Here is a 56720-nt window from a genome sequence, read left to right as displayed (position 1 = left end):
GGCGATGCCCACCCCGACGAGGGGATCGCGCAGGCCGACCAGCGAGAGTTCGAAGAAGCGCGACAGCGACGGGACCCACAGGACCAGGGCGAACGCCGCGCCCATGGCACCGGTCAGGGCCAGGCGCCACGGGGTGTACGGCCGGGCCACCAGTGCGAGCACCCACATCGCCATCAGGAAGAGGGTCAGGGTGGCCACGCTGGTGTCGGCTTCCAGGCCGGTCGCGTGGTCGGCCCGGGCGAGCATGTACGCCGTGAAGGTGGCCGTACCGGCGATCACGCCACCCGGCACGGCGAGCCGCAGCACCCGCCGGACGAACCCCGTCCTGGCCCGCTCGGTGTTGGGGGCGAGCGCCAGGAAGAAGGCCGGGACGCCGATGGTCAGCGAGCTCAGCACGGTCGAGTGCCGGGGCAGGAACGGGTACGGCACGTGGCAGATCACCACCAGGACGGCCAGCAGCACCGAGTAGACCGTCTTCACCAGGAACAGACCGGCCACCCGTTCGATGTTGCCGATCACCCGCCTGCCCTCGGCGACCACCGCGGGCAGGGTGGCGAAGCGGTCGTCGAGCAGCACGATCTGGGCCACCGCCCGGGTCGCCTCGCTGCCCGAACCCATCGCCACGCCGATGTCGGCGTCCTTGAGGGCGAGCACGTCGTTGACACCGTCGCCGGTCATCGCCACCGTGCGGCCGCGCGACTGGAGCGCTCCGACCAGCTCGCGCTTCTGCTGCGGGGTCACCCGGCCGAAGACGGCGGTCCGGTCGGCGACCTCGGCCAGCTCGGCGGTCCCGCTCGGCAGGGTACGGGCGTCCACCGGGTGCTCGGCGCCCGGCAGGCCCAGGTGGGAGGCGACCGCACCGACCGAGACCGCGCTGTCGCCGGAGATCACCTTCGCCTCGACCCGCTGGCTCTCGAAGTACCGCAGGGTGGCGGACGCGTCCTCGCGCAGCCGCTGCTGCAGCACCACCAGGGCGAGCGGGTCCAGCTGGCCGGCCGGGTCCGGCGCGTCCAGCGGGAGCGGTGAGCGGCCGAGCAGCAGCACCCGCAGGCCCCTGGCGCCCAGTTCGTCCACCTCGCCCAGGGCCGGGTGGTCCCCGGGCAGCAGGACGTCGGGCGCGCCGAGCAGCCAGCTGGCCTCGCCGCCCTGCGGCTCCAGGAACTGCACCCCGCTCCACTTGCGGGCGGAGGAGAACGGCACGGCCTCCAGTACCCGCCAACCGTCCTCGCCGTCGGGGCCGCCGTAGGCGTCGATCACGGCCTGCATGGACGGGTTGGGGCGGGCGTCCGCCCGGCCCATCGCACCGAGTGCCCGCCGCAGTACGGCCGGTTCGGCGGGAACGGGCCGGGCCGGCTGCCCGGCCGGCGCGAGCGGGCGCAGCTCGACCACGTCCATCCCGCCCTCGGTAAGGGTGCCGGTCTTGTCCAGGCAGACGGTGTCCACCCGGGCCAGCCCCTCGATCGCCGGCAGCTCCTGCACCAGGCACTTCTTCTGCCCCAGCCGCACCACGCCGATCGCAAAGGCCACCGAGGTCAGCAGCACCAGGCCCTCGGGCACCATCGGCACGATGCCGGCCACCATTCGGCGGACGGCCTCCCGCCAGTCGTGCCGCTCCACCGCCAGCTGGCTGACGATCAGGCCGATGGCCGCCGGGACCAGCAGGTAGGTGATGAACCGCAGGATGCTGTCGATGCCGCTGCGCAGCTCCGAGCGGACCAGGGTGAACCGGGTCGCCTCCTCGGCCAGCTGGGCCGCGTACGCCTGGCGGCCGACCTTGGTGGCCGTGAAGGCGCCCGCGCCGGCGACCACGAAGCTGCCGGACATCACCACCGCGCCCGGGTGCTTGAGCACGGGATCGGGCTCGCCGGTGAGCAGGGACTCGTCGATCTCCAGCCCGTCCGCCTCGGTGACCAGGCCGTCCACGACCACCTTGTCGCCGGTGCCGAGCAGCACGGTGTCGTCCAGCACGATCGAGGCCACCGCGATCTGCTGGACCGAGCCGTCCCGGCGGACCTGCGGCCTGGCCTCGCCGATCAGTGCCAGGCCGTCCAGGGTCCTCTTGGCGCGCAGCTCCTGGATGATGCCGATGCCGGTGTTGGCGACGATCACCAGGCCGAACAGCCCGTCCTGGATCGGTCCGACCACCAGGATGATCCCGAACATGACGCCGATGATCGCGTTGAACCGGGTGAACACATTGGCCCGGACGATCTCGCCGACCGAGCGGCTGGAGCGGACCGGTACGTCGTTGACCTGGCCGCGCGCGACCCGTTCGGCGACCTCTGCCGCACTCAGCCCGCTCCGGCGGCCGGGGCCGGCCCCCGGGGAACGGGCGCCCGGGTTCGCCGGACCGCGGCCGGCGTCCGCCGTCTCTTCAGCCGGGTGCGTCATGGGACCGACTGTAGGCGGGCGCTATCTCCGGTGCGCCCGCTGCGAGGCGATTCAGTCCAACCGAGGGGTGGGGGGCTCGGCGGCCGCCTTGCTGCGCCTGATGGCGTCCCGGCGGGCGCGGCAGTACCAGAGGCCGATCAGGCCGAGGCAGCCGCCGGCCAGGCAGATCCACTGCCAGTTGCCGTGCCCGTTCCGCGCCAGCGTGCTGTGGAACGGCAGCAGCACCACGAAGGCGACGAACCACAGCACCGTGCCGCCGCCGACGATCGCGACGTCGTTCGCTTCGAGCGGCGGGGGAGAGGGGCGCAGCGGGGTCTTGGGCATGGCCCCAAGAGTACGGGGGCGACGGGGCCGGCGGCTCGGATGGCCGCCGGGATCTCCGGGGCCCGGCCGGCTCGCTCCCGGTCCCTCGGTCGGCCGGGTGCCCGAGCGGTCGGTCTTCGCGTGGCCGGCCGGGCTCTCGTGGGGTCGACCCGCCCGCGGTTGGCCCGGGGTGATCGGTCGTCATACGGCAGGTGATCGTAAGGGATGCCTTCTACGCGCGAAGATGGCGAGTGCACGACCGAGGCACACATACTTGAGGTTCCGGTTGGCTCCGGCGTGTTGGCTTGACCGCTCGGTGCTCCCGGAACCCGGCCACCGTCGCTCCGGGTTTCCCCTCCTCCTCCGCCCCCACCCGACGAGGACCTCCCGTATGTCTCCGCTGGCCCAGCCGACCGCCACGTCGCCCGAGCCTCCCCAGGACGCCCTCTCCCCCAAGGGCCCCCTGGACCGCTTCTTCCGGATCTCCGAACGGGGCTCCAGCCTCCCGCGTGAGGTGCGCGGCGGTATCGCCACCTTCTTCACCATGGCCTACATCCTGGTGCTGAACCCGATCATCCTCGCCAGCGGCACGGACGTGACCGGCGCCCACCTGAACAGCGGCCAGCTGGTCACGGCGACCGCCCTCACCGCCGGTGTCACCACCCTGCTGATGGGTGTCATCGGCAATGTGCCGATCGGGCTGGCCGCCGGGCTGGGCGTCAACACCATCGTCTCCCTCCAGCTCGCGCCCAAGATGACCTGGGCCGACGCCATGGGCATGGTGGTGCTGGCCGGTTTCGCGATCATGCTGCTGGTCGCCACCGGCCTGCGCGAGCGGGTGATGAGCGCGGTGCCGCTCGGGCTGCGGAAGGCCATCGCGATCGGTATCGGTCTGTTCATCGGCCTGGTCGGCCTGGTCGACTCCGGCTTCGTCAGCCGGATCCCGGACGCCGCCCACACCACTGTCCCGCTCCAGCTCGGCGGCAACGGCCACCTCAACGGCTGGCCGGTACTGGTCTTCATCCTGGGGCTGCTGCTCACCCTGGTCCTGGTGGTCCGCAAGGTGCCCGGCGCCATCCTGATCTCCATCGTCACCATGACGCTGGTCGCGGTGATCGTCGACAAGCTGGCGACCATCCCCGCCCTGCACTGGGGCCTCACCGTCCCCGCCTGGCCCGGCAACCCGGTCGCCGCGCCCGACTTCGGCCTGGTCGGCAAGGTCAGCCTGTTCGGCGGCTTCCACAAGGTCGGCGTGCTGACCGGTGTGCTCTTCGTCTTCACCGTGCTGATGTCCTGCTTCTTCGACGCGATGGGCACGATCCTGGGCGTCGCGGACGAGGCGCACCTGCTGGACGAGAAGGGCGACCTGCCCGGCATCAACAAGGTGCTGATGATCGACGGTGTGGCCACCGCCCTCGGCGGCGCCACCTCCTCCTCGGCCAACACCTGCTTCGTGGAGTCCACCGCGGGCGTCGGCGAGGGAGCCCGTACCGGCTTCGCCTCGATCGTCACCGGCGGGCTCTTCCTGGGCGCCCTGTTCCTGACCCCGCTGGCCACCATGGTCCCCGCCCAGGCGGCCACCCCCGCACTGGTCACGGTCGGCTTCCTGATCCTGGCGAACTCCGTCCGGGAGATCGACTGGAGCGACTACACCATCGCCGTCCCGGCCTTCCTGACCATGGTGATGATGCCGTTCACGTACTCGATCACCAACGGCATCGGCTTCGGCTTCATCACCTTCTGCGTCCTGCGCCTGGCCGCCGGTCGCGGCCGGTCGGTGCCGGTGGCGCTGTACGCGGTCGCGGGTGTCTTCGCCTTCTACTACCTGATGCCGGCGTTCGGCCTCAGCTGACGCGAGTCCGCGCCCTGGCGTGGTTTAGAGCCCTCCCGCCGGGTCGCTCCGGAGGGAGGGCTCGCCGCGTTCCCGGGGCCCTTGAATTTGGAACAGCGCCCACACGGCCGCCGAGGCGGGAGATCACCATGCCGGTGCCAGTGATCCACCCTGCCACGAGTCGAGGGAGACACTGGGGCCGTTGCCGAGGTAGCTGAGCATGGCCACCCTCGTGGTGGACACGAACTCCTGGGGAATGGCGGCGGCGCTTACCCAAGCGACCTCTGAGCGCTTCTCGGGCTCCCCGTTCGTCAGTTCGTCTGACCACGAGTGGGCGGCGAAGACGACGGTCGGGAAGCCGTGGGGTGCCTCTACTCCTCGGCCCGTGGACCAGGCGCAGGTTCTCGGGAGTGACGACGAGGCCGGTCTCCTCCTTCAGCTCGTGGACGGCCGTCTACGTGATGGGCTCGCCGGGTTCGCTCTTGCCGACCGGAAGGTCCCACATGCCTGGCGCGAACTTGGCCGGGCACGTGGACCCGAAGAACCGTGAGAGCCAAGCGGACTTCGGGTGCACCGCCTGTCGGCATCGGGACCACGCCGATGTGAACGCCGCGAAGAACATCCTCGACGCCGCAGGGCGTGCGGTGTCAGGGCGTGGAGACCTTGCCATGAGGCGGTCCGTGAAGCGCCAACCACCGGCGACGCACACCAGTGCGGGGCGAAGTCCCCGCACGGTACGCACAGCCGGCATCCTCGCCCCTTAGGGCAAGGAGGAAGTCAACGTTCTGTAGGGCGATCGGGCGCCTGGTCGCGTGTTTGTGCGAACACCGTGAGGGGTTGGGGAGTTGAGACGATCACGGCTGTTTGTGTGGCATGGCCATGGTTGGATGGCCCGCGGCCCGGGGTCGGGCGGGTGTCTGGTGCTGCACGCCCCGGTGACGTGAAGTCGCGAGGTGCGTACCGTCGTCGGGGCCTGTGCGGCCCGAGGGACGGACAGATCCGGGGGATTACACAGCACTGCTGACAACACTGTCGGAGGGCACCTTGCGCATCCTGCTGATCGCCAGCGCGTTCAACAGCCTCACCCAACGCGTCCACACCGAACTGCGGGAGCGGGGCCACCACGTCGGCGTCGAACTCGCCCTCGGGGACGAGCCGGTACGGGCCGGCGTGGCCCGCTTCCGGCCCGATCTGATCCTGGCGCCGATGCTCACCCGGGCGATACCGGAGGACATCTGGTCGCGGCACACCGTGCTGATCGTGCACCCCGGCCCCAAGGGGGACCGCGGCCCGTCCTCGCTGGACTGGGCGATCCACGAGGGCGCGTCCGAGTGGGGCGTCACGGTGCTGCAGGCGGTCGCCGAGATGGACGCGGGTCCGATCTGGGCCTCGGTTCCGTACCCCGTACCGCCGTGCGGCAAGAGCGAGTTGTACCGGAACGAGGTCGCCGACGCGGCCCTGGAGGCGGTCCTGCTGGCGGTGGACCGCTTCGAGAGCGGGTGGCCGGCGCCCGAGCCGCTGGACTACGGGCGCTGGGACGTGCAGGGTCGGCTCCGCCCGTACCACAAGCAGGAGTTCAGGCGGATCGACTGGGCGGCGGACGACACCGCCACGGTGCTGCGCAAGCTGCGCTCCGCCGACTCGCAGCCGGGTGTGCTGGACGAGCTGTACGGACGCGAGTTCTTCCTGCACGGCGGGCACGCCGAGGACGAACTCCGGGGCGTGCCCGGTTCGGTGATCGCCACCCGGGACGGCGCGATCTGCCGCGCCACCGTGGACGGCGCGGTCTGGATCCCGCAACTGCGCCCGCGGCGCGCTCCCGACGGGCCGGCGACCTACAAGCTGCCGGCCGTCCAGGCACTCGGCGACCTGGTGGCGGACGTACCGCACTCGCCGATCTCTCCGGTGGCGGCGGCCTGGCGGAAGGACACCTGGTCACAGATCCGCTACCGGGAGGAGGGGAGGGTCGGCTACCTCGAATTCACCTTCCCCGGCGGCGCGATGAGCACCGGGCAGTGCCGGCGGCTGCTGGCCGCGTACCGCGAGGCGGTGGAGCGTCCGACCTCGGTCCTGGTGCTCGGCCCGGCCCGGGACTTCTTCTCCAACGGCATCCATCTGAACGTGATCGAGGCCGCGGCCGACCCCGCCGAGGAGTCCTGGCAGAACATCAACGCCATGGACGACCTGGTCGAGGCGATCCTCACCACCGAGGACAAGCTCACGGTCGCGTCCCTGGCCGGGAACGCGGCGGCCGGCGGTCTGATGCTGGCGATCGCGGCGGACGAGGTGTGGTGCCGGGAGTCGGCGGTGCTCAACCCGCACTACCGGCTGATGGGCCTGCACGGCTCCGAGTACTGGACGTACACCCTGCCGCGCCGGGTCGGCCCCGAGTGGGCGGCCCGGCTGACCACGGCGGCGCTGCCGGTCGGCGCCCGGCAGGCCCGGCTGCTCGGCCTGGTGGACCGGACGAAGTCCGGCAGCGCGGCGGAGTTCCGGTCCTGGACGGTACGGCGGGCCGAAGCACTGGCGGCGGCACCGGGGTTGGCGGCGCGGCTGCTGGAGAAGAAGCGGCGGCGGGCCGAGGACGAGGCGGTGAAGCCGCTCGCGGCCTACCGGGAGGAGGAGCTGGCCGAGATGCGGCGCAACTTCAGGGGCCCCGGGGAGCCGTACCACGCGCTGCGGCGCGCCTTCGTGCACAAGGTGTGCCCGGCGGCGACGCCGGAGCACCTGAGGGGCTGAGGACTCCCACCGGGGTGCGGGGCTGCGACGAGCGGCCCCGCACCCCGGCGCTGTCCTCCCGCGCCGCCGTTCACCGGCGCGGAAGCCGTACCGCGCTATCGGCGGAGCGGGGCGGCCCGGCCGGTGAGGACGGGCGGGCGCCGCGCGGTCTTGCTGGGGGCGACGGCGAAGGCGAGGGCGCTGGCGAAGACGTACGTGCCGAGGCCGACGGCGAGCGGGAAGATGAACTCCAGGGCGACCATGCCGCTGGCTGCGGAGCCCTCGCCCGGGTCGAGGTGCACCGAGACCGCCGCCATGCCGGTGTAGTGCATCGCGCAGACCGCCACGCCCATCACCGGGGCGGCGCCGGCCACGGCGAGCGTGCCCTGGATGTTCAGCGCGGCCCAGAGCGCGGCGGTGGCCGCGAGGACCGCGATGGCGACCGAGGCCCCGACCGTGACGGGGGTGTACGAGAGCGAGCCCGGCAGCCGCATCGCGGCCATGCCCAGGTAGTGCATCGCCGCGACCCCGAGGCCGGTGAACACGCCGCCCACGAGCACGGCGCCGAGCGGCCGCCTGCTGTAGCCGATGGTGAAGATGCCCGCGCCGACCACCGCGACCGCCACGAGCAGGCTGAGCGCCGTCAGCGGTACGTCGTAGCGGATCTCGACGCCCGAGACGGTGAAGCCGAGCATGGCGATGAAGTGCATGCTCCAGATGCCGAGGCCCAGTGAGAACGAGGCGAACGTCAGCCAGTTGCGCTTGGTCCGGCCCCTGGTGAGCAGGGCCCAGCGGGTGCTGCGCAGTGCCAGCAGGGAGCCGATGCAGGCGACGGCGTACGAGACTGCCGGTGTCAGCCAGCCGTAGACCGCATGGTGGATGTGACCCAAAAGGACTCCCTGGATGGGGGGGGGGTTCATGCCGGTGCTGTGTTCCTGACAGCGAGGCACAGTAGCCATGCCCCGGGATGTGGGCAAGATCCGTGGTTTCGGTGAACTCCCAGGTCAGTACGGGTACTTCACGATCAACGCACGAGTGGCGCGGGAAGCTCCACCGGATTCCCAGGCTTGCTCCGTGAGATGGAGGCGCCGGGGAGGAGCGGTGTCGCGGCGACCGCCGTTCACCGTGGCCTTCTTGATGACACGGAAGTTGGACTACGATCCGACTGCGGGAGAGCTGTCGGGGCGAGGGGGCGTCATGGCCATCGAACTGCCTGGCGAGGTGGTTTCTTTCCTGTCGTTCATCGGCATCAACTGGCCGACGGTGAACGAGGACAAGGTCCGTGAGTTCGCCTCGCACGTGCGGGAGTTCGCGGACAGCATCGACTCGGCGCACCGGGATTCGACGGCGACGATCCAGCGGCTGGGCGAGGCGTACCAGGGGGCTTCGTACGAGGCGTTGCTGGCCAAGTGGGCGCAGTTGTCCGGCAGCCACATGGACGAGCTGGTGCAGGCCTGTCATGTGGTGGCCACGGCGCTGGACGCGGCGGCCGAGGTGATCGTGGCGATGAAGGTCGAGACGATCGCCGAACTGGTGTTGATGGCCGCGGCGTTCGTGGCCGACCAGGCGGCTGCGGTGGCCACCTTCGGGCTGGCCGAGGCGGCGGTGGTCGCGATCGAGGCGGCCGCCCGGAAGCTGGTCAACTACCTGGAGCAGCAGCTGGAGCAGTACATCATCGGCCAGGTGATCGAGGCCGCCATCGATCCGCTGGTCGAGGTGGTGGGGCGGGCGGTCAGCGGGTTGGTGTTCCAGGCCGCCGGGTCGGCCCTCGGGATCTCCGGCGGCGGCGCGGGCGGTTCCGGCTTCCGGATCGACCCGGCGGCGGTGGAGGAGCACGCGCGGATGATGCACGACCACGCGGAGACGGTGGCGGGGCACGCCCAGACCTTCCAGTCGCGGATCGCGGGAGTGAGCTTCGAGTGACCAACCAGGTGACCAAGGCCCTGGAGCACGGGGCGGAGAAGCTCGGCAAGACGCTGGCCGACGACGCCGGCAAGGCGGTCAAGGACTTCTACCACTCGACCGGGGACAACCTGAAGAAGGTCGCCCACAACACCCGCGAGGCCGACGCCAAGCACGCCGGCGACCTGAAGCGGATGCTGGACAGCGAGCCGAAGAACGGGCCCCGCGCGCCTCACGAGCCCGCCGGGCCGAGCGGCTCGCGCGGCGGTGGAGGCGGTGACGGCGGCGGACGCAAGAAGTACTTCGTCCATGACGACGGCAGGGTCCAGGAGATCCGGGGCGGCAAGCTGGTGGACCTGGACCCGAAGGACAAGTCCGGTGTCCACACCCTCCTCGACTCCTCGAGCGGCAAGGTCAAGGACCCGTCCGCGAAGGACATGGAGAAGAAGTACCACGCCCAGAAGGACCCGAAGAAGCCCGGCGAGAAGGTACACAGCGACAAGATCGACGATCCGACCGAGCTCTCGCGGGCCGTGGAGGAGGCCCGGCGGGGCGAGTCCGACTACAAGGGCAAGAACTACGCGGCGCTCCGGTACAAGGACAAGGACGGCGAGTTCATCGTGGTGGGCCGGAGCGGTGACCTCCGCAGCCACTCCGAGCGGTCGATCGGAAAGCCCCTGCTCGGCGGCAAGGAGCAGAACGTCAAGGAGCTCTACACGGAACGGGCGCCCTGCCAGAAGAACGCGAACTGCGAACGCTGGCTGGCCAGGCACTTCGAGCCGCACAACTCCGACCTCTCGGTCTCCCACGGCGTCGAGTACAACAACAGCATCCCCCAGAAGGACCGGGACTGGGCCCACAGGGCCTACGTCAAGCAGCTCAAGGACGACCACGACGCCGGCAACTACGGTGGCACGATGGGGAAGCACGACTTCGACGACCAGGGCGCGAAGGACAAGGCGGCCGCCGACGCCAGGCGGGCCGAGCGGCCCGCGAAGCGGGCCCGCAAGGGACAGTAGAGTCGACGCGGTGGATCGGGAGGAGTGACAGGTGCTGGTACGGATCGACTGGCAGGCGATCGCGGAGGAGACACCGGCGGGCGGTCTGCTCAGGCTGCGGCCGGACGCCGCCGCGCGGATCTTCCCGGACGAGGACGCCGCGCGCTTCGCCGCCGAGTTCGGGATCCCGCACTCGGGCGGGCTCTTCCGGCTCCTCGCCGACCTGGCCGAAGGCGACCCGGCGTACCCGGACTGGGCCCTCGTCGAGCCGCTCGCGCCCGGACCGGTCGACACTCCGCACGGGAAGCTCCAGCAGCTGGGCGAGCTGTACAAGGGGTACGTCTTCGTCCGGCTCTCCGACGGCACGATCTGGGTGTCCGATCCGGACTCGGAGACCGAGTACGAGCTGATCCACCAGGACCTGTCCTCGCTGAGCTACCTGGTGTACAAGGTCGCCGCGGAGCGGCCGGGCCCCGAGGAGGACCCGGACCCCAATGACTGGGCGGACGTCGAGGAGATCATCCGTGAGGACGCGACCGCCTGGGACCGCCTGCCGTTCGAGAGCGGAGCACACTTCTGGGAGATGTACCTGGAGGACTACCCGATGCTCTGACGCCCGCCCCGGGAAGGGCCCGCACCGGTGCCCGCCGCCGAGCCCGGCCCTTCGCACGAGGTCCCGCGCCCGGCGCCGAAGGCCGGGAGGTGCCGGAACCACCGGGTGACCGAGAGATAGGTATTGGCAGATGAGTGATGACCTGTCGGCCGCGCTGCTGGCGCACTTCGGCGAGCGGGGGCTGCACAGCCTGCCGATCGCCCCGGCCGGGCCGCTGCGCAGTCCCGGGCTGCCGCTCCAGGTGGGCCCGTACTTCCGCTCGGCCGAGCCTTCGGAGCCGCTCTCGCTGGGCGAGTACGCGGCCGAGCAGGGGCTGGACGCCGGCCCGATGGCGGGTCAGCTGCGGATCGGGACCGACCGCGGCGCGCAGTTCTACTTCGCCCCGGACCGCTCCGTCAGGGCCGTGGTGCTCGGCACCGATCTGCCGGAACTGGCCGTCAACAGCGGCGTGGAGGCCTTCGCGGCCGGCCTGCTGCTGCTGGACGGGCAGCTGCCCGCGGTGAGCGACACCCAGGACGAGGACGCGGCGCTGGCCGCGTACCGACAGCTGCGACAGGGGCTGCTCGATCTCGACCCGGCGGCCTTCGAGGACCGGGAGAGCTGGTGGCCGCGGGTGCTGGACGACCTGCGCCGGCCGCTGAACATCGACTCCTCGGCGGCCTTCGAGTACGTCGACGAGCACGGCGAGAAGAAGATCGTCACCGGCGGCAGCGGCATCGGGACGGCCCACCCGGAGGAGCTCGTGTGGCACCGGCTGCGGGCGGCGGGGGTCGAGCCGGAGCAGGTCACCCAGGTCTACTGCGAGCTGGAGCCGTGCCTGATGCCGGGGCACTACTGCGCGCTGTGGCTGGCGGAGACCTTCCCGGACGCGCGGTTCACGCACAGCTTCGACTACGGGCGGACGGCGGAGTCCCGGGAGGAAGGGATCAAGGCGCTGATGATCAGTCTGGCGGAGCGGCACGGCTAGCACGGCCGTCCGGCCGGGAGGGGAAGCGAGGACATGGCGGAGAACGGACGGTGGGTGCCCCCACTGACGGCGGGGCGCCGGGCGGCCGGCCTGGCGCTGCTCGGCTGGCTGGAGGACCCGCGGGCACCGCGCCTGTGCCGCGTCTCCGGGCCGTCCGGCGCGGGGAAGTCGCATCTGCTGGCCTGGCTGGTGGCCAGCTGCACCACGTCCGGGACGCCGGGCGGACAGCGGATCCACGCGGTACTGCCCGCCGCCGGGGCGACCGTACGCAGCGCGGTCTGGACGCTCGGGCAGCAGCTCGGCGTGGTCGCGCACGGCGTCCGGCCCCTGCTGGAGGTACTGGCCGCCGACGACCGGCACACCGTCATCTGCGTACCCGAGCTGGACTCGGCGGCCGAGCCGGGTCGGCTGGTGACCGAACTGCTCGATCCGGTGATGGAGTCGGCGCACGTACGGCTGGTGGTGGAGGCAGCCACCGGCGGTGAGGCGGCCGGCGCCTTCGCGACGGTGGCGGAGTCGGCCGTACTGGAGCTGGACGATCCGCGGTGGACGGACCGGGCGCGCTTCGACGCCTGGTGCGCCGAGGCAGGCGCGGACGCGGGTGCCTACCCCCTGCCGGGGCCCGCGCTCGGGCTCGCGCGGCCGCCCGCCCCAGCCGGCGCGAAGGAGCTGATCGCCCGGGTGCCCCGGGACGCCGACGGCGCGCTCGACCTGCGGGCGGCCGACCCGGACCTGCTCTCGGACGTCTGGACGGCCGCCGCCCGCGCGGGTGACCTCGGGCCGCTGACGGCGGATCCGCTGCTGTACGCGCTGGCCCGGCCGACGGCGGTGACGGCCGCGACCGAGGGGAGCACGGACGAGGTCGCCCTGGCCTGGGACGCCGCCGGTCCCGCCGTGATCGACGAAGGCGACCCCGGGACCAGGGCCGCCGTCCTGCGCACCCGGCTGCTGGGCGTGGACGCCGCCGCGGCGTCCACGCTGGCGCCGCTGTCCGGCGCCTGGGCCGGGCGGTGGGCCCGGTGGCGCCGCACCGAGGGCTGGCCGGGCCCCGCGGTCGCCATGGCGCCGGGCACGGCCCAGTACGTCTCGCAGTTGCTGGTCGCCGATGCGGGCGGTTCGGTGCGCGGTTACGACGCCGCCACCGGACGGCGGTCCGGCTCGGTGGTGGTGCCCGATCCGAGACCGCTGCGCGCGCTGGCGGTGACAGCCGGCGGCACCGTCGTGCTGCTCGACCCGTGGGGCGGCACGGAGCTGGTGGTGCCGACCGAACCGCGGCCGGGCCTGGAACCGCACGCGCTGACCGCGGCGGTCGATCAAATCTCCTCGATCGCGGACGAGTTGACCGCGCTGGCGGCGATCGGCCTGCTCCCGAAGGCCGCACCGGCCTTCGGGGACGCGGCCGGCGAGGTGCACTGGTACCAGGACGGCGAGGTGGTCAGCGAGCGGCTCCACCACGGTGCGGTCACGGCGCTGGCGGCCACCGCGGTGGGCGGCCAGGGGCTGGCGGAGCCGGAGATCCCACTGCTGGCGAGCGGCGGCCTGGATGGAGCCGTCCGACTGTGGGGCCCGTACTCCGATCCGCTGGCCGAGCCCTGTGACCGGCGCGACTGCCCGGTCACGGCGGTGGCCGTCGGCTCGACGGCGGCGGGCCCGCTGGTGGGCGCGGCCTGGGCCGACGGGCTGGTCCGAGTGCGCGGCCTGGGCCCGGGCGGCGAGGTGCGCGACCTGCGGCTGGGTTCGGAGATCTGGTCGATGGCGCTGATCGGCACCCTGCTGGCGTTGGGGATGCCGGACGGTGTGGCCGCGATCGACCTGCGTGCCCGGGCCGGCGGCCCGGGCACGGGGAGCCGCTGACCGCGCGGCGGTGCGCCCGGGCCGGACGGGCGGCCGGTGGTTCGCGCCGTTATCAATTTTCGTTAGCGAGAGTAATGACGTAGTCTAAGGACATGCCCGAGATGTCCGAGGAGGACCTCGCAGCTGTCAGTCAGCTGAGGTCCTCCGCGATGCGCCTTGCCCGACGACTGCGACACCAGCGTGTCGAGGAGTCGCTGAGCCCTACCGAGATGGGGGTGCTCGGCACCCTGGGGCGCTGCGGCAGGGCCACGCCGGGTGAGCTGGCCCGCAAGGAGCACGTCCAGCCGCCCTCGATGACCAGGATCATCGCGATGCTGGAGGAGAAGGGGCTGGTCCGGCGCGAGCCGCACCCGGAGGACCGTCGGCAGGTGGTCGTCAGCAGCACCGAGCAGGCCGACGAGATCCTCGCCGAGAGCCGCCGCCGCCGCAACGCCTGGTTGGCCGAACTGGCCCAGGGGCTCGGCGAGGAGGAGTGGGCGGTACTCAAGGAGGCCGCTCCGGTGCTCTACAAGCTGGCCCACCTCTGAGCAAGTCGGCCCACTTCTAGGCAGGTCGGCCCACCGCAGCCGCATCGACACATCGGGACCGGAAGAAGGAGCACCGCATCACCGCAGGACCAGAACCTGACACCAGCCGCGCGGCGACCGCCCTGCAGATCGCCGCGCACCGAGGGGAGACCACCGTGACACCGCCGGCCGCCGCCAGCGCCGCCGCCATCCGAACCGACGACTCCACCACCGACCAGGCAGCCGCTGCTGCCACCGCCGAGAGCCAGGCGCCCATGCCCGTGGGCCTGCCCGGCAGCGGCGACGACGACCCCGAGGAACGCACCGCGGCGGCCTCCACCGCCGCGCCGAGCCCCACCGGGGCGCGTTTCACCCGGCCCGGAGGGATGTTCTCCTCCCTGCGGATCCGCAACTACCGCTACTACTTCGCCGGCCAGGTGGTCTCCAACACCGGCACCTGGATGCAGCGCATCGCCCAGGACTGGCTGGTGCTGAGCCTGACCAACAGCCCGTTCGCGGTCGGGGTGACCACCGCGATGCAGTTCCTGCCGATGCTGCTGTTCGGCATCTACGGCGGCGTGCTCGCCGACCGGATGCCCAAGCGGCGCCTGCTGGTCGTGACCCAGGGCATGATGGGCCTGCTGGCCGCCGGCCTCGCCGTGATGACCGTCACCGGTGCCGTCACGGAGTACTACGTCTACACCTTCGCGCTGCTGCTCGGCCTGGTGACCGTGGTGGACAACCCGACCAGGCAGGCCTTCGTGAGCGAGATGGTCGGCCCCAAGGACCTGGCCAACGCGGTCAGCCTCAACGCCGCCAACTTCCAGACCGCGCGGCTGGTCGGCCCGGCGGTGGCCGGTCTGCTGATCGCCGCCGTGGGCAGCGGCTGGGCCTTCGCGGTCAACGCGCTGTCCTTCGCCGCCGTGATCGGCGGTCTGCTGGCGATGCGCGGCAGCGAGCTGCGCCCGGTCGACCCGATCGCCCGGGACAAGGGTCAACTCCGGGAAGGGCTCCGCTATGTGAAGGAGCGTCCGGAACTGCTCTGGCCGATGGTGCTGGCCGGGTTCATCGGCACCTTCGGGTTCAACTTCGCGACCGTGCTGTCGGGTTTCGCGTACGACGTCTTCAGGGTCGGCGCGGGTGAGTACGGTCTGCTGAACACCGGGATGGCGGCCGGTTCGCTGGTCGGTGCGCTGCTGGCCGCGCGACGCGGTGCACCCCGGCTGCGGCGGCTGGTCGCGGCCGCGCTGGCCTTCGGCGTGCTGGAGGTGCTGGCCGCCTTCGCGCCCGGGTACTGGACCTTCGCGGCGCTGCTGCCGCTGATCGGTGTCTTCGGCCTCACCTTCAACACCTCGGTGAACTCGATGCTCCAGCTCTCCACCGACCCCGAGATGCGGGGTCGGGTGATGGGCCTGCTGGTGCTGGTGTTCACCGGCGGCACGCCGATCGGCGCTCCGCTGGTGGGCTGGGTCACCGACGTGTACGGGCCCCGGCTGGGCCTGCTGGCCTGCGGTGTGGTGTCGGCGCTGGCCGCCGCCGTGGTCGGCCTGGTGCTGGCCCGGGTCGCCGACCTGCGGGTGCGGCTCGACCTGCACCCGGGGCGCGGCGGACGGGTCGTCGCCGTGGTGCCGCGCGCCATCCCCAAGCAGCGGCTGGCGGCCGCCTGCTGACGCACCGTCGGACTCGGAGGCCCCTGCCGCCGGTCAGATCCTGATCTCCAGGATCTGGCCGCGCCAGGGGCCGTTCGGCTGTGCCACCTCGAAGGCGTCGGTGGGCGTGAAGCCCAACTTCTGGTACTGGCCGACCAGTCGGCGGTCGCCGTCGGCGTAGCAGTCCACCCGGACCAGAGCGATGCCCCGGCGGCGGGCCTCCTCCAGCGCGTCCGCCACCAGCGCCGCGCCGATCCCCGAGCCCTTGCGGCTGCGGTCGGTGACCAGGTTGCGGATGTACAGCTCGCGCTCCCCGGCCACGGTGGCGTAGTCGGTGGCCTGTTCGGAGAGCACGCAGGAGCCGACCACGGTGCCGTCCTCGGCCTCGGCGATCCGGAGCAGGAAGGTGTCGGCGTCGCCCGCGTAGGAGCGCACGCGCTCGACCGCGGTGGGACGGCTGGACCACGGCTGGTCGCCCCACTGCCCGGTCCGGCCGAGCGAGGCCAGCCAGGCCACCGCGCCGTCGAGCAGCCCGAGGACGCCGATCAGGTCGTCGGGGCCGCCGGTACGAATCCTCATGGACACGGTTCTACCGGTTCAAGGCCGTTCAGCGGAAGGGTTTTCAGACCGGTGCCACGGGGGCGGGGGTGTCGGCGCGGGGAGCGCGGGTCCAGCGGGGAGGATGGGGCCATGAGGCTCTTTGTGGCGGTCGATCCGCCTGCGATGGCGGTGCAGGAACTCATTGACGCCGTGGCGCCGTTGCGGGAGATGCCGGGCGCCGAGCGGCTGCGCTGGACGGGCGTGGAGGGCTGGCACCTCACCCTGGCCTTTCTCGGCGAGGTCCCGGTGACGGAGGTCGAGCGGCTGGAGGAGGTGCTCGCGGGCGCGGCGGCCGTGAACGGCGCGCACCGGCTGCGGCTGGCCGGTGGCGGACACTTCGGCGACCGGGTGCTGTGGGTCGGGGTGGACGGCGAGACCTGGGCGCTGCGGCGGCTCGCGGACTCCGTCCGGGAGGGGATCAAGGAGCTCGGATTCGAGGCCGACGAGCGGGGCTTCCACCCGCATCTGACGCTGGCCCGGGCCGGTTCCGGCCACGGGCACAGCCGGGCGGTCCGGCGGTCCGCGCCCGGGGAGCTGCAGGGCATGGCGGCCGCGCTGGAGGGGTTCCGGGGGAGCGAGTGGGAGGCCGGCGAGCTGCGGCTGATGCGCAGCACCCTCAGCTACGGGCCGGCCAGGTACGAGCAGCTGCGGGCCTGGCCGCTCGCACGCTGGGAGGCCTCCTCGTAGGTCCCTCCGGGCCGGCCCCGGGCCTTGCCCGTCGCGGCGTGCCCTCCGGGAGGAAGTCCCCGAAGGGCATGCCGCACGGTCCCAGCCGTGGTGGAACGTCCGCCCGCCGGCGCCGCCGGAGACCGACCGGACCTCGTGGATCTGCGGTCTTGGTCCGTGGCTTGAGGGACGTGACGCTGCCGGGTGCCTATGGCACCCCCGCCCCGATCGACGGCTCGGTGCGAAGCTCGACGAACCGCGGCTCGGCGTCGCCGAGTTCGAGCAGGACTAGTTCGTTGCGGCCGGTCCGCAGCAGCGGCTGGGGACAGAACAGGGCCTGCTGCGGCCCGGTGGCGTCGTAGCGGCCGAGCAGGAAGCCGTTGACCCAGAGGTAGCCGCGCCGTCCACCGGGCACCGCCAGATAGGTGTCACCGGTCGCGTCCAGGGGCAGTACGCCCCGCGCGAGTCCGAGACCCCCGTCCCCGGTGACGAGTTCGGGCAGCGGTGCGTCCAGGTCGAAGACCTCGGCCCGGCAGCCGTGCAGGTACTGCCGTTCGTGCCGTACCCCGCCGGTGATGCCCTTGGGCTCCCCGCCGTGCGGGCCGTAGTTGACCCGGCCGAGCGAGTCCACCAGCAGTTCGACCAGCGCCCCGCCCGCCACCGTCACCGGCTCGCCGGCCACTGAGCGGGCCAGCTCGGCGACCCGCTCCCCGTCCACCAGCAGCACCGCCCGGTCGTGCAGCCCCTCGACCGTCAGCGGAAGGCCGGGTCGCCGCTCGGGCACCCGGAAGGTGTACCTGACCAGCCCGTGCTCGATCCCCAGTTCCTCGAAGGACGGTGGGACGGCGGACTCCACCGGCGCATCGAACGGGACCGGTGCCCGCTCGGTCAGTTCGACCGTCGCCGGGCCCAGCAGCCCGGGCAGCTCGGGCAGCCGCGGAGTGATCTCGGAACGGAACCGGGCCTGTTCGGGATGGAGCGCCGCGAACTCGGCCAGTACCGAGCGGAACAGCTCGTACTTGGCGGTCGGCGCCCCGCGCTCGTCCAGCGGTGCGTCGTAGTCGTACGAGGTGGTGACCGGCTGGTACGGCGAGTGCGTCCAGTCGGTGGAGTTGAACGGCGGGTCGGCGTGGTTGGCCCCGGCGCCGGTGCCGAAGTTGGTGCCGCCGTGCGCCATGTAGAGGTTGACCGAGGCACCCGCGGCGAGGATGCGCCGCAGCGTTTCGGCGGCCTCGGCGGCGTCCCTGGTGTGGTGCGGCTCGCCCCAGTGGTCGAACCAGCCGTTCCAGTACTCCATGCAGAACGGCGGGTCCTGCGGCCGGTGCCGGCGCAGTACCTCGAAGGCCGCCTCGGGCGCGGAGCCGAAGTTCACGGTGGCGAGCACCCCGGGCAGGGTGCCGCCGGTGAGCATGTGGTCCTCGGGGCCGTCCGAGGTGAACAGCGGCACGGTGAACCCCCGCCGCCGCAGCCCGTCGGCCAGGTGCTGCAGGTAGCCGGCGTCGCTGCCGTAGGAGCCGTACTCGTTCTCCACCTGCACCATGAGCACATTGCCGCCCGCGTCCACCTGTCGCGCCGCCACCGCGGGCAACAGGGCGTCGAAGTAGCGGTCCACGGCGGCGAGATAGGCCGGGTCGCTGGTCCTGGCCCGCCGTCCGAGCCGGGAGGTCAGCCAGCCGGGCAGGCCGCCGTTGTCCCACTCGGCGCAGATGTACGGCCCGGGCCGGACGATCGCCCAGAGCCCCTGCCGGTCAGCCTCGTCCAGGAAGCCGGCCAGCTCGGCCAGCCGCCGGAACTCGCCGGGCCTGGGCTCGTGCAGGTTCCACGGGACGTACGTCTCGACCGTGTTGAGTCCCATCGCGCGCAGTGCCGCCAGCCGCTGGGGCCACTGCTCGGGGCGGGTACGGAAGTAGTGCAGGGCGCCGGAGAGGATCCGCAGCGGGCGGCCGCCGAGCCTGAAGCCCGCGGAGTCGTAGGTGAGCATGCGCCCAGCCTGCGGGAGCGGCGGGCCGGACGCCACGGGCCCGGCCGCGGGGCGTGTCGGACCGCCGGGCCGCGGTGCGCGGTGCGGGGGAGTGCCGAGGTCCGCGCGGCCACCCGGTAACCTCGATGGACGTGGACCCCAAGACTCGTATGCGGATCGTGTCCGGCGCGCTCGTACTGCTGCTGGTAGTGGTGCTGATCAGCTCACTCGCCAAGTGATCACAGCGGTTCCCGCGGGGCGGCCGGGCCCGTTCCCGGTACCCGGGCCGCCCCTGCCCAGTTCCGGCTACAGGTGGTCCACCACGTAGTCGATGCAGGCGGTGAGGGCCTGGACGTCGGCGGGGTCGATGGCGGGGAACATCGCGATGCGCAGCTGGTTGCGGCCCAGCTTGCGGTAGGGCTCGGTGTCCACGACGCCGTTGGCGCGCAGTGCCGTGGCGATCGCCGCGGCGTCGATCGACTCGTCGAAGTCGATGGTGCCGACCACCTGCGAGCGCTCCTCGGGCCTGGCCACGAAGGGCTGCGCGAAGGAGGACCGCTCGGCCCAGCCGTACAGGATCGAGGAGGACTCGGCGGTCCGCTTGACCGCCCAGTCCAGCCCGCCCTGGCCGTTCAGCCAGTCCAGCTGCTCGGCCAGCAGGAAGAGGGTGGAGATCGACGGGGTGTTGTAGGTCTGGTCCTTCGAGGAGTTGTCGATCGCGGTCGGCAGGTCGAAGAACGGCGGGACGTACCGGCCGGAGGCGGCGATCTCGGCGGCGCGCTCCAGCGCGGCCGGGGAGAAGGTGGCCAGCCAGAGCCCGCCCTCGGAGGCGAAGGACTTCTGCGGGGCGAAGTAGTAGACGTCGGTCTCGCTGATGTCGACCGGCAGGCCGCCGGCGCCCGAGGTGGCGTCCACCAGGACCAGCGAGCCCTCGTCCGCGCCCGCCGGGCGGCGGATCGGCATGGCGACACCGGTCGAGGTCTCGTTGTGGGTGAGCGCGTAGACGTCCACGCCCGCCTCGGCGGACGGCAGCGGGTGGGTGCCCGGCTCGGTCTTGATCACCGACGGTTCGGCCAGCCACGGCGCGGCCTTCACCGAAGCGGCGAACTTGGACGAGAACTCACCGAAGTTGAGGTGCTGGGACTTCTCGCGCACCAGCCCGAAGGCCGCGACGTCCCAGAACGCGGTGGAGCCGCCGTTGCCGAGCACGACCTGGTACCCCTCGGGGAGGGAGAACAGGCTGCTCACGCCCTCGCGGACGCGCTTGACCAGGTTCTTGACCGGGGCTTGGCGGTGCGAGGTGCCCAGCAGCGAGGTCCCGGTGGCGGCGAGGGCGCTCAGGGCCTCGGGACGCACCTTGGACGGGCCGCAGCCGAAGCGGCCGTCAGCGGGCAGATTGTCGATGGGGATCTGGATCTGAGCCACGGGCGCAGCCTAGTGCCCCGGGTCGCGCTCGCGGGAGCTTCGTCCGCCCGCTGAGATGTGATCTTTTCCCAAGCGGGCGGGCCTGGAGGGTACTTCCCGGCCCGCCCGAAAGAGTGATACGGCGTCAGGGCGCCGGCCGGTCTCAGTGGGAGATCGCGTCCCAGCCCTCGACCTCCTGCGGGCTGCGCGGGCCGGGGCCCACATAGCGCGCGGAGGGGCGCACGAGGCGTCCGGTGCGCTTCTGCTCCAGGATGTGCGCCGACCAGCCGGCGGTGCGGGCGCAGGTGAACATCGAGGTGAACATGTGCGCCGGGACCTCGGCGAAGTCCAGCATGATCGCGGCCCAGAACTCGACGTTGGTGGCCAGCACGCGGTCGGGGCGGCGGTTGTGCAGCTCCTCCAGCGCGGCCTTCTCCAGCGCCTCGGCGATCTCGAAGCGCGGCGCGCCGAGCTCCTTGGCGGTACGCCGCAGCACCCGGGCGCGCGGGTCCTCGGCGCGGTAGACGCGGTGGCCGAAGCCCATCAGGCGCTCGCCCTTGTCGAGGGCCTTCTTCACGTAGCCGACGGCGTCGCCGGTGCGCTCGATCTCCTCGATCATGTGCAGCACGCGGGAGGGTGCGCCGCCGTGCAGCGGGCCGGACATCGCGCCGACGGCGCCCGACAGGGCCGCCGCCACATCCGCGCCGGTCGAGGCGATGACCCGGGCGGTGAAGGTGGAGGCGTTCATGCCGTGCTCGGCGGCCGAGGTCCAGTACGCGTCGACGGCCTTGACGTGCTTGGGGTCCGGCTCGCCCCGCCAGCGGATCATGAACCGCTCGACCACGGTCTCGGCCTTGTCGATCTCGCGCTGCGGGACCATCGGCAGGCCCTGGCCGCGCGCGGACTGCGCGACGTACGAGAGCGCCATGACCGCGGCGCGGGCGAGGTCGTCGCGGGCCTGCTCGGCGGAGATGTCCAGCAGCGGCTTGAGGCCCCACACCGGCGCGAGCATGGCGAGGGCGGACTGCACGTCGACCCGGATGTCACCGGAGTGCACCGGGATCGGGAACGGCTCGGCCGCGGGCAGGCCCGGGTTGAACTTGCCGTCCACCAGCAGGCCCCAGACGTGGCCGAAGGAGACATGACCGACCAGGTCGTCGATGTCCACGCCTCGGTAGCGCAGCGCGCCGCCTTCACGGTCGGGCTCGGCGATCTCGCTCTCGAAGGCGACTACTCCCTCAAGCCCGGGTACGAAATCGGACATCAGCGGCTCCTTCAGTGATCCGGTCCGGCGGGCGCCATGGTGGGGCGGCTCCGTCGGGTGACCGATGGTGGTTGGCACTCGGTGCCAGCGTGGCAGGCACGGAGTGCATTGCGCCATACACCACCATGGTGATGTTTCCCCTTGCGCCACATCCAATCCGGTGCCGGGGCCCGGGTTGGGGGTGGATTTCCTTGATAAAACCCGACAATTCCGGACATAATCCCCGGCTGGCAGGCGGTGGCGCGTCGGCGAGTCACGGTATCTCCCGCCCAGGTTTCCCCGGACGTAGCGGTACCCGACGCTTGTCGTACGGGATGATGTTGGCGTGCCTACCGCGGAACGCCACCCGACATCCCTGACCACGCCGACCGAGGACCGGCCGGGTCCGGACCTGACCGTGATGCGCAAGCATTACCAGCACGAGGGCCTGGTCGAGGAGCAGCTCGCGGCCGACCCGGTCGCCCAGTTCACCCGCTGGTTCCACGAGGCCGACGAGGCCGGCGTGGTCGAGCCGAACGCCATGGTGCTCTCCAGTGCCGACGCCGAGGGTCGGCCGAGCTCGCGCACCGTCCTGCTGAAGGGCTACGACCAGCGCGGCTTCGTCTTCTACACCAACTACGGCTCGCAGAAGGGGAGTGAACTGTCCGTCAATCCCCATGCGGCGCTGCTCTTCCCGTGGATCGCGATCGCCCGCCAGGTGCTGATCACCGGCCGGGTGGAGAAGGTCGGCCGGGACGAGACGGCGGCCTACTTCCGTACCAGGCCGCACGGTTCGCAGCTCGGGGCCTGGGCGAGCGAGCAGTCCAGCCCGGTGAGCAGTCGGGAGGTGCTGGAGCAGCGCTACGCCGAGCTCGAGCGCCGCTACCCGGAGGGCGAGGGCGTGCCGGTGCCGCCGTTCTGGGGTGGGTACCGGGTGGTCCCCGAGCGGGTGGAGTTCTGGCAGGGACGGGAGAACCGGTTGCACGACCGGCTGCGCTATGTCGCCGAGGGCGGCGGCTGGCGGGTCGAGCGGCTCTGCCCGTAGCGGAGCGCGGGGCGCCGGATCGTGCGGCCGGTCTACGCTGGTTGCAGTAGTCGGCGCTCCGCTGAAGCGACGGATTCAGTCGCACGAACGGGTGTTTCTCCCGGTTCCTCCCATAGGCTCGTGGTTCGGCGGCCCGGACTGCGGCTGTAGCTGATGCCGTCAGTCGCAGTAGCGCGATTCGCTCAACATGCTGAACCAACTCACTCGGACGGGTTAATAACGGGGAAACCGCAGTCACCTCTCGGGATACTCGCCGTTGGGTGGACCAGGGCGAGGGGAGGTCTTGTGTTTGACCCGATCCCTCACCGTTCCACTCGCAGAAACGAGACATCTCATGGTCGCCGCACTCGTCACCGGACCAGCTGATCGCGAAGCCGTCGAGGAGCCAGCCCCACGGGCCTCACTCGCCTCACTCGCCGCTCTGGGAACCGATACCCTCACCGCTGACCTGCACCGGGTGCTGCCGGGCGCGGATTCCGGCCGGCTCGCCGTGGCGGCCTTCAACTCCTCTATCTGACGGGCTGATACGGCCGGCAGACGCTGATGTCCCCCTTGACGGTCCCGTTCTCGCAGTTCGTTCTCAAAGTGCACAGCAGATGCGATCTCGCCTGTGACCACTGCTACGTGTACGAGCACGCCGACACCAGCTGGCGCGGCAAACCCCGCGCGGTCTCCGAGCGAGTGCTGGTCGCGGCGGCCGAGCGGATCGCCGAACACGCCAGGGCGCACCGTCTGCCGGCTGTCCACGTGGTGCTCCACGGCGGTGAGCCCCTGCTGGCGGGCCCCGTACTGCTGCGCCGGGCCGCCGAGGAACTCCACCGGGCCCTCCCCCCCGGATGCGCCCTGGACCTGCGGATCCACACCAACGGCGTGCTGCTCAGCCGGGCCTTCTGCGACCTCTTCGCCGAGCTGGAGATCAAGGTCGGGATCTCGCTCGACGGCGACCGCGAGGCCAACGACCGGCACCGTCGCTTCGCCGACGGGCGCAGCAGCCACGACAAGGTGCTGGCCGCGATCGGGCTGCTGCGGCTCCCCGAGTACCGGCACCTGTACGCCGGGCTGCTCTGCACCATCGACGTGGAGAACGATCCGGTCGCCGTCTACGACGCGCTGGTCGCCCTCGAACCGCCCCGGATCGACTTCCTGCTCCCGCACGCCACCTGGGACCAGCCGCCGAAGCGGCCGGACGGCGCGGGGCAGACGCCCTACGCGGATTGGCTGATGGCCGTCTACGACCGCTGGACGAGCCAGGGCCGTCCGGTGCCCGTCCGCACCTTCGACTCCGTGCACCGCACCCTGCGCGGGCAGTCCAGCCTCACCGAGTCGCTCGGGCTCGACCCGGCCGACCTGGTGGTCATCGAGACCGACGGCACCCTGGAGCAGGCGGACAGCCTGAAGACCGCCTACGACGGCGCCCCGGCCACCGGATTCGACCTCTTCGAGCACAGCCTGGACGAGGTGGCCGCCCACCCGCGGATGGTGGAACGGCAGTCGGGGCTGGCCGGGTTGTGCGAGAAGTGCCGCTCCTGTCCCGTCGTCCGCTCCTGCGGCGGTGGCCTGTACGCCCACCGCTACCGCAGCGGACGGGACTTCGACAATCCCTCCGTCTTCTGCGGGGACCTGATGAGACTGATCACCACCATCCGGGACCGGGTGGTCACCCGCGCCGCCGTCCCCGCCCAGGTCGCACCGGTCGAACCCGCGCTCACCGAGCGCCAGTTGGACGAACTCGCCCGGGGGTACGGCAGTGCGCCGACCGTGGCGGCGCTGGCCGCGGCCCAACTCGGCGTCACCCGGCGGCTGCTGGCGGCACTGGCCGGCGAGCCGGCCGAACCCTGGTCGCTGCTCACCGAGCTGGACGCCAGCGCGCCCGAGGCGCTGGACGCGGTGCTCGCCCACCCCTACGTCCGGGCCTGGGCGGTGCGCTGCCTGAGCGGCGAACCGGGCGCCGATCTCGGCACGCTCGCCGAGGTCGCCGCGGCGGCCGCGCTGCGGGCCGGTCTGGACTTCGAGCTTCCGGTGCCGGTGCGGGGCGGCGCGGTCCACCTGCCGACGCTGGGCCGGGTGCTCACCGTCGGCGCCGGCCAGGCCGAACTGCACGGCAACGCCGACGGGTTCACCGTGCGCGGGGTCAGGGTCGGCTGGGACACGGCGAGCGGCGAGCAGTGGCAGCCGGTCCGGCGGCTCGCGCTGGCGGGTGGCTGGACGGTCGCACTGGAGGACACCGACCCGCAGCGCGACTGCCACCAGTGGCCGGTCGAGGACCGCCTGGGTGAGGACGAACTGCTGAACTGGGCAGGCGCGTTGCGCGAGGCCTGGGAGCTGATCCTGCGAGACATGCCCGGCCACGCGGCCGGAGTCCGGGTCGGGCTCGGCACCGTCACCCCGCTCCGTCCGGGGCCGGCCGGGAGGGACGTCAGTGCGGCGGCCCGGCAGGCGTTCGGCACCGTCGGCATCGCCAGGCCCGTCACCGCGCCCACCCTGGCGCTGCTGATCACGCATGAGTTCCAGCACGTCAAGCTGGGTGCGGTACTGGATTTCCACGACCTGTACGACCCGGAGGACCAGAGCCGCTACTACGCGCCCTGGCGGCCGGACCCGCGCCCGCTGGAGGGGCTGCTGCAGGGCACGTACGCGCACCTGGCCGTCTCCGAGTACTGGGCGAGCAGGGTCCGGGCCTACGACGGGCTGCCGGGCGAACTGGCAGACCATGCGCGGGTGGAGCTGGCGACCTGGCGGGCGCACACCGCGCAGGCCCTGGACACGCTGGCCGGCTCCCGCGCGCTGACGGCGCTCGGGGCGCGCTTCGTCGAGGGAATGCGCGCCGGGCTCGAACCCTGGCTGCGACTGCCGCTCCCGGCGGAGGCCGAGAGCGCCGCGCGCCGGGCGGCCGAGCGCAACCTCGCCGAGTGGCGGGCCCGCGCCGCGCTGACCGGTTCCTGAGCCAGGGACGCCAGGGAGGGGCGGCGATGTACGGCGTGGACCGGCTGGCGGAGGACCTGACCCGACTGGGCGTGGAGCGGGGAGAGACGCTGCTGGTGCAGTCCTCGCTCCGCTCGATCGGCCCGATGGCGGACGGCCCCGGCACCCTGCTGGAGGCGCTGCGGCGGGTGCTGGGCCCCGAGGGCACCGTGGTGGTCTACACGGCGACCCCTGAGAACTCCAACACCTCCCGGCTGGCGCTGGCCCCCACCGACGGGATGACCCCCGAGCAGAGCCGGGCGTACTGGGAGGCCAAACCCCCGTTCGACCGCGCCAGGACGCCGACATCGAAGATTCTCGGCCACTTTTCCGAGCTGGTCAGACGCCACCCGGACGCGGTGCGCAGCAGCCATCCCCAGACCTCCTTCGCCGCGCTCGGCAGCCAGGCGCGGGAGTTGACGCGGCGTCACCGCTGGGCCGGCCACCTGGGGCAGCACTCGCCCGTGCAGAAGCTGTACGACCGGGGGGCCCGCGCCCTGCTGATCGGCGTCCCCGTCTGGTGCTGCACCGCCTTCCATCTCGCCGAGTACCTGCAGGACGACCCGCCGATGCAGCGCTACGGCTGCGTGATCACCGACCCCGGGGGGCGGCGGCGCTGGGTGCACTTCGAGGCCGTCCACCTGCGGGACGAGCACTTCGAACCGATGGCCTCCGCTCTGGAGACGGGTATGCCGAGCCTGCTCTCGGGTACTCTCGGTGATGCGAGCTGCTACCTGCTCCGGATCGCCGAGGGAGTGGACGTGGCGGACAAGTTCCTCCGTGGCAACCGCAGTTGAATCTCCGCAGTCCAGCCGCCCTGATTGACGGTGCCACGGGCAGTCGACGGGTGTCGCCCTATTCCCTACGGGAAGTCCAGGTTCCTAGACTGACAACCCCTCTGTGGGGGAACGACGTAACTGGGAACCGGACGTAGTACCGACTACGTCCGGTGCGGTACACCACCATCACACACCGGACGGTCTCGGGGGAGGCGCGTGTGTACGACGACCCTGGGGGTTGGGACGAGGACACGGCACGGCCGTACTTCTTCCTCAGCTACGCGCACACTCCGCGTGCGGGTACCAGGGGAGCGGGAGACCCCAACCACTGGGTGAGCAAGCTGTACGAGGACCTCTGCGAGGCCGTGCTCCAGCTCACCGACCTGCCGGAGGGCGCACCGGTCGGATTCATGGACCAGTCCATGCACCAGGGGACGCTGTGGGCGAAACGGCTCTCCCAGGAGCTGGCCACCTGCCGGGTCTTCGTCCCGCTCTACTCCCCGCGCTACTTCAACAGCCTGGCCTGCGGCCAGGAGTGGTACTCCTTCACCCAGCGCCCGGTCTACCCGGAGCGCTCCACTTCGGAGCGGACCAGCGGAATCGTTCCGGTGCTCTGGGTCGCCATGGGGAACTACCAGTTGCCCGAGGTGGCCAGCCAGCTCCAGTTCAACCACAGCAGTTTCGGCCCGGACTACGCCGCCGAGGGGCTGTACGCGCTGATGAAGCTGAGCTACTTCCGCGCCTCGTACGAGCTGGCCGTGCACCGGCTGGCCAAGCGGATCGTGGACGTCGCCGAGGAAACGGTCATCCCGGTCGGGCGGCCGCTGGACTTCCAGTCGCAGCCCAGTGCCTTCAAGGCGCTCGCGCCCACCAAGCAGCTGCGGATCTCGGTGTTCTCCTACCGCCAGTCGGAGCTGCCTCAGGAGCGGAATCCCGACTACTACGGGCCGCGCCGGATCGACTGGCACCCCTACCAGCCGCAGTCCGCACGGCCGTTGGCCGAGCACGCGATGCGGCTGGCCAAGCAGCTGGGCTTCCACCCCAGCATCCACGAGTTCGACCAGGAGGTCGAGGAGATCCTCTCCAACCGGGAGCCCGCCGCACCCGGACTCGTGCTGCTGGACCGCTGGGCGCTGCGGGACGAGGAGCGGCGGGAAATGGTCGCCCGGTTCGACCGCAGCAATCCGCCGTGGGTGAGCGTGCTCGAACCGTGGAACACCTCTGACGCGGACTGCGTCGAGCACGATCAGCCGCTGTCCGAACTGAGTGCGAAAACACTGAAGTCGAAACGACGCGAAGCCAAACCGAGTTTCCAGGAGGACGCCGCGGGACTGGCCACGCTGGAGGACTTCGAGGACGCGCTGCCCCGGGCCGCGATGCGGGCCAAGTACGCCTTCGAGGACCGATCCAGAAGCGGCCAGGTGAGGTCGGGCGCACCCAAGCCCAGCCTGCGGGAGGCCTTCGGCGGGGAGCCCGGGCCGTGGCGGCCCGGGACGGGGCGCGGCGAGCCGGGCGGCCAGGAGGCGGCCCGTTACGAGGACGGTCCACAGTCGGGGGCCGGTCCAGGGGGAGGAGAGGAATGACCGAGAACCCGACCAGGAACCTCAAGCGGCACGCCCCGGGCGCCTTGGCACCCGCACCCGAGTCACAGGCGAACGAGGACCGGCAGGGCCGGATCGTCACCTTCTACTCGTACAAGGGCGGCACCGGGCGCACCATGGCGCTGGCCAACACGGCCTGGATCCTGGCCGCCAACGGTTTCCGGGTGCTCACCGTCGACTGGGACCTGGAGGCGCCCGGCCTGGCCCGGTTCTTCCACCCGTTCCTCGATCCGGTCGCGCTGGCCGGGACGACCGGGATGATGGACCTGATCACCGAGTACCGGGAGGAGGCGCTGCGCGAGGTCGACCACGTCCCCGGCTGGCACGAGGACTTCGCCCGGGTCCACCCGCACGCCCTCTCGCTCTCCTGGCCGGGCTTCCCGCCCGGCGGCAGCCTGGACTTCCTCTCGGCCGGCCAGCAGAACCGGGACTACTCCGAGTCGGTGGGCCGGCTCGACTGGGACCTGTTCTACGAGCGGTTCGACGGCGGGCTGTTCTTCGACGCGCTGCGCCGGGACATGAGCCGCCGCTACGACTACGTGCTGATCGACAGCCGTACCGGCCTCTCCGACATCGCCGAGATCTGCACCGTGCAGATGCCGGACGACCTGGTGGTCTGCTTCACCCTCAGCGACCAGTCGATCGACGGTGCCTCCAAGATCGCTCAGCACATCAACGACCGGTACCGGGAGCGCGGCATCCGGATCCTGCCGGTGCCGATGCGCATCGACGAGGGCGAGAAGGAGAAGGCCGACGCCGGGCGGGCGCTGGCCAGGCTGCGCTTCGCCGGCCTGCCCGAGGGCCTGGCGGACGAGGAACTCGCCCAGTACTGGGGCTCGGTGGAGGTGCCGTACCGGCCGTTCTACGCCTACGAGGAGATCCTGGCCACCTTCGGGGACCAGGTGGGGACGCCCACCTCGATGCTGGCCGCCTGCGAGCGGATCACCTCGGTGATCACCAGGGGCCGGGTCACCGGGCTGCCGCCGGTGGACGAGGAGGTCCGGCTGCGGTTCGTGGACGCCTACACCCGGCGCCGGCCGACCGTCCCGGCCGACCTGTACCTCAGCTATGTGCCCGAGGACCGGATGTGGGCGGACTGGATCGCCGCAGTCCTGGAGAACGCCGGGTTCCGGGTGGTGCCAAGGGACCTGGGCGCCGGCGCGGACTCGCGCACGGAGACCGAGCGGGGCATCGACGCCGCGTTCCGGACGGTCGCGGTGTTCTCGGCCGCCTATCTGCGTTCGCCGCAGGCCCGGGCGCTGTGGGACTCGATGGCCGGCTTCGACCCGGCGGGCACCCGCCGCCAGCTGGTGCCGGTCCGGGTCAGCGACGTCCGCCTCGCCGCGCCGTTCAACAGCCGCAACCCGGTCGACCTGGTCGGCCGCGACGAGGACCAGGCCGCCGCGATCCTGCTGCGCGCGCTGGGCCGGGAGAACGCGGGCGGCGGCGAGGGCAGCGGCGGGGCCGTGCCGCGCTTCCCCGGCACCAAGCCCTCGTACTGGTCGGTGCCGCAGCGAAACCCCTCCTTCACCGGGCGCGCCAAGGTCCTGGACGAGCTGCGCGACCAGCTGGTCGGCGGGCCCACGGCGGTGCTGCCCACCCCGCAGACGCTGTACGGGCTCGGCGGCGTCGGCAAGACCCAGCTGGCGCTGGAGTACGCCCATCGGTACATGTCGCACTACGACCTGGTCTGGTGGATCGACGCCGAGCAGACCGAGCTTGTTCCCGCCTCCCTCGCGGACCTCGCCAACCGGCTGGGCCTGCGGGTCGGCGACAGCGTCAACGAGGCCGCCGAGGCGGCCCGGGAGGCACTGCGCCGGGGCACCCCGACCTCCCGCTGGCTGCTGATCTTCGACAACGCCGACGAGCCCTCGGAGATCCGCAGGTACTTCCCCGGCGGCTCCGGGCACATCCTGGTGACCTCGCGGAACCAGGCGTGGTCCGGGCAGGCCGGGGTGCTGGGCGTCGACGTCTTCACCCGCGGCGAGAGCATCGAGCACCTCACCCGCCGTACCCGCGGGCTCTCCCGGCAGGACGCCGACCGGGTGGCCGACGCGGTCGGCGACCTGCCGCTGGCCGTCGAGGTGGCGGCCGCCTGGCTGGACACCACCCGCACCCCCGTGGACACCTACGTCGCCCAGCTGCACGCGGAGGCCACCAAGGCGCTCGCGGTCGGCCGGCCCGTCGACTACCCCAGCCAGGTCGGCGCCACCTGGAACGTCTCCATCGCCCGGCTGCGCGAGCAGTCCCCGGCAGCCGTGCGGCTGTTGCAGCTCTGCGCGTTCTTCGCGCCCGAGCCGATCTCGATGGACCTCTTCTACAGCGACCAGATGATCCGTGCCCTGGTCCGCTACGACGAGGACCTCAGCGACACCTTCATGCTCGGCAAGGTGATCCAGGCGGTCGGCCGGTACGCGCTGGCCAAGGTGGACGCGGCCAGCAACAGCTTCCAGGTGCACCGCCTGGTGCAGGCCGTGGTCCGCGCCGAGATGAACGAGGACGACCGGGTGAACGCGATGCACGAGGTGCACCGCATCCTGGTCGGCGCCCGCCCGGTGCTCGGCGACACCGACAACCCGGCCAACTGGCCGCGCTTCGAGAGGATCTGGCCGCACCTCGCGCCCTCCCGGGCCCAGGACTGCGACGAGCGCGAGACCCGCGAACTGCTGATCGACCGTGTCCGCTACCTCTGGAAGCGCACCGACCTCGACCGCGCCCGGGCACTGGCCGAGCAACTGGACGCCACCTGGGTCGAGCGACTGGGCAGCGAGCGGGACGACATCGAGCGCCGCAACCTGCGCCGGCAGATCCTCAGCCTCAACTTCCAGCTCGCCAACGTGCTCCGCTCGCAGGGCAACTACGCCGACGCGCTGGAGCTCGACGAGGCCACCCTGGCCGGGCAGAAGGAGCTGCTCGGAGAGCACAACCCGTACACCCTGATGACCGCGGGTTCGCTCGGCGCCGACCTGCGGGCACTGGGCCGGTTCCAGGACGCGCTCGACCTCGACCTCGAAACCTACAGCCAGTTCCGGGAGTTGTTCGGCGACGAGAACGCCCGCACCCTCTCGATCGCCAACAACCTGGCGATCGACTACCGCCTGGTCGGCGACAGCGAGGCCGCTCGCGACCTCGACCAGGAGACCTTCGACCGGCGGCTCGCCGTGCTCGGCCCCAAGCACCCGTACACCCTCTCCAGCAAGTCCAACCTGGCCCGCGACCTGCGCGAGGTCGGGGACTACAAGGGTTCGATCGAGCTCCTGCGCGAGGTGACCGAGGAGCTCGCCGACGTCCTCCAGCCCGACCTGCCGGAGAACCTGCGCAACGCCAAGTCCCTTGCGGTGTCGCTGCGCAGGGAGGGCCACCTGAGGGAGGCCAGGCAGCTCACCATGCAGACCTACGAGCGCTACCTGGACCGGTACGGCGCGGAGGCGGCCGACACCCTGGCCTGCGCGCTCAACCTGGCGGCGGACCACTCCGCCTCCGGCGACAAGGAGGCCGCCCGCGACCTCGCCACCACGGTCTACGAGGGCCACCGGCGGCTGTTCGGCGACGAACACCCTTTCACCCTGGCCTGCGAGAACAACCTCGGCATCTACCTGCGCGGCAGCGGCGAGGTCGAGGAGGCGATCCGGCGGGGACGGCACACCGTGGAGGGCCTCCAGCGGGTGCTCGGGCCCGATCATCCCTTCACGCTCAACGCGATGATCAACCTGGCCAACGCGTACGGCGAGGACGGGCAGCTGGCGAGGGCGGAGGAGCTGGAACGGACGGCCTACGCAGGCCTGTGCAACCGGTACAGCCCCACGCACCCGGACGCCATCGCCTGCGAGGCCAACCTCGGGGTCACCCTGCGCAAGGCGGGGCGGCTGGCCCAGGCCACCGAGCTGCGGGACCACGCGGTGGCCGAACTGATCCGGCTCTTCGGCGAGGAGCACCCCAACACGGTCTCCGCCCGCGGCTGGAAGCGGATCAACCGCGACCTGGAGCCCCAGCCGGTGTGACGCCTCTCCCCGGGCGATCGGGTGCAGCCTTCGAGGCGCGTACCCGACCGCCCCGGGGCGCGGCGTGTACGCTGCCGAGCTGTGACCGAGACCTCGCTGCCGTCCGTACTCGTCACCCGCCGGCTCGCCCCGGGGGTGCTGGAACGGCTCACGCCGTCCTGCGACGTCACCCTGCACGACGACGATCTGCCGATGCCCAGGCCCGAGTTGCTCCGGGCGGTGGCGGGCAAGGCGGCCGTCGTCACCACCCTGGACGACCTGGTGGACGCCGAGTTCCTGGATGCGGCCGGCCCCGGCCTGCGGCTGGTCGCCAACCACGCGGTGGGCACCCACAACGTGGACCTCGCCGCCTGCGCCGAGCGCGGGGTCCGGGTCAGCAACACCCCGGGTGTGCTCTCCGAGGCCACCGCCGACATGGCCTGGGCCCTGCTGCTGGCCGCCACCCGCCGGCTCGGCGAGGGCGAGCGCTGGCTGCGCTCCGGGCGGCCCTGGGCCTGGGCACCCAACTTCCTGCTCGGCATGGAGCTGTCCGGGACCCCGCTGGGCATCCTCGGCATGGGCCGGATCGGCCGGGCCGTGGCCCGTCGCGCCGCCGCCTTCGGCATGCCGGTCGGCTACCACAACCGCACCCGGCCGGCCGAGGTCGCCGAGGACGGTCCCCGGTGGCTGCCGCTGGACGAACTGCTGGAGCGCTCACAGGTGCTGGTGGTCACCTGCCCGCTCAACGCCGCCACCCGGCACCTGCTCGACGCCGACCGCCTCGCGCGACTGCCCGCCGGGGCGGTGGTGGTGAGCATGACCGCGGGCGTGGTGGACGAGGAGGCGCTGGCGGCCGCCCTGGACTCCGGTGCGCTGTTCGCGGCCGCCGTGGACAACTTCGAGCGCGAGCCCGAGGTCCCGGCCGCCCTGCTCGCCCAGGAGCGCGCGGTGCTCGCGCCGCATCTGGGCAGCTCCACCGTGCGCACCCGGCAGGCCATGGGCGGCCTCGCCGTCGACAACGTCCTCGCCGTCCTCGCGGGCGCCGCACCGCTCACGCCGGTGCAGGCCGTCCGCAGCTAGCAGCGCGCCCCGTCAACTGGCGGGCCCGGCCGCCCATTTCATCTCCTCCGCCATCACCCGCAGGGCCCCGAAGTGGGCGGCGCCGGGCTCCAGGTAGAGCTCGGCACCCGGGATGTGGTCGGAGAGCCACTGGGAGTGCTCGACCGGGGAGAACTGGTCGTCGGCGCCGTGCCAGAACCTGGTCGGGACGGTGATGTCCTCCACCTTGAAGCCCCAGTCGGTGGTGAAGGCCAGTACGTCGTCGATCCAGCCGTACGCGCCGTACCTGAACGCCTCCCGGTAGGTGCTCAGCAGCATCCGGCGGATGCCGGCGTCGGAGACCAGCGTCCGGTCCGCGGGCGAGAGTTCCGGGACCAGGCCCTTGATCAGGGAGGTCGGATCGTCCTTGATCTTCCGGGACCTGACCTGGAAGGCGTCCACGAAGCGGTGCGGGCCGCGCTCGACCTCGCTGTAGCTGTGCCGGTTGGCCTCGGTCATCCCGGCGTACCAGTCGAGCCCCTCGGCGTGCCGGGGAGCCAGGCAGACCAGCACCGAGACCCTGGTCACCCGGTCCGGCAGCAGCGCCGCGCAGGCCAGCGCGTGCGGGCCGCCGCCGGAGCGGCCGAGCACGGCGAACTCGCCGATGCCGAGGGCGTCGGCGATGACCGCCACGTCGGTGGCCGCCGAGCCCACCCGGCGGCCGGGTAGCCGGGTGGAGTCCCCGTACCCGGGGCGGTCGAAGGAGATCAGTCGTACGCCCAGCCGGTAGAGCACGGAGGCGCGTGGCAGCGGGCCGACCCGGCTGCCGGGTGTGCCGTGCAGCAGGAAGACCGGACGGCCCTGCATGTCTCCGTGGGTGTCCACCGCCAGCCTGCGGCCGTCGGGGGCCTGGACCAGGAGTTCCGCCACTCGGTCTCTCCTTCGTCAGGGGGTAGTGATCCTTGACGCGCCTGAAGGGTGAGGGAGTTCGGCGCGGAGGATCTCCCGTCCACGGCAACCGGCGCAGCTGGGCCGCGTCGTACCGTGCCGTCGGGAACGTCCATGTCCGGTACATGCCCGCTGCGGGGGTCGGTCACCCCGCCACATCCAGGTTCCGGACCTCTCGGCGGGCCTGCCAGGTGGTGTGCTCCCGCGAGATCGCGTCCTCGGCGTCCCTCGCGAGCCGCGCCCAGACCTCCTCGGCCTCGCCCGAGTTGAGGTTGAGCCTGCCCAGCTGGGCCTCGATCACGGCGAGTTCGGAGGCAGCCAGGGAGTACGCGGCCGCCTGCGGCCGGTACTGGCGCAGCTGGGCCCAGGCGGCGATCGAGGCGGCGACGGCGGAGACCGTGCCGAGCGCGTCATAGCTGAAGTACCCCAGCGCGCGCAGTACCGCCAGCCCGAGGCCCAGCAGCGGCAGTGCGATGCCGAACAGACTGGTCCAGCGGCTGGCGGCGGCGCACTGCCGGGCCTTGGTGTTGTACCAGTCGCGCTGGGTCTGCACCCGCTCGCGCAGGTAGACCTCGCGCCGGATCACCAGCGGCTGCTCGCGCAGCGCCGCCATGGTCTCGGTGATCTGCGGGTGGCGAGCCGGACGCCCGTCCGCCGGTCCGCGCCAGGTGGACAGCTCGGCCTGCACCCGGTCGAACTGCGGGATCGCCCGGCCGGCACCGAACTGGCCGATGATGCCGCCGAGTTGCGCGTCGTACAGCAGCTCGGCGTCCGGCAGGGCACGCGGCGGCGGCTGGTAGGCGTCGGCGCGGACGGCGTACTTCCAGGAGAGCGTCTTGACCGACTCGGCGGCCGCCCGGCCCTCGTACCAGAGGCCCTGCGGGTTCTGGCGGCCGATCACCGCGGCCAGGGCGACGGTGCACAGGTAGGCGAAGGCCGCGAGCCAGGCCCAGAGCGTGCCGTCCGCCGAGCCCGCCGCGGCCGCCGCGACCAGCAGCAGCAACTCCCAGCGGGAGAGCGCGACGGCACGGCGCTGCCCCTGCAGCGAGGAGGAGTCGGCCGTCCAGAACAGCCCGGGTAGCAGGTCGCGCTCCTCGTAACGCCGGTTCGACCGCCCTGACCTCGCTGCCATGTCGGCCCCCACTGCCACTTCGCCGTGTCATCAGCAGGTACCTACTGCCCCGGCGGCGAGTCGGGTACGCGTCACGTCCGGCCAATCTCCGGACACAGCACACCAGTTCAGGCCGCCGGGCCGGGCTTTCCGGGCGGGTAGGCGTAGTAGATCCGGTCGGCGTTCTCGGCCATCATCCGGGCGTTCCACTCGGTGCCGCCGTCCACGTTGCCGGAGCGGAACAGCGGCGGGGTGATGCCCCGGTCGGCGAGCTTTCCGATCGCCGAGGCCACCACGGCCTGCATCAGCGCACTGGTCACGACGGTGGAGACGGACCCGAAGGCGGTCCCGGCCCCGGGATGCGACAGCTCCCCGTCGCCGACCGCGACCTTGCTGTCCAGCACCACGTCGCAGTGGTCCTTGAGGTACGTCCCGGACGGGTGCTGCGAGGCGACCTCGCCCGGGTAGGCCAGCGAGGTGACCCCGATCACCCGCAGTCCGCGCGCCCTGGCGTGCTGTGCCAGCTCGACCGGCATCACCTGGCGCCCGGAGAGCGAGATGACGAAGACGAGGTCGCCTTCGCGGGCGGGGGTGAGGTCGAGGGTGGCCGGAGCCAGGCCGGAGACCCGCTCCAGCGCGCTGCCGAGCGGCGCGGGCATCACGCTGACCCCGATCATGCCGGGTACGTTCAGCAGGTTGACCACCGCGAGTCCGCCGGCCCGGTAGACCACGTCCTGGGCCGGCAGTGAGGAGTGTCCGGCGCCGAAGGTGAGGATCCGTCGTCCCTCGGCCACCGCGTCGGCCAGCAGCGACGCGGCCCGCTCGATGTTCCCGGACTCCTCGGTGCGGACTCGCTGCAGGTGGGCCACCGCGGCATCGAAGTACTGCTCGACCAGGTCGCTCATCAGATCTCCGTACCGTGCTGTGCGGCCGGGACGGTCCGGACCGCAGTTCGGGAAAGGCAATGGCGAAAGCTACGGCGAGCACCGTGCGGCTTGTGGCGGCCTGCTGTCAACAGGGACGAAATGCCCGGGGCACAGGGGCCGAGCGGCTCTGGTAGTCGGCGCGGTACGTCAGAATTGGCGGTGAGGACACCGATGAACGGAGCCGGCTGCGATGTCTGGGCTGATCGACACCACTGAGATGTACCTTCGGACCATCCTGGAGCTGGAGGAGGAAGGCATCACCCCGATGCGCGCCAGGATCGCGGAGCGGCTGGAGCAGAGCGGTCCCACCGTGAGCCAGACCGTGGGCCGGATGGAGCGCGACGGCCTGCTCCGGGTCGCCGGCGACCGGCACCTCGAACTGACCGAGGAGGGCCGCCGGCTCGCCGTCCGGGTCATGCGCAAGCACCGCATCGCCGAGTGCCTGCTGGTGGACGTGATCGGCCTGGAGTGGGAGCAGGTGCACGAGGAGGCCTGCCGCTGGGAGCACGTGATGAGCGAGACGGTGGAGCGCAAGGTGCTCGCGATGCTCGGCCACCCCACCCAGTCCCCGTACGGCAACCCGATCCCCGGCCTGGACGAGCTCGGTGACGCCAAGGCCGAGGGCGAGGGCTTCGACGCCGCCCTGGTCACCCTGGACGCGGTGCAGCCGGGCGAGAGCGGGACGAGCGTGGTGGTCCGCCGGATCGGCGAGCCGATCCAGACCGACGAGGGCCTGATGCGTACGCTGCGCCGCGCCGGGGTCCGTCCGGGTGCCACCGTCCAGGTCGCGGCCGGGGTCGGCGGTCTGCTGGTCGGCAGCGGCGAGAGCCCGGCCGAACTGGGCAAGGACATCACGGCGCACGTCTTCGTCACCCAGTCCTGAGCCGCCGCGCCGCCGGTGGGGCATGCCCGGCCGAAATGGCCTGCCCGACCGGAGAGCCTGCCTGACTGGAGAGGTGTGCCCGGCCGGAAGGACCTGCCGGGCGCGCGCGGCCTGTGGGCAGGCTCGCGTGAGCGTGTTCCGCACAACGCCGACGGGCCCGGTGCATCCCCGTGCACCGGGCCCGTCGGCCCCTCCCAGCCCTCCCCGCTTCCCTCCCCGGCCCCCCGGCCCGTGACCCCGACCACCCCGAGCGCGATCGGTGTCACGGCCCCCCGGCTTCCTCCCCGTTCACCGCGCTCGGCTTCCCCGTCCGAGCGCCCTCCCCGGTGTCCCCCGGTCCCTGCTGCCCCGATCCCCGTAGCCCCGCGACGGCCCCTGTGCGTGGCTCGGGTTTCCTGTTGCTCTGCTGCCCTCCTGACTGTCTCGCCGACCGCCCCTCTCGACGCAATTCCTCCCCTCGGCAGATCACCGCAATCCTTGAGCGGTGTCACTCGTACGAGGGGCTTTTACCTCTGACGATCGGGTACACCGGTCTTTTATCCGCACATGCGTCTGACGGGCCCCGTCTCCGGTGGGAGACAAGGCCCGTCAGGTGCGCGCGTGGTGTCGCGCAGCGCCGCCCTTCACCCGATAGGCCCAGGGCGGTGGTCGGGGTACGGCCGGTCGGCCGTCCGGGGCGGGCTCAGCGGGCCGCCACCGGCTGGGGCCGCGTCGCGCCTGCGGGCGCGGCACCACCCCGCCCGCAGGCGTACGCGAGCGGGCTGATCAGCTCGGTGGCGTCCGGTAGCCAGCGGTTCAGCGCGGACGGCGGCCGGGCCCACTGGGCGAACCGGTACGGGCCGACCCGGGAGGGCGGGGCGACGATGAAGTCGCCCTCGCCGCGCGCCGCCAGGTCGAGCCGGCCCGGCGTCCAGCCGAGCTTGCGCAGCAGCTCCGGCAGCTTGCTCTGCACCCCGGGCAGCACCAGGAAGTGCAGCCGCCGTCCGACCTGCCCGGCCGCCGCCGGTACGGCCACCACCGGGCCCAGCTGCAGCCCCATCCGCTCCATCCGGGCCAGTGCCAGGCAGCCGGCCACCTCGGGGACGTCCAGCACGTCGAAGGCGCTCCCGGTGGGCAGCAGGATCGAGGCCGAGGGGGTCTCCGTCCACCAGCGTCTGACCACCCCCGGGCCGGCGCTGGCCTTGCGGCGCCAGTCGGCGCCGGTGGGATGTGCGCCGGGGAACGCGCAGTCGAGGTCGCCGCACGAGCAGCGCGCCGGGCCGTCCCCCTCGATCAGCCAGGTGCCGGGGGCGACTTCCCAGTGCCGGTCCTCGGCGTATCGCACGGCTTCGATGAGCAGTTGGGGCAGCTCCTGCTCCTGGGTTCCTGGGGTGTCTTCCACGCGCTGCTCAACTACGGTCCGTGAATGGGGTTACGGCTGGGACCGGCGTGGTCAGCGAGCCGGATGCGATGTCACCCGTATCGGTGAGGTGCGCCAACCCCGTTAGGGCGCAGTGCAGTCGAACGGGGGTCGCGCCGGGCGCAGCAGGGGGCGCACAGGGGCATTTGGCAGGGCGCGCGGGGAGTGGGTTCGTCACCGTGGGTATCCCGCAGGTGTTGCTGATCGCTAATCTGAGGTCAGAAGCCCTAACCGGTCGGCACGTCGGCACCAGAGCATGCAGAATCGTCGCCCGCCGGTCAGCGCCGGGGGCGTGGGGAGGCGAAACCCATGGCCGCGAGACCACTTGTCGCACGACAGCCCAACGAGCGCTTGCAGCAGCTGATTCAGGAGGCGAGCTGCTCGAACGCCGGGCTTGCCCGCCGGGTGAACCTCTGCGGCGCCGAGCACGGCCTCGACCTGCGCTACGACAAGACCTCGGTTGCCCGTTGGCTGCGCGGCCAGCAGCCGCGCGGCCAGGCGCCCGCCGTGATCGCCGAGGCGCTGGGCCGCAAGCTCGGCCGGAGCGTCACGGTGGACGAGATCGGCATGGCCGACGGCAAGAACCTCAGCTCCGGTGTGGGGTTGCAGTTCGCGCCCACCCTGAGCGCCGCCCTGGAGCAGGTCTGCGAGCTCTGGCGCAGCGACGTCGGCCGCCGTGAGTTCCTGACCGGGGCGACGGTGGCCGCCTCCGCGCTGGTCGAGCCCAGCCGGGACTGGCTGATCACCCCGCCGGATCCGGTGGTGGCCCGCACCGGCGGTCCCCGGGTCGGCCCGGCCGATGTGGCGGCGATCCGGGCGACCACCCAGATGCTGGTCGAGCTGGACCACCGTTTCGGCAGCGGCCATGTCCGCCCGGTGGTGGTGCACTACCTCAACTCCGTGGTCTCCGGCCTGATCGGCGGTGCGTACCGGGAGGAGACGGGCCGCCAGCTGTTCGCCGCGGTCGCCCGACTCACCGAGCTGGCGGGCTACATGGCGGTGGACACCGGCCAACCCGGCCTCGCCCAGCGGTACTACATCCAGGCGCTGCGGCTGGCCCAGGCCGCGGACGACCGCGGGTACGGCGGCTATGTGCTCGCCGCCTCGATGAGTCACCTGGCGGCGACGCTCGGCAATCCGCGTGAGATCGCCCAACTCGCCCGCGCGGCACAGGAGGGCGCCCGTACGGTGGCCACCCCGACTGCGATGGCGATGTTCTACGCGGCGGAGGCCAGGGGGCACGCCCTGCTCGGTGACGCCCGCTCCTGCGAGGCGGTGGCCGCCAAGGCGCTGGCCGCGATGGAGCAGCGCAACCCGCAGGACGACCCCGATTGGATCGTCCACTTCGACGAGGCATACCTGGCCGACGAGCTGGCGCACTGTCACCGGGACTTGGAGCAGGCCGCGCAGGCCGAGCGCTACGCCCGCACCGCGCTCGAACTCCACCCGCCGACCCGGGTCCGGCGCCGCGCGGTGGACTTGGTGCTGCTGGCGACCGCCCAGCTCCAGCAGCGCGAGGTCGAGCGGGCCTGCGAGACCGGCGCGCAGGCGGTGCGGCTGCTCAGCGGGCTGCGGTCGAACCGGGGCGTGGAGTACCTGGACGACTTCCGCCGCAGGCTCGAACCGTACCGGGACAACCGGGTGGTCCGGGAGTTCCAGGCCCGGGTCGACGTGGAGGCCGCGTGAGAGAAGACCGGCCCGCGTAGTCACCCGTGCCGGTGAACAGGTAGCGTGGGCCCGATATTCGGCGTTGGAGCGCCGTCGCAGACGTCGCGCGACGCGCCGGGTGGTCGTGGTCCGCCGTCAGCGAGCGCGCGGAAGAACCGAGGAAGGCCCGGGTGCAGACGCGGTTTCGACGGTTCGGGCGGCAGGACGCCGCCCGGCTGTCGCCTGCCCGCGCGTGCCAGGTGCCACACACAGGTGAGGAATCGCGTTGAGCCAGCGCCGCTCGTACTCCAGCTCCAACGACTTCAACCTGGACGATCTGTTCCGGCCCGAGCCGGCCGGTGCCCAGGGCGCCACGCCGCCGCAGCAGCAGGACGTGCCGACAGAGCAGTTCCAGGGTGGTCCCGAGTACCTCGGCGGCGGCCCCGTCGGAGCGGCCCCGCACCAGGCCGCCCCGCAGCCGCCGGCCGACGCGGCCGCGGCCACGCAGTACCTGCCGCCGTACCCGGCCGGCGAGCCGGCGGCCGGTGCCGGCCTGCCCCAGCAGCCGCTGCCGGGCCAGGCGGCGATGCCGGGCCAGCCCTCGTACGGCGGGCAGCAGTCCTTCGGAGGTCAGCAGTCCTTCGGAGGTCAGCAGCAGTTCGGCGCCGAGCAGCTCGCCGCGCAGCAGACGATGGCCGCGGGCATGCCCTCGTACGGCGGGCAGCAGTCCTTCGGTGAGCAGCAGTCCTTCGGAGGTCAGCAGCAGTCGTTCGGCGGCCAGCAGCAGTCCTTCGGGGGCCAGCAGCAGGTCGGGGCGCCGCAGCAGCCGTACGGCAGTGCGCCCGCACAGGGCTTCCCGAGTGCGCCCCCGGCGTACGCTCCGGGCACGGAGGACGGGGGTCGCCGCCCTTCCAACAAGCTGCTGATCGGCGGTGCGGTCGTCGGCGGTCTGGCGGTGGTGGGCATCGTGGCCGGCCTGATGATGAGCGGTGGTGGCGGCAAGACGGACAACACCAGTACCGCCAAGACGACGTCGGTCACCAAGACCACCGCGAGCAACGCGCCGAGCCCGGCCGCCTCCGGCGGCTCGGCGGCCGACCCGCAGCTGCAGGCCCAGGCGCAGGCGGTCTCGGACCTGCTGGGCAAGGCCAGCACCAGCCGTCAGGCCGTGATCGCCGCAGTGGCCGCCGTCGGCAAGTGCCAGCAGCTGCCGGAGTCGCAGCAGACGCTCACCCAGGCGGCCGCCCAGCGTGACCAGCTGATCGCCGGGCTGAGCGGGCTGAAGGTCGACAAGCTCCCGAGCGGCGCCCAGCTGGTCGAGCAGCTGCAGAAGGCCTGGCAGGCGTCGGCCACCGCGGACCGCGAGTACGCGGGCTGGGCCGGTGACTCGGTCGCCAGCTGTGACGCGTCCAAGCAGGACAACCCGCACCTCAAGGCGGCCACTGAGGCCAGCGGTACGGCCAGCACCGCCAAGGGCCAGGCCTCGACGCTCTGGAACGCCATCGCCGCCCAGACCGGTCTGCCCACCAAGAGCACCAGCGAACTCTGAGGCCGGGAGACCGTTCCAGAGCGGGCGCCCGGGCGTGATGAGCCCTCCCGGGCCCCGGGACGGCGAGGGTGGGAGTGACTTCCCCGTGCCCGGGGGCTGCCGCCCGGTCGGTGCGGTCCGCCGGCTCAGGCCGGCGGCTTGCCGCCGACGAGGACCCAGCGGACGTCGACGAAGCCCGGGTGCGGCTCGGTCAGGCGGCCGTCCTTGACCTGCTGGTAGGTGACCGAGGTGTTCACCAGGCGGGGCGAGTCCGCGCTGGGCAGCATGCTGGTCATGCCCCAGTTGAGGGGCGGGGTGGCGCCGGCGGTGTCGATCGGCTCGCCGCTGTCCAGGACGTTGCGGAGCGCCTTAGGGGTGAGCGGCTTCCCGTCGCCGACCCGCTCGGCGGCCTGCCGGACGACCTCGTACGCGACCCAGGTGGTCTGCACCCCGGGATCGGACACGTCGATGGGGGTGTCGCTGCTGCCGTAGTCGTGCACGGTGGTCCGCAGTGCGTCCCAGACGTGCGAACTCTCGGGCGGGTACCAGCCGGTGGCGTAGGCGCCGCCGAGCGGTCCGCTGTCACCGCCGGTGGAGTCGACCACCGACTGCTGGAAGCTGCCGATCACCGAGGCCAGCACGGTGTTCTTGGGCCCGAGCCGCCGGTACGGATCGAGCAGGTTGGAGGTGGCCTCCGCACCGAGCGCGCTGGTGATGCAGTCGCCCGGCCGGTCCGCGCCGATGGACTTGGCGGCGATGGCCGCGTAGTCGCTGGACTGCTCGGGCGCGCGGAGGTCGATCAGCTTGACCTTGGCGGGCGCCAGGGCTCCGGCGAGGTAGCCGAGCAGGGTGTCGCCGGCCCGGGTGTCGGGCCGGATCAGGGTGACGGTCCTGCAGCCGACCTCGACCAGCTGGAGCCCGCTGCCCGCGATCAGCGCCGGGGTGCCGCCGTCCACAGGATAGGAGAGCGGGCTGCTGAACTCCGGGGTGGAGAGCCCGTATCCGCCGATGTACGGGATGCCGGCGGCCTCCAGCACGGGGACGAAGTTGCCGCCGAACTGGCTGTACGAGCCCACCACGGCGGAGGCGTGGGCACTGACGGCCTGCCGGGCGCAGGCGGTGGCGCCGTCGGCGGTGTTGCGCTCGTTGCAGGTCAGGACGGTGACCTGGTGACCGGCCAGGCCGCCCTTGGCGTTGAGTTCGCGGCCGATCGCCTCGGCCAGCGCGGTCATGCCGGGCCGGTCGGCGGCGCCGGTGTCGGCCGGTGCCCAGGTCATCAGGGTCACCTGGCGGTCCGCGGTCGCGGCGGCGTCGGCGTGATCGCCGCAGGCCGAGGCGGAGAGCAGCGCGGGCAACAGCGCGACGCTCGCGGCGAGCGCTCCCATGGTGCGCTGGCGGGCGCGTACGGGTTGTCCGCCGCCGGTCGAGTGCCGCTGACCGGGATTTCCACTCGGTTCCATGATGGTGCCCCTCCCGGGGTTTCCTGGGCGTACGGCCGCTCAAGCCTCGACCCGGCCGGGTGCGGGGAAAGGTCCGTCGGGAGAACGGCGGACCAAGGGAGAGGGAACTCCGGGGGCGATGCTGGGATGACGCGTGTAGAGCGCATGTGGATGGCTAACGGTGGGGGAACGTACGATCGTTGCCCATGTCCGCCAGTTCAGATTCCTCGTACCGGTCTACCCGAACCACTTCTCGTGGCGGGCACCGTTCAAGCACGATGGGCGGCATGCCGCTCAACGACCTGCCCTGGTGGCGCTGGCGCGCCCGCCTCCGCTCCGCGCTGCACATGCTCTCCGACCCCGCCTTCCAGCAGCAGACCTGGCTGGCCGGGCACGGCGGCTACGGCGATGTGACCGACGCCGTGTACCGCCTGGTCGAGGACACCTGGCTGGACCGCTGGTCGGCGGAGAAGTACGTCGGCACGATATTCCGGGACAGCACCGAGGCGGCGCTGGTGGACCACGCGGTGCTCCGGGTGCTGCGCATCCTGCACGCCGTCGGCGCGGACGCCCCCGCCGCGAGTTACCTGAGTCACCCGGACTGGCCGGAGGCGGTGCGGGTGGCGCGGGAGGCGCACGTGGTGCTCGCGACGAGCGACGGGGAGGACCCGGACGCGGCGCCGCGCTCGCTGGAGGTGCTCCGGATCCTGACGAAGATCGGGTGAAATCCCGGTGGCGTGGGCCCCGCTCGCCCGGCCGAGTGCGCGCGGCGGGCGGCGCCGGGCCGCGGCGTCCGCCGGGAAGCGGGCCGCCCCACCGGACCGGCCCGCTGCGGCCGCGCCCCGGTCCGAGCGGTTCCCCGCGCCACTCCTGGCCCGGATTCCCCCCCCGGGCCCGTCCGGCGACGGTGCGTTCCGGATGGCGGGCAGTGCGGCGAGCGGTGTCCGGTATGTGACACCCTGGACCGCCTGCGCACCCATCGACCTCAGGACGGGAATCCCCACCGTGGAACAGCCGCCGGCCAGCACCCAGTACGTTCTCACGCTGTCCTGCCCCGACAAGCAGGGGATCGTGCACGCGGTCTCCAGCTACCTCTTCATGACCGGCTGCAACATCATCGACAGTCAGCAGTTCGGCGACAGCGACAGCGGACTGTTCTTCATGCGGGTGCACTTCTCCGCCGAGCAGCCGGTCAACGCGGAGAAGCTGCGGGCCAGTTTCGCCGCGATCGGCGCCTCGTTCCGGATGGACTGGCAGATCCACCCGACCGACGAGCGGATGCGCGTCGTCCTGATGGTCAGCAAGTTCGGCCACTGCCTGAACGACCTGCTGTTCCGGACCCGGATCGGCGCGCTGCCGATCGAGATCGCGGCGGTGGTCTCCAACCACACCGACTTCCGCGAGCTCACCGAGTCGTACGGCATCCCGTTCCACCACGTCCCGGTCACCAGGGAGACCAAGGCCGAGGCCGAGCAGCGGCTGCTCGACCTGGTCGCGGCGGAGAAGGTGGACCTGGTCGTGTTGGCCCGCTACATGCAGGTGCTCTCGGACGACCTGTGCAAGGCGCTGTCCGGCCGCGTGATCAACATCCACCACTCCTTCCTGCCGAGCTTCAAGGGCGCCAAGCCGTACCACCAGGCGCACGCCCGGGGCGTGAAGCTGATCGGTGCCACCGCGCACTACGTCACCGCCGACCTGGACGAGGGCCCGATCATCGAGCAGGAGGTGGCCCGGGTCACCCACGACGTGACGCCGGACCAGCTGGTGGCGCTCGGCCGGGACGTCGAGTGCCAGGCGCTGGCCCGTGCGGTGAAGTGGCACAGCGAGCGGCGGGTGCTGCTCAACGGCACTCGTACCGTCGTCTTCGGCTAGGCAGTTCACGCCCCCGGTGGACGCCGCCCGGGCCGGCGGCGCCGCTACGGGCGGGAGAGCAGCGGGGCCGCCCGCAGTACCTCCCGGATCGCGGCGCGGTCGCCGAACTCCCCGACCAGCACGTGCTCGGGCTGCTCGTGGGCGGCGGCCAGCCGGCAGAAGTCCAGGCCGTCCAGGACCATCGAGGCGACCGGATCGGTGTCGTCCGGCGGTGACTCGGGGCCGTCCAGCGGGATGAGCCACTCGCCGCCGCCCGGGCCGTCGGCGACCATCCGGACCACCCGCCCACGCGGCGGCGGTCCGCCGAACCCGACCGGCTCCGGCTGGGGTTGGCGCAGCGCGGCCAGAGCGAGCGGGAGCGTCCGGGCGGCCAGGTCGATCATCGACCGCAGGTGCTTGGGCTTCGGCGGAGAGTACGGGTAGTCCACCGCGCGGGCGATGTCGTCCCCGTGGATCCAGCACTCGAAGGCCCGGTCGAGGAAGGCGTCGCGCAGCGGCACGGTGGCGAAGCCGAAGTCGACCGGAGCGCCGCCGTCGGCCCGCAGCGCGGCGCCCTGCACCAGGGCGTGGCTCTGCCGCCGCCACATCCAACGGACGGCCGCCGGCTCGGACCCGGCCCGATCGGCCATCAGTCGCTCGCTGCGTTCCAGCACTCCGAGCGGCCCGCCGCTCCGTGGGGGCCGTGCCACCGGGCCCGGTTCGCTCCGCGACGGCGCCCGGGACGGGGCGGTGAGGGGCGCGGGCGCTCCAGGGACGGGGTCGGGCAGTCCCAGCGCGGGCGCCAGAAGACCGTCCACCGCCGCGAGATGGCAGAGCACCTGAGCCGGACGCCAGCGCTGCACCCCGCCGTGCCAAGGGAGTTCGGCGACCTCCTGCCACTCCTCGGGGCCCAGGTCGCGCAGCAGCGCGTCCAGCTTGGCGGTCTCGGTCGCGTACGGCGCGGCCCAGGACGGGACGGGCAGTTCGGCGGGCCTGCGCGCCAGGCACCAGTCGAGTACCTGCTGGCGCAGCGACCCGGGAGGGTCGAGCGGATCGTCGGCGGAGAGCCGGGCGGCGGCGTCCCGCAGTCGGGTGGCCTCCCGGGCGCACTCCGGGCAGAGCGCCAGGTGCTGGGCCACCTCGGCGGCCTCCCGGCGCGGACAGGCGTCCAGCGCCCAGACACCGAGCAGGGAGCGGAGGGACTCGTGCCGCGCGCCGTCGTCGCTCATGTGCCCGCCCCCGCTGCGTCCGTGCGCCCGGATTCCGTGGGCCCGGATTCCGTGGGCCCGAGTCCGGGGTGCCTGAACTCCGTGTGCGCAGGCTCCCGATGTGGGCGCGCCGGGCGCGCAAGCCCGGTCTCCCTGCGCCCTGGACCCGTATGCGTCGGGCTCGTGCGCTCGGCGCACACGCGTGCTTCCGAACTCCCTGCCTCAGGAGGCCGGCCGGCTGCCGGGTTCGCGTCCGGCTGCTCGTCCTCGCCCCGGAGCACTCCTCCGCCGTCGTCCTCCTCCTCGCCCTGCCCGCCGTCGCCGAGCTGGTCGGCCAGCAGTTGCAACCCGAGCCGGATGCGCTGTTTGGTGTCCTGCTCGCTGATGCCCAGTCGGAGCGCAGTCTCCTGGTAGGTCCGGCCGTCGAAGTACGTCACCGCGAGGGTCTCGCGCAGTGGATCGGGCAGGGCCGCGACGGCGGACTGCGCCCGGGCCGCGCCGGCGCGCGCCCGTAGCTCGCGGTCGTCCGCGTGCAGCGTGCGCAGCCGGTCGAGTGCCCGGTGGCGGGTCAGCGCGCCCAGCCAGGACCGCAGTGAGCCCTGGGTCGGGTCGAAGGAGTCGGGGTGCTCCCACAAGTGGGCGAAGACCTCGCGGGTGAGCTGCTGGGCGGCCATCCGGTCGTCCAGGATGCAACCCGCCAGCCCGTGCACCAGCGGGGCGAAACGGTCGTACAGCTCGCCGAGGGCGGTCTCCTCGCCCCGGGCGAGCCGCCACTGGATCAGCTCGTCCCAGCTCGGGCCGCCGCTACGGGTGCCGCTCGGGGCCGCACTCGGGACGGCCCGTCGCGGGCCGGACGCCGCGGCAGCGGCCATGGCCCCTCCATCGTCCGTGGATCAGAACCGGTCTGCTGGGCCGGCAGCCCGCGGCCGGGTGTTTCTCCGCGCCTTCGGCACCACGTTATCCCGCTGCCTTTCCCGGCCGTGGCGGAATCGTCGGAAGAAGCGGAAGAAATGTTTCTGATCGTCAGATAGTGACAATGGCTCCGTTACCGGTGTTCGAAGGGTCGTGGACAGATCTAGGAAGGGTGGTTCGCTCGTGGCGATCGCCGGATCCGGGGTTGGTGGCGGTACGTTTCGTTACGCTCGTGCACAGGGTGTCCACCGGGCCTCGTCGAGCCACCGGACGAGCGCCGGTGCGAGGCTCGTCAGGGTGAGCGGGACAGTATGCACTGCACTGTCCCTCGATCGCTGGAATATGCCCGAAGCGCTTGCTGCGTCCGGTCTGCCGGATCATCCTGAGGCGTATTCGTGACGAAGCCATGGGCGGTTCGAGCCATGGGCAGTCCGATCGGGCCTCGGAATGCTCGTGGCCCACCGGACCGGCGTGATCAAGTGCCCCGCTGCCCGGGTCGGGCGGTCGGGAGAGTGGCCGAACTGCGAGTGCGGGTGGTGGAGCGGTGCAGGTACTTCAGGTGCAGCTGGCGGTCCAGGCGGATCCGGCCGAGGTGGGCAGGGCGCGCCGCTGGGTGCGCTCGCGGCTCCAGGGCCAGGGAGTCGAGCCGGACGCGCAGCTCGCCGAGACCCTCGTCCTGGTGGTGTCGGAACTGGTGACCAATGCGGTGGTGCACACCGGCTGTCCGGCGGTGTTGAGGCTCTCCATGCCGGTCTGCTGTCCGGGCGCGGGCGGCGCGGCCGGTGCCGGCGGCGGTACGGCGGCGCCAAGTGGCCGCAACGGTGTTCCGGTGGTGCGGGTCGAGGTGGCGGACGCGAGCCGGGCCGCTCCGGCGCCCCGGCACGCGGCCGGGGACGCGACCAACGGCCGGGGGCTCGAACTGGTCGAGATGCTCTGCGACCGCTGGGGCTGGTACCCGGACGGGTCGGGCAAGCGGGTCTGGTGTGAGATCGGGCCGGACCTGGCGGTCGACCACTCGGTCGAGCAGGCTCCCGCGGCCGGCGCGTACGCCCGCTGACGTACGGTCTCACCCGCCCTGTGCACACGCCCCCTGACACCCGGCCAGCGCCCGGTGCCCGGCTGTTGGCCGGCCGTCCGGCGCACCGGGGTACGTCTCGGCGCGAGTTCTCGGCGTGGTGTGGCTCCGGCGCTCCGCGCCCGGCGCGCGGCCGGGGCGCGTGCGATCCGCGCCTCTGGCGCGCGGACCGCGCCCCCGTGAACCAAGAAATGCGCCGCAACCATTCCGAATTTCAGACAAACCATTGACGTGAAGTATCCGACTGATCACTCTTGGGTGCAGCTCTCCGTTGCGAGGGGACGTCGAGGGAACACTCGAACCGGGTCAGCAGGGGGAGTTCTGTGGCTGCCGGTCAGCCGGGTGTGCCCCTTGGCGAGTGCGGAGTGCCCGTGCGCGGGTTCAGGGCCCGCGTCCCGGAGGGATGGCGGCCCGTACCGTGCTGGGGTGCGTACGACGCGCCGCCATCCGCTCCGGCTCCCGTCGGTGAGACGGCCTGCGGAAAGCCTGTCGCAATGGGTGGATAGCTCCGGGCCCATGACGTTGATCCTCACCCTGGATCCCGACCTGACTCCCGGACTGCAGGACGGCATCGTCGGCCTGTGGGCGGGGGTGAGCGATGCGGGCGGTGCCGTGGGCTTCGTGCCGCCGGTCACCGAGGACCGGGTGTGGCGGTCGCCGAGGGTGACGACCGCGACGACGTCACCATGTGGCTCGACTGGCGTGACCGGCCCGGGCCCGGCGCCCGCCCGGGGAGGCCCGGGCGGGCGCGATGTGAGGCATGCTTCACTGGAAGACCGGCGCGCAGCGCGCCGACCCGTCCGGCCGGCCGCACCCCTGCAGTAAGGAAGTCCATCGTGAGCAGCAACGCGAGCAGCGGGAAGCACGCCACGCTCCGCTACACCTCCCTGCGGGCCAGCATCTTCCTCGGCTGCCTGCTGGTCGCCCTGCTGCTGGGCCACTTCGGCATCATCCCGGTGGTCGGCACCACCGGGATCGTCTTCCTGGTGCTGCTTGCCGCGCTGGTGTCCGCCCCGCTGAGCTACGTCCTGCTCAGCAAGCAGCGGGACGAGATGTCGGCCCAGATCTCCGAGAAGATCACCGGCATGCGCAGCCGCACCGCCGACCGGATCGCCGCCCAGAACGCCGAAGAGGACGCGGCGGACGAGGCCGCCCGTGCCGCCGCCGCGAAGGGCTGACGGGCAGCGCCGACCCGTATCCGTGCCATGACCGCCGCCGACCCGACCCAAGAACCCGCCGAGCCCGGTTCCGAGCTCCCCACGTCCGGGCGCAGGCCCACCGGGAGGGACGTGGCGCGGCTGGCCGGGGTCTCGCAGGCGACCGTCTCGCTGGTCTTCTCCGGTACCGAGTCCGGGCACCGGGTCTCCGAGGCCACCAGGCACCGGGTCCGCGAGGCCGCCCGCGCCCTCGGGTACCGGCCGCAGGCGGCCGGGCGCCAACTGCGGCTCGGTCGTAGCGGGATGATCCTGCTCGCCGTGCCGAACATCCTCGGGCCGTTCTTCGGCCGGGTCCTGGTCGGCGTCCACGAGGAGGCCGGGAAGCACGGCCTGGCCGTGGTGGTCAGCTCCGGCTGGGGTAGCGCGACGCTCGCCGAGGCGGCCACCACCAGCCGCTTCGACGGCCTGCTGATCTGCTCGCCGGACGACAGCCAGCTGGGCGAACTGCCCTCCGACGTCCCCGCCGTGTTCCTCGACGCCGATCCCTCGGCCCCGTCCGGCGGCCGGGCCAGGCCCACCGTCGAACTCGACGTCGCGGGCGGCATGCGGGCCGCCGTCGAACACCTCGTCGGCCTCGGCCACCGGCGGATCGGCCACCTGCGCTCGACTCACTCCGCGTACACCTTCCGGGTCCGGCAGGCCGCCTTCGAGGCCGCCGCCAAGGGACTTGAGGTGGTCGAGCTCGGGGTCACCCTCAACGAGGGGCAGCGGGCCGCCCGTTCGGCCGCCCACCAGCTGCTCAGCGCGCCGGACCGGCCGCACGCGGTGGTCTGCGACGACGACGTGGTGGCCTCCGGTCTCTACCAGGCCGCCGCCGACCTCGGCCTGCGCATCCCGGCCGACGTCTCGGTGGTCGGTATGGACAACATCCCGGTGGCCGATCTCCTCGCACCGCCCCTGACCACCGTCGACCTCCCCGGCGAAGCCCTCGGCCGGGTCGGTGTCGCCGCCCTCGCTGCCCTGCTGCGCGGTGAGCCGGTGGTCTCGGCCGCTCCGCTGGAGACCGGCCTTGTGGTCCGCAACTCCACCTGTGCGGCACCTGCGGACGGTGACTGAGGAGCCGTCACTCGGTGTTCGATTGGGCCGGATCCGGATGGCTCCGTGCCAGGACCGGTCCGGTTTCAGGCGGTCAGCACCTGCTCCGTGACCGGATCGGGAGATGTCGAGGCGGCCGGGCGGAACAGCCGCCGGGTGGCGAACAGCAGCAGGCCGCCGAGACAGATGCCCGCGGTGGCGCAGAGAGCGACCGCGCGCAGCGAGTCGGCGACCAGGGCGCCGGAGACGGCGTAACCGGCCGCGTTGCCGGTGGCGAACAGGGTGACCAGCCAGGCGAAGGCCTCGGTGACGGTGCCGGTGGGGGCGAGCTCGGCGACCAGGACGAAGGCGGCGGCGAGCAGCGGGGCCAGCCCGACGCCGGAGACGAAGGCGAGGGCGGCCATCGGGACGGGGGCCGGGAGCAGGAGCAGCGGCAGGTAGGAGACGCCCATGGCGAGCGCGATCACCCAGGTGCGGGTGGCGGTGCTGCTGCGCCACCGGACCGCGCCGTAGGCCAGCGCGCCGAGCAGTCCGCCGAGGGCGGCCAGGGCGAGCAGGGTGCCGGCGCCGCCGGGCAGGCCGTGCGGGTGCTCCTCGGCGTAGGCGATGAACAGGACGTTCTGCGCGCCGACCGCCCAGCCGGCTCCGGCCAGCCCGATCAGCAGGACGACGAGACCCGGCGAGCGCAGCGGCCCGAGCAGTCCGGCGGAGGCCTCGCGGGCGGGGGCCCGCCAGGCGCGGGCGGGTGCGGCGGTGGCGACCACCAGGACGCCGAGCAGGCCGAGCGCGGCGGCTGTCCACAGGGCTGTGGACGGACCGAACAGGCCGGAGATGCCGGCCACCGCGAGCGGTCCCGCGACGTAGAGGATCTGCTGGGAGGCGGAGTCGAAGGCGTACGCGGTGTCGAGCTGCTCCTCCTTGACCACGGCGGGCCACAGGGCGCGCAGGCAGGGTTCGAGCGGCGGCATGGCGAGTCCGGCTGTCGCGGCGCCGAGGGGTGCGGCGATGGCCGAGCCGGGGGCGAGGGCGAGCATGGCGTAACCGAGGCCGGCGACCAGGGCGGAGCCGAGCAGCACCCGGGGCTGGCCGGTGCGGTCGACGATCCGGCCGAGGACCGGGCCGCCGATCGCGGCGGAGAGCGCGTAGGCGGAGGTGGCCAGGCCGATCCGGGCGTACGAGGTGTGGGCCTCGCGCAGGGCGAGTGCGATGACCAGGCCGGTCATGCCTGCGGGCAGGCGGCCGAGCAGGGTGCCGAACAGGAGGCGGGTGACGTGGGGGGCGCGGAGCAGGGCGAGGTAGCCCATGGCGGTCGGTTCTCCCGTTCGGGCACAGGGGACGTGGGATCGTAAGCAAGTTATACGTATAACTAATCAGGGTCAATCGGCGGACGGGCGCCGGGCGCGCGGCTTCGCGGGGAGCCGGCCGAAGGCGCGCGGCTGTCAGGGAGGGTCGGTCTCGTCCGCGATCGCCGACGACGGTGTGCTGATGCGGCCGTCCGTGGTGGACCGGCTCACCGACCACCAGGGGCGGACCGTCGAGGACTTCAAGCCGCAGCAGCTGTCCCGGGTGATGAGCGAGCGGACGGCCGGTCAACTCCGGTCCGCCATGGTCACGGTGGTGACCGGCGGGACCGGGACGTCGGCGGCGGTGGACGGGGTGGCGGTCGGCGGCAAGACCGGCACCGCGCAGAACGGTGTGGGCAACAGCGGCACCCCGTACGCCTGGTTCACCTCGTACGCGGACGACGGCAACGGGCACCGGATCGCCGTCGCGGCGGTGGTCGTGGACGGCTCCGCCGACCGGGCGGACGTCACCGGCGGCGGGCTGGCCGCGCCGGTCGCCAAGGCCGTGATCAAGGCCGCCTTCGGGAAGTAGTCCGGAGCGCCACCGGGGTGCGCCGGGGATGGTTCGCAGCCGCACCTCAAACAAGTACTTTGAACATCTCAAAGGTTTATTGCTACTGTGTGGGCCGTGACCACCACAGGCGCGCCTCACCGGCACGGGATGAGCACCCCGCTCATGCAGTGCTCGTGCCTGTCCGGTGCTGTGGACAGTCCGCGCCCCCGCCGCGCGCCCAGCTGTATGCCGGCGGCACGCCCTTCCTGACGTCCGGGCCCTTCCCGCCCGCTGCTCGTCGTCGTGCCGCCGTGTCCCACCCGCCCTCTTCCGCCCCGTCCTCCGGAGCCGCACCACCATGTCCGCAGCGCCTGCCGCACCAGCGCCCTCCCCGCTCGGGAAGGTCCGCAAGACTCCCTTCTGGGTCCAGATCGTCGCCGGCCTCGTCCTCGGCCTGCTCCTCGGCTACCTCGCCCGGGCCTTGGACGTCTCCTGGCTGACCAGCACCCTCGACACCATCGGCAAGACCTTCGTCCAGCTGCTCAAGCTGGCCGTCCCGCCGCTGGTCTTCACCGCGATCGTGGTGAGCGTCGCCAACCTGCGGAACGTCACCAACGCCGCCCGGCTGGCGGTCCGTACCCTGCTCTGGTTCCTGATCACCTCGCTGATCGCGGTCAGCATCGGCCTCGGCCTCGGCCTGCTCACCGACCCCGGCCAGGGCGCGAACCTCTCCACCGCCGGGCTCAAGGCGCCCGACCACGCCGGTTCCTGGGTCGACTTCCTCACCGGGATCATCCCGACCAACATCGCGACCAGCTTCGTCGAGGTGAACGTCCTCCAGATCGTCTTCCTGGGAGTCGTCACCGGCGCCGCGATCCTCAAGATCGGCGAGAAGGCCGAGCCGGTCCGCAAGCTCAGCGAGTCCGTGCTCGACCTCACCCAGACCGCGCTCTGGTGGGTCATCCGGCTCGCCCCGATCGGCACCCTCGGCCTGATCGGCAAGTCCGTCGCCAAGTACGGCTGGGACCTGCTCGGGCCCTTCGCCACGCTGACCGCCGACGTCTACGTGGGCTGCGCGCTGGTGCTGTTCGTGGTCTACGCAGCTCTGCTCCGCTTCGCGGGCGGCCTCAACCCGCTGAACTTCTACCGGGGTGCCTGGCCGGCCATCCAGCTGGGCTTCGTCTCCCGATCCTCGGTCGGCACCCTCCCGGTCACCCGTCGGGTCACCGAGCGCCTGGGCGTCCCGAGCGAGTACGCCTCCTTCGCGGTGCCGTTCGGCGCGACCACCAAGATGGACGGCTGCGCCGCGATCTACCCCTCGCTGGCCTCGATCTTCGTCGCCCAGGTCTACGGCATCCACCTCGGCATCGGCGACTACCTGCTGATCGCGTTCGTCTCGGTGATCGGTTCCGCCGCCACCGCCGGTCTGACCGGTGCGATCGTGATGCTGACGCTGACCCTCTCCACCCTGGGCCTCCCGCTGGAGGGCGTGGGCCTGCTGCTGGCCATCGACCCGATCCTGGACATGGTCCGCACCGCCACCAACGTGGCCGGCCAGTCCGTGATCCCGATCCTGGTCGCGGCCCGGGAGAAGACCCTCGACCTCGCCGCCTACGACAACCCCACGGGCGATCTGATCGACGACGCCCCCGCCGCCGAGGCGGCTGTCGTCGCGGCCTGACGCGCCACCGGCCACGAAGAGCCCGTACCCGGGAAACCGGGTACGGGCTCTTCGCCGTCCCGGGGCGCCCTCAGGTCCGGGTTCCGGTGCGGCCCCACGCTGGGCGAGGACGGTGCAGACCATCAGCTGGATCTGGGGGAAGAGCATCAGTGGAAGGACCGTCAGGCCGACCGAGGCCGCCGGGAACAGGATCACGGCCAGCGGCGGGCCGCTCGCCCGGCACTTCTCGGAGCCGCAGAACCGGACGGTGAGCCGGTCGGCGCGGTCGAAGCCCAGCGGGAGGACCTCACCGGCGGTGACCCGGCTCCAGATGCCCTGCCGGACGCCGCCGCTGAAGGCGCTGTAGGCGATCAGCAGGATGGAACCCGGGGACACGACCAGGGTCATCGGCCGGTTCGCCGTATCCACGGCCCGACCCGGCGGCGCAGCAGCTTACCGAGCAGGATCGGCAGCAGCAGCTGCAGCACAATGTCCGGAATCTGTCCCTCGCTCACCCGGACTCCCGCTCCGCCGGCCGGCCACCAGGTCGCCGGCAGCGGGGTGAGCATGCCCAGCAGGCTGGCGGAGGTGGCGGCGCAGATCGCCGCCGCGACGTTGCCGTGCGCCATCGAGGTGAAGGCGATGGACGACTGGACGGTCGAGGACAGCAGGGTGGGGTACAGCACGCCGGTGGCCGGCCGGGGTGGCAGCACGCTGTCCGGCAGCGGCCGGGCGGCCTCGCCGAGCAGCGGGAACGGCAGGTAGGTGGAGCCGGTCATCGGCGGGTGCGGGCGCCGGTTCCGGGCGCTGGCCAGCGCCCGGCGGGGGACGGCCGCGCGCCGTACAGGAGGGGAGCCGGGTGGCCAGGGCGACGGTGCCGAGCAGCAGCGGGACGAAGGCGTCGACGCCGATCCGCCGCAGGGCACGGTTCGCCGCGGTGATCACGGTCCGCGGGCGGCGCATGGTTTCGATCACGCCTGCACCGGGCGTGGACGCAGGCAGGGGGCCCGCCGCGTACGGGACGTGGCGGGCCCCCTTGGTACTGCTTGTCGTGCTCTTGGGGGCGGCCCTGACGGCCGCCTTTCGGGCCGGTGAAGGCCCCGAGCGATCAGATCATCAGAGGAGATGTCAGATGACGGTGACGTTCTCCGCCTGCGGGCCCTTCGGGCCCTGGGTGACGTCGAACGAGACGTTCTGGTTCTCCTCCAGCGAGCGGAAGCCGCTCGCGTTGATGGCGGAGTAGTGGACGAAGACGTCGGGGCCGCCGCCCTCCTGGGCGATGAAGCCGAAGCCCTTCTCAGCGTTGAACCACTTGACGGTTCCCTGAGCCATGCCGTTCTCCTTGCGAGGGACGTGTTGGAGGCCACACCGTGTGGCATCCGGTCCGCTGCGCTGATCGCCCTGCCTCCGGAATGTTCCGGAGTTTTTCGATAATGCTGAAAAACTACAAAAAGCCCGCGGTTACATGCTCCGCAGGCTTCAAGTACTGCAAGGGGAATCAAACTGCAACTGAGTGGAACGGTAGCACGCGAGGGCGGCCCCGACCAGGGGTGACCGAAGGCACATCGTCAGGTGTGTCGCAGTGATTCAGCCATGTGTCGGCAGCCTGGTTTGAAGCCGTTGACAGCCGGTCGACGGCGTGCCGGAAGGCTGGTGTCGGGGCCGCGAGGGGGCGGGCATACCCTGCGGGAGAGTACGAACAGAGCACCCAGAGGAGTGTGTGGTGACCGCACAGGATGCGAGTGGCTCGGTGGCGGTAAGGCCCCGGGTGGGACATATTCAGTTCCTCAACTGTCTGCCCCTCTACTGGGGGCTGGCCCGGACGGGCAATCTGCTCAACCTGGACCTCACCAAGGACACTCCCGAGAAGCTCAGCGACCAGCTGGTGAACGGCACGCTCGACATCGGTCCGATCACCTGCGTCGAGTACCTGCGGCACGCGGACGAGCTGGTGGTCCTGCCCGACATCGCGGTCGGCAGCGACGGGCCGGTGATGTCCTGCGTGATCGTCAGCAGGCGGCCGCTCAGTGAACTGGACGGGCGCAGGGTCGCGCTCGGCTCCACCAGCCGCACCTCCGTGCGCCTGGCGCGCCTGCTGCTGGAGGAGCGGGAGGGCGTGCGCCCGGAGTACTTCAGCTGCCCGCCCGACCTGGACGCGATGCTCGCCGAGGCCGACGCCGCGGTACTGATCGGCGACCCCGCGCTGCGCGCCACGCTGGAGCAGGCGCCCGAGCGGGGGCTGGACGTCCACGACCTGGGCGAGATGTGGAAGGAGTGGACCGGGCTGCCGTTCGTCTTCGCGGTCTGGGCCGCCCGCCGGCCGTACGTGGAGCGCTACCCCGAGCTGGTCGACGCCGTGCACCGGGCCTTCCTGGAGTCCCGGGACCTCTCGCTGGCCGAAGCCGGGAAGGTCGCCGAGCAGGCTGCCCGCTGGGAGTCGTTCGACGCGGCCGCGCTGGAACGGTACTTCAGCGAGGCGCTGGACTTCTCGCTCGGCGAGCGGCAGCTGGCGGGCATCGCCGAGTTCGCCCGGCGCACCGGCCACGACAGCGGTTTCGCACCCGATGTGACGGTGCGGCTGCTCCAGTCGGCCCAACCGGTCGGGTGAGGCCGCCGGCGGTGCGGAGGGCGGGTGAGGCGGAGGGCAGGCGTCCGTTCTGACCTCCGCGCACCATCCCGGCGGCGCGCGCGAGGCGTGAGCGGCCCGCCGTAGGGGCGAGTGTCCCCGCGCCCGGGCCGGCCGGGCAGTGCTGGGGCGGGGGCGCAAAGGTGGCGCAAAGGTGCTGGCGTAGGCTGGTTCGGCCATGTCGGCCGAGCGATTCGTCCCCTGTCCCGCTCGGCCGAGGCGCCCCGATGCCGGAGAGAAAGAAGGCCCGACAGGTGTCCGAGCAGACCCTCCCCCAGCCTCCGGCCGGGGGGACCCCCACCCCGCCTGCGGCGTCCCAGCCTCCGGCCGGGGGGACCCCCACCCCGCCTGCGGCGTCCCAGCCTCCGGCCGGGGGGACCCCCACCCCGCCTGCGGCGTCCCAGCCTCCG

At 72.3% G+C, this 56720-nt stretch carries 45 protein-coding genes and 3 pseudogenes (1 of these 48 only partly in view); 29 read left to right on the top strand and 19 right to left on the bottom strand.

Annotation, left to right across the window (positions count from 1 at the left end; all coding sequences use genetic code 11):
- Both ACWDAK_RS12575 and ACWDAK_RS12570 read right to left on the bottom strand, forming a co-directional pair.
- Nucleotides 1-2391 carry the 5' portion of an HAD-IC family P-type ATPase gene (locus ACWDAK_RS12575; protein WP_427393295.1) on the bottom strand. 66 nt of this gene lie to the left of the window's left edge, so only the first 2391 of its 2457 coding nucleotides appear in the window; the start codon lies at nucleotides 2389-2391; its stop codon lies off the left edge, out of view.
- 51 nt (nucleotides 2392-2442) lie between these two features.
- Entirely contained in the window at nucleotides 2443-2715 is a 273-nt protein-coding gene (locus ACWDAK_RS12570; protein WP_344637820.1) for a DUF2530 domain-containing protein, read from the bottom strand.
- A 370-nt stretch (nucleotides 2716-3085) separates the two neighbouring features.
- On the opposite strand from ACWDAK_RS12570, the gene ACWDAK_RS12565 reads away from it, so the two are divergent.
- Nucleotides 3086-4546, top strand: a complete 1461-nt coding sequence (locus ACWDAK_RS12565; protein WP_344637821.1) for an NCS2 family permease — start codon at nucleotides 3086-3088, stop codon at nucleotides 4544-4546.
- Between the two features lie 123 nt (nucleotides 4547-4669).
- On the opposite strand, the pseudogene ACWDAK_RS12560 reads toward ACWDAK_RS12565, so the two are convergent.
- Nucleotides 4670-5147 (bottom strand): annotated as a pseudogene (locus tag ACWDAK_RS12560) (NUDIX domain-containing protein).
- 422 nt (nucleotides 5148-5569) lie between these two features.
- Here ACWDAK_RS12560 and ACWDAK_RS12555 point away from each other — a divergent pair.
- Nucleotides 5570-7264: a hydrogenase maturation protein gene (locus ACWDAK_RS12555; RefSeq protein ID WP_427393296.1), complete on the top strand. Its 1695-nt coding sequence runs from the start codon at nucleotides 5570-5572 to the stop codon at nucleotides 7262-7264.
- Between the two features lie 95 nt (nucleotides 7265-7359).
- On the opposite strand, the gene ACWDAK_RS12550 is transcribed toward ACWDAK_RS12555, so the two are convergent.
- Complete coding sequence (locus tag ACWDAK_RS12550; protein ID WP_427393297.1) at nucleotides 7360-8163, bottom strand: MHYT domain-containing protein; 804 nt, start codon at nucleotides 8161-8163, stop codon at nucleotides 7360-7362.
- Between the two features lie 277 nt (nucleotides 8164-8440).
- Between ACWDAK_RS12550 and ACWDAK_RS12545 the strand changes: the two genes are divergently transcribed.
- The 7 genes from ACWDAK_RS12545 to ACWDAK_RS12515 all read left to right on the top strand — a co-directional run bounded on the left by ACWDAK_RS12545 (nucleotide 8441) and on the right by ACWDAK_RS12515 (nucleotide 15753).
- Nucleotides 8441-9166, top strand: a complete 726-nt coding sequence (locus tag ACWDAK_RS12545; protein ID WP_427393298.1) for a WXG100 family type VII secretion target — start codon at nucleotides 8441-8443, stop codon at nucleotides 9164-9166.
- Complete coding sequence (locus ACWDAK_RS12540; protein WP_427393299.1) at nucleotides 9163-10164, top strand: nucleic acid/nucleotide deaminase domain-containing protein; 1002 nt, start codon at nucleotides 9163-9165, stop codon at nucleotides 10162-10164. The genes ACWDAK_RS12545 and ACWDAK_RS12540 overlap by 4 nt, the downstream gene beginning before the upstream one ends.
- 31 nt (nucleotides 10165-10195) lie before the next feature.
- Complete coding sequence (locus tag ACWDAK_RS12535; protein WP_427393300.1) at nucleotides 10196-10756, top strand: SUKH-4 family immunity protein; 561 nt, start codon at nucleotides 10196-10198, stop codon at nucleotides 10754-10756.
- Nucleotides 10757-10886: 130 nt separating this feature from the next.
- On the top strand, nucleotides 10887-11723 hold the full coding sequence (locus ACWDAK_RS12530; RefSeq protein ID WP_427393301.1) for a nucleic acid/nucleotide deaminase domain-containing protein: 837 nt from the start codon (nucleotides 10887-10889) through the stop codon (nucleotides 11721-11723).
- 33 nt (nucleotides 11724-11756) lie between these two features.
- Nucleotides 11757-13577 carry a WD40 repeat domain-containing protein gene (locus ACWDAK_RS12525; protein WP_427393302.1) on the top strand — a complete coding sequence of 607 codons (1821 nt, stop codon included), beginning with the start codon at nucleotides 11757-11759 and terminating at the stop codon, nucleotides 13575-13577.
- A gap of 92 nt (nucleotides 13578-13669) precedes the next feature.
- Entirely contained in the window at nucleotides 13670-14104 is a 435-nt protein-coding gene (locus ACWDAK_RS12520; RefSeq protein ID WP_427393303.1) for a MarR family winged helix-turn-helix transcriptional regulator, read from the top strand.
- A 254-nt stretch (nucleotides 14105-14358) separates the two neighbouring features.
- Nucleotides 14359-15753 carry an MFS transporter gene (locus ACWDAK_RS12515; protein WP_427393320.1) on the top strand — a complete coding sequence of 465 codons (1395 nt, stop codon included), beginning with the start codon at nucleotides 14359-14361 and terminating at the stop codon, nucleotides 15751-15753.
- A gap of 33 nt (nucleotides 15754-15786) precedes the next feature.
- On the opposite strand, the gene ACWDAK_RS12510 is transcribed toward ACWDAK_RS12515, so the two are convergent.
- Nucleotides 15787-16311, bottom strand: a complete 525-nt coding sequence (locus ACWDAK_RS12510) for a GNAT family N-acetyltransferase (RefSeq protein WP_344637831.1) — start codon at nucleotides 16309-16311, stop codon at nucleotides 15787-15789.
- A 111-nt stretch (nucleotides 16312-16422) separates the two neighbouring features.
- On the opposite strand from ACWDAK_RS12510, the gene thpR reads away from it, so the two are divergent.
- Nucleotides 16423-17019, top strand: a complete 597-nt coding sequence (gene thpR / locus ACWDAK_RS12505; protein WP_344637832.1) for an RNA 2',3'-cyclic phosphodiesterase — start codon at nucleotides 16423-16425, stop codon at nucleotides 17017-17019.
- A 187-nt stretch (nucleotides 17020-17206) separates the two neighbouring features.
- Here thpR and ACWDAK_RS12500 read toward each other — a convergent pair whose 3' ends face one another.
- The 3 genes from ACWDAK_RS12500 to ACWDAK_RS12490 all read right to left on the bottom strand — a co-directional run bounded on the left by ACWDAK_RS12500 (nucleotide 17207) and on the right by ACWDAK_RS12490 (nucleotide 21626).
- Nucleotides 17207-18979 carry a glycoside hydrolase family 35 protein gene (locus tag ACWDAK_RS12500; protein WP_427393304.1) on the bottom strand — a complete coding sequence of 591 codons (1773 nt, stop codon included), beginning with the start codon at nucleotides 18977-18979 and terminating at the stop codon, nucleotides 17207-17209.
- Between the two features lie 285 nt (nucleotides 18980-19264).
- Nucleotides 19265-20383 (bottom strand): phosphoserine transaminase, encoded by a 1119-nt coding sequence (gene serC, locus ACWDAK_RS12495; protein WP_344637834.1) that lies wholly within the window; start codon nucleotides 20381-20383, stop codon nucleotides 19265-19267.
- Nucleotides 20384-20525: 142 nt separating this feature from the next.
- Nucleotides 20526-21626, bottom strand: coding sequence for a citrate synthase 2 (locus ACWDAK_RS12490; RefSeq protein WP_344637835.1), 1101 nt, complete (start codon nucleotides 21624-21626; stop codon nucleotides 20526-20528).
- 400 nt (nucleotides 21627-22026) lie between these two features.
- On the opposite strand from ACWDAK_RS12490, the gene pdxH reads away from it, so the two are divergent.
- From pdxH to ACWDAK_RS12455, 7 genes are all read left to right on the top strand, one after another.
- Nucleotides 22027-22650 carry a pyridoxamine 5'-phosphate oxidase gene (pdxH, locus tag ACWDAK_RS12485; RefSeq protein WP_344637882.1) on the top strand — a complete coding sequence of 208 codons (624 nt, stop codon included), beginning with the start codon at nucleotides 22027-22029 and terminating at the stop codon, nucleotides 22648-22650.
- Between the two features lie 334 nt (nucleotides 22651-22984).
- The gene (gene fxsA / locus ACWDAK_RS12480; protein WP_344637836.1) at nucleotides 22985-23167 is read left to right on the top strand and encodes an FxSxx-COOH cyclophane-containing RiPP peptide; all 183 of its coding nucleotides are present in this window, start codon (nucleotides 22985-22987) and stop codon (nucleotides 23165-23167) included.
- Between the two features lie 26 nt (nucleotides 23168-23193).
- Nucleotides 23194-25593, top strand: coding sequence for an FxsB family cyclophane-forming radical SAM/SPASM peptide maturase (locus ACWDAK_RS12475; protein ID WP_344637837.1), 2400 nt, complete (start codon nucleotides 23194-23196; stop codon nucleotides 25591-25593).
- A 26-nt stretch (nucleotides 25594-25619) separates the two neighbouring features.
- The gene (locus ACWDAK_RS12470; protein ID WP_344637838.1) at nucleotides 25620-26408 is read left to right on the top strand and encodes an aminoglycoside N(3)-acetyltransferase; all 789 of its coding nucleotides are present in this window, start codon (nucleotides 25620-25622) and stop codon (nucleotides 26406-26408) included.
- A 200-nt stretch (nucleotides 26409-26608) separates the two neighbouring features.
- The gene (locus ACWDAK_RS12465) at nucleotides 26609-27973 is read left to right on the top strand and encodes a TIR-like protein FxsC (protein ID WP_427393305.1); all 1365 of its coding nucleotides are present in this window, start codon (nucleotides 26609-26611) and stop codon (nucleotides 27971-27973) included.
- On the top strand, nucleotides 27970-31992 hold the full coding sequence (fxsT, locus tag ACWDAK_RS12460) for an FxSxx-COOH system tetratricopeptide repeat protein (protein WP_427393306.1): 4023 nt from the start codon (nucleotides 27970-27972) through the stop codon (nucleotides 31990-31992). Before ACWDAK_RS12465 ends, fxsT begins: the two co-directional genes overlap by 4 nt.
- An 81-nt stretch (nucleotides 31993-32073) precedes the next feature.
- Nucleotides 32074-33051, top strand: a complete 978-nt coding sequence (locus ACWDAK_RS12455; RefSeq protein WP_427393307.1) for a 2-hydroxyacid dehydrogenase — start codon at nucleotides 32074-32076, stop codon at nucleotides 33049-33051.
- 12 nt (nucleotides 33052-33063) lie between these two features.
- Here ACWDAK_RS12455 and ACWDAK_RS12450 read toward each other — a convergent pair whose 3' ends face one another.
- The 3 genes from ACWDAK_RS12450 to ACWDAK_RS12440 all read right to left on the bottom strand — a co-directional run bounded on the left by ACWDAK_RS12450 (nucleotide 33064) and on the right by ACWDAK_RS12440 (nucleotide 35973).
- Nucleotides 33064-33939 (bottom strand): alpha/beta fold hydrolase, encoded by an 876-nt coding sequence (locus ACWDAK_RS12450; protein WP_344637841.1) that lies wholly within the window; start codon nucleotides 33937-33939, stop codon nucleotides 33064-33066.
- A 163-nt stretch (nucleotides 33940-34102) separates the two neighbouring features.
- Nucleotides 34103-35089 carry a DUF4231 domain-containing protein gene (locus ACWDAK_RS12445; protein ID WP_344637842.1) on the bottom strand — a complete coding sequence of 329 codons (987 nt, stop codon included), beginning with the start codon at nucleotides 35087-35089 and terminating at the stop codon, nucleotides 34103-34105.
- A gap of 107 nt (nucleotides 35090-35196) precedes the next feature.
- On the bottom strand, nucleotides 35197-35973 hold the full coding sequence (locus ACWDAK_RS12440) for an SIS domain-containing protein (RefSeq protein ID WP_344637843.1): 777 nt from the start codon (nucleotides 35971-35973) through the stop codon (nucleotides 35197-35199).
- Nucleotides 35974-36184: 211 nt separating this feature from the next.
- On the opposite strand from ACWDAK_RS12440, the gene ACWDAK_RS12435 reads away from it, so the two are divergent.
- Nucleotides 36185-36877 carry a metal-dependent transcriptional regulator gene (locus ACWDAK_RS12435; protein ID WP_344637844.1) on the top strand — a complete coding sequence of 231 codons (693 nt, stop codon included), beginning with the start codon at nucleotides 36185-36187 and terminating at the stop codon, nucleotides 36875-36877.
- A 682-nt stretch (nucleotides 36878-37559) separates the two neighbouring features.
- Here the strand turns inward: ACWDAK_RS12435 and ACWDAK_RS12430 are convergent.
- Nucleotides 37560-38258, bottom strand: coding sequence for a bifunctional DNA primase/polymerase (locus ACWDAK_RS12430; protein ID WP_344637845.1), 699 nt, complete (start codon nucleotides 38256-38258; stop codon nucleotides 37560-37562).
- 327 nt (nucleotides 38259-38585) lie between these two features.
- Between ACWDAK_RS12430 and ACWDAK_RS12425 the strand changes: the two genes are divergently transcribed.
- Entirely contained in the window at nucleotides 38586-39962 is a 1377-nt protein-coding gene (locus ACWDAK_RS12425) for a transcriptional regulator (RefSeq protein ID WP_344637846.1), read from the top strand.
- A 247-nt stretch (nucleotides 39963-40209) separates the two neighbouring features.
- The gene (locus ACWDAK_RS12420; RefSeq protein ID WP_427393308.1) at nucleotides 40210-41472 is read left to right on the top strand and encodes a flagellar basal body-associated FliL family protein; all 1263 of its coding nucleotides are present in this window, start codon (nucleotides 40210-40212) and stop codon (nucleotides 41470-41472) included.
- A gap of 125 nt (nucleotides 41473-41597) precedes the next feature.
- Here ACWDAK_RS12420 and ACWDAK_RS12415 read toward each other — a convergent pair whose 3' ends face one another.
- Nucleotides 41598-42911, bottom strand: a complete 1314-nt coding sequence (locus tag ACWDAK_RS12415; RefSeq protein ID WP_427393309.1) for an ABC transporter substrate-binding protein — start codon at nucleotides 42909-42911, stop codon at nucleotides 41598-41600.
- A 185-nt stretch (nucleotides 42912-43096) separates the two neighbouring features.
- Here ACWDAK_RS12415 and ACWDAK_RS12410 point away from each other — a divergent pair, with 185 nt between their 5' ends.
- Nucleotides 43097-43615 carry an SCO4402 family protein gene (locus tag ACWDAK_RS12410; RefSeq protein ID WP_344637849.1) on the top strand — a complete coding sequence of 173 codons (519 nt, stop codon included), beginning with the start codon at nucleotides 43097-43099 and terminating at the stop codon, nucleotides 43613-43615.
- A 271-nt stretch (nucleotides 43616-43886) separates the two neighbouring features.
- On the top strand, nucleotides 43887-44762 hold the full coding sequence (purU, locus tag ACWDAK_RS12405) for a formyltetrahydrofolate deformylase (RefSeq protein ID WP_425557686.1): 876 nt from the start codon (nucleotides 43887-43889) through the stop codon (nucleotides 44760-44762).
- A gap of 44 nt (nucleotides 44763-44806) precedes the next feature.
- Here purU and ACWDAK_RS12400 read toward each other — a convergent pair whose 3' ends face one another.
- Nucleotides 44807-45970 (bottom strand): hypothetical protein, encoded by a 1164-nt coding sequence (locus ACWDAK_RS12400; RefSeq protein WP_344637851.1) that lies wholly within the window; start codon nucleotides 45968-45970, stop codon nucleotides 44807-44809.
- A complete protein-coding gene (locus ACWDAK_RS12395) occupies nucleotides 45967-46821 on the bottom strand; it encodes a sigma-70 family RNA polymerase sigma factor (protein WP_344637852.1) in 855 nt (284 codons plus the stop codon). Before ACWDAK_RS12395 ends, ACWDAK_RS12400 begins: the two co-directional genes overlap by 4 nt.
- A 584-nt stretch (nucleotides 46822-47405) precedes the next feature.
- Here ACWDAK_RS12395 and ACWDAK_RS12390 point away from each other — a divergent pair.
- The 4 genes and pseudogenes from ACWDAK_RS12390 (at nucleotide 47406) to ACWDAK_RS12375 (ending at nucleotide 50209) form a co-directional block, all read left to right on the top strand.
- Nucleotides 47406-47918 (top strand): ATP-binding protein, encoded by a 513-nt coding sequence (locus tag ACWDAK_RS12390; protein ID WP_344637853.1) that lies wholly within the window; start codon nucleotides 47406-47408, stop codon nucleotides 47916-47918.
- Nucleotides 47919-48452: 534 nt separating this feature from the next.
- Nucleotides 48453-48584, top strand: a pseudogene (locus ACWDAK_RS12385) (GNAT family N-acetyltransferase); the annotation flags it as partial.
- A 188-nt stretch (nucleotides 48585-48772) separates the two neighbouring features.
- The gene (locus ACWDAK_RS12380; RefSeq protein ID WP_344637854.1) at nucleotides 48773-49114 is read left to right on the top strand and encodes a DUF4229 domain-containing protein; all 342 of its coding nucleotides are present in this window, start codon (nucleotides 48773-48775) and stop codon (nucleotides 49112-49114) included.
- Between the two features lie 27 nt (nucleotides 49115-49141).
- On the top strand, nucleotides 49142-50209 hold the full coding sequence (locus ACWDAK_RS12375; RefSeq protein WP_427393310.1) for a LacI family DNA-binding transcriptional regulator: 1068 nt from the start codon (nucleotides 49142-49144) through the stop codon (nucleotides 50207-50209).
- Between the two features lie 65 nt (nucleotides 50210-50274).
- Here ACWDAK_RS12375 and ACWDAK_RS12370 read toward each other — a convergent pair whose 3' ends face one another.
- Nucleotides 50275-51492, bottom strand: a complete 1218-nt coding sequence (locus tag ACWDAK_RS12370) for an MFS transporter (RefSeq protein WP_427393311.1) — start codon at nucleotides 51490-51492, stop codon at nucleotides 50275-50277.
- Between ACWDAK_RS12370 and ACWDAK_RS12365 the strand changes: the two genes are divergently transcribed.
- Both ACWDAK_RS12365 and ACWDAK_RS12360 read left to right on the top strand, forming a co-directional pair.
- Nucleotides 51491-52063 carry a penicillin-binding transpeptidase domain-containing protein gene (locus ACWDAK_RS12365; protein ID WP_427393312.1) on the top strand — a complete coding sequence of 191 codons (573 nt, stop codon included), beginning with the start codon at nucleotides 51491-51493 and terminating at the stop codon, nucleotides 52061-52063. The genes ACWDAK_RS12370 and ACWDAK_RS12365 overlap by 2 nt on opposite strands.
- A 319-nt stretch (nucleotides 52064-52382) precedes the next feature.
- A complete protein-coding gene (locus ACWDAK_RS12360; RefSeq protein WP_427393313.1) occupies nucleotides 52383-53705 on the top strand; it encodes a dicarboxylate/amino acid:cation symporter in 1323 nt (440 codons plus the stop codon).
- Between the two features lie 108 nt (nucleotides 53706-53813).
- Here ACWDAK_RS12360 and ACWDAK_RS12355 read toward each other — a convergent pair.
- The 3 genes and pseudogenes from ACWDAK_RS12355 to ACWDAK_RS12345 form a co-directional block, all read right to left on the bottom strand.
- Nucleotides 53814-54092: pseudogene (locus ACWDAK_RS12355) on the bottom strand (bile acid:sodium symporter); the annotation flags it as partial.
- Nucleotides 54089-54463, bottom strand: a complete 375-nt coding sequence (locus tag ACWDAK_RS12350) for a bile acid:sodium symporter (RefSeq protein WP_427393314.1) — start codon at nucleotides 54461-54463, stop codon at nucleotides 54089-54091. The pseudogene ACWDAK_RS12355 and the gene ACWDAK_RS12350, both read right to left, overlap by 4 nt.
- Before the next feature lie 349 nt (nucleotides 54464-54812).
- Nucleotides 54813-55016 carry a cold-shock protein gene (locus ACWDAK_RS12345; protein ID WP_344637859.1) on the bottom strand — a complete coding sequence of 68 codons (204 nt, stop codon included), beginning with the start codon at nucleotides 55014-55016 and terminating at the stop codon, nucleotides 54813-54815.
- A gap of 418 nt (nucleotides 55017-55434) precedes the next feature.
- Here ACWDAK_RS12345 and ACWDAK_RS12340 point away from each other — a divergent pair, with 418 nt between their 5' ends.
- A complete protein-coding gene (locus ACWDAK_RS12340) occupies nucleotides 55435-56292 on the top strand; it encodes a menaquinone biosynthetic enzyme MqnA/MqnD family protein (protein WP_427393321.1) in 858 nt (285 codons plus the stop codon).
- Nucleotides 56293-56720 lie beyond the last annotated feature (428 nt).

The sequence above is a fragment of the Kitasatospora sp. NPDC001175 genome (genome assembly GCF_053598215.1).
This window is presented reverse-complemented; position numbering and strand designations above follow the sequence as displayed.

Bases quoted from the DNA above. Each gene is read 5' to 3' on its own strand.
- ACWDAK_RS12570 (WP_344637820.1), bottom strand. From the start codon at position 2,715: ATGCCCAAGACCCCGCTGCGCCCCTCTCCCCCGCCGCTCGAAGCGAAC.
- ACWDAK_RS12565 (WP_344637821.1), top strand. From the start codon at position 3,086: ATGTCTCCGCTGGCCCAGCCGACCGCCACGTCGCCCGAGCCTCCCCAG.
- ACWDAK_RS12550 (WP_427393297.1), bottom strand. From the start codon at position 8,163: ATGAACCCCCCCCCCATCCAGGGAGTCCTTTTGGGTCACATCCACCAT.
- ACWDAK_RS12545 (WP_427393298.1), top strand. From the start codon at position 8,441: ATGGCCATCGAACTGCCTGGCGAGGTGGTTTCTTTCCTGTCGTTCATC.
- ACWDAK_RS12530 (WP_427393301.1), top strand. From the start codon at position 10,887: ATGAGTGATGACCTGTCGGCCGCGCTGCTGGCGCACTTCGGCGAGCGG.
- ACWDAK_RS12525 (WP_427393302.1), top strand. From the start codon at position 11,757: ATGGCGGAGAACGGACGGTGGGTGCCCCCACTGACGGCGGGGCGCCGG.
- ACWDAK_RS12520 (WP_427393303.1), top strand. From the start codon at position 13,670: ATGCCCGAGATGTCCGAGGAGGACCTCGCAGCTGTCAGTCAGCTGAGG.
- ACWDAK_RS12515 (WP_427393320.1), top strand. From the start codon at position 14,359: ATGCCCGTGGGCCTGCCCGGCAGCGGCGACGACGACCCCGAGGAACGC.
- ACWDAK_RS12510 (WP_344637831.1), bottom strand. From the start codon at position 16,311: ATGAGGATTCGTACCGGCGGCCCCGACGACCTGATCGGCGTCCTCGGG.
- thpR (WP_344637832.1), top strand. From the start codon at position 16,423: ATGAGGCTCTTTGTGGCGGTCGATCCGCCTGCGATGGCGGTGCAGGAA.
- ACWDAK_RS12500 (WP_427393304.1), bottom strand. From the start codon at position 18,979: ATGCTCACCTACGACTCCGCGGGCTTCAGGCTCGGCGGCCGCCCGCTG.
- ACWDAK_RS12490 (WP_344637835.1), bottom strand. From the start codon at position 21,626: ATGTCCGATTTCGTACCCGGGCTTGAGGGAGTAGTCGCCTTCGAGAGC.
- pdxH (WP_344637882.1), top strand. From the start codon at position 22,027: ATGCGCAAGCATTACCAGCACGAGGGCCTGGTCGAGGAGCAGCTCGCG.
- fxsA (WP_344637836.1), top strand. From the start codon at position 22,985: ATGGTCGCCGCACTCGTCACCGGACCAGCTGATCGCGAAGCCGTCGAG.
- ACWDAK_RS12475 (WP_344637837.1), top strand. From the start codon at position 23,194: ATGTCCCCCTTGACGGTCCCGTTCTCGCAGTTCGTTCTCAAAGTGCAC.
- ACWDAK_RS12470 (WP_344637838.1), top strand. From the start codon at position 25,620: ATGTACGGCGTGGACCGGCTGGCGGAGGACCTGACCCGACTGGGCGTG.
- fxsT (WP_427393306.1), top strand. From the start codon at position 27,970: ATGACCGAGAACCCGACCAGGAACCTCAAGCGGCACGCCCCGGGCGCC.
- ACWDAK_RS12445 (WP_344637842.1), bottom strand. From the start codon at position 35,089: ATGGCAGCGAGGTCAGGGCGGTCGAACCGGCGTTACGAGGAGCGCGAC.
- ACWDAK_RS12440 (WP_344637843.1), bottom strand. From the start codon at position 35,973: ATGAGCGACCTGGTCGAGCAGTACTTCGATGCCGCGGTGGCCCACCTG.
- ACWDAK_RS12435 (WP_344637844.1), top strand. From the start codon at position 36,185: ATGTCTGGGCTGATCGACACCACTGAGATGTACCTTCGGACCATCCTG.
- ACWDAK_RS12425 (WP_344637846.1), top strand. From the start codon at position 38,586: ATGGCCGCGAGACCACTTGTCGCACGACAGCCCAACGAGCGCTTGCAG.
- ACWDAK_RS12415 (WP_427393309.1), bottom strand. From the start codon at position 42,911: ATGGAACCGAGTGGAAATCCCGGTCAGCGGCACTCGACCGGCGGCGGA.
- ACWDAK_RS12410 (WP_344637849.1), top strand. From the start codon at position 43,097: ATGTCCGCCAGTTCAGATTCCTCGTACCGGTCTACCCGAACCACTTCT.
- ACWDAK_RS12400 (WP_344637851.1), bottom strand. From the start codon at position 45,970: ATGAGCGACGACGGCGCGCGGCACGAGTCCCTCCGCTCCCTGCTCGGT.
- ACWDAK_RS12395 (WP_344637852.1), bottom strand. From the start codon at position 46,821: ATGGCCGCTGCCGCGGCGTCCGGCCCGCGACGGGCCGTCCCGAGTGCG.
- ACWDAK_RS12375 (WP_427393310.1), top strand. From the start codon at position 49,142: ATGACCGCCGCCGACCCGACCCAAGAACCCGCCGAGCCCGGTTCCGAG.
- ACWDAK_RS12365 (WP_427393312.1), top strand. From the start codon at position 51,491: ATGGCGGTCGGTTCTCCCGTTCGGGCACAGGGGACGTGGGATCGTAAG.
- ACWDAK_RS12370 (WP_427393311.1), bottom strand. From the start codon at position 51,492: ATGGGCTACCTCGCCCTGCTCCGCGCCCCCCACGTCACCCGCCTCCTG.
- ACWDAK_RS12360 (WP_427393313.1), top strand. From the start codon at position 52,383: ATGTCCGCAGCGCCTGCCGCACCAGCGCCCTCCCCGCTCGGGAAGGTC.
- ACWDAK_RS12350 (WP_427393314.1), bottom strand. From the start codon at position 54,463: ATGACCGGCTCCACCTACCTGCCGTTCCCGCTGCTCGGCGAGGCCGCC.
- ACWDAK_RS12345 (WP_344637859.1), bottom strand. From the start codon at position 55,016: ATGGCTCAGGGAACCGTCAAGTGGTTCAACGCTGAGAAGGGCTTCGGC.